General features: G+C 63.9%; 52 protein-coding genes, 2 tRNA genes and 1 riboswitch (2 of these 55 only partly in view). Of the genes, 18 read left to right on the plus strand and 36 right to left on the minus strand.

The genetic code is table 11. The annotated features are described in order from the left end of the window. Positions 1–200, minus strand: the 5' portion of a protein-coding gene (locus NGM99_RS00815) for a VOC family protein (protein WP_252815149.1). 223 nt of this gene lie to the left of the window's left edge; the window shows 200 of its 423 coding nt (coding positions 1–200); it begins with the start codon at positions 198–200; its stop codon lies off the left edge, out of view. Between the two features lie 193 nt (positions 201–393). Further along, on the minus strand, positions 394–1,587 hold the full coding sequence (locus tag NGM99_RS00820; protein ID WP_435371361.1) for an O-succinylhomoserine sulfhydrylase: 1,194 nt from the start codon (positions 1,585–1,587) through the stop codon (positions 394–396). Positions 1,588–1,644: 57 nt separating this feature from the next. Next, a riboswitch (SAM riboswitch) is annotated at positions 1,645–1,722 on the minus strand. Positions 1,723–1,802: 80 nt separating this feature from the next. Between NGM99_RS00820 and NGM99_RS00825 the strand changes: the two genes are divergently transcribed. From NGM99_RS00825 to NGM99_RS00840, 4 genes are all read left to right on the plus strand, one after another. Continuing rightward, positions 1,803–2,900, plus strand: coding sequence for a 2'-deoxycytidine 5'-triphosphate deaminase (locus NGM99_RS00825; protein ID WP_252815151.1), 1,098 nt, complete (start codon positions 1,803–1,805; stop codon positions 2,898–2,900). 176 nt (positions 2,901–3,076) lie between these two features. Next, on the plus strand, positions 3,077–3,853 hold the full coding sequence (locus NGM99_RS00830) for an amino acid ABC transporter substrate-binding protein (protein ID WP_252815152.1): 777 nt from the start codon (positions 3,077–3,079) through the stop codon (positions 3,851–3,853). Between the two features lie 31 nt (positions 3,854–3,884). After that, the gene (locus tag NGM99_RS00835; RefSeq protein ID WP_252815153.1) at positions 3,885–4,565 is read left to right on the plus strand and encodes an ABC transporter permease subunit; all 681 of its coding nucleotides are present in this window, start codon (positions 3,885–3,887) and stop codon (positions 4,563–4,565) included. Continuing rightward, positions 4,562–5,341 carry an amino acid ABC transporter ATP-binding protein gene (locus NGM99_RS00840; RefSeq protein WP_252815154.1) on the plus strand — a complete coding sequence of 260 codons (780 nt, stop codon included), beginning with the start codon at positions 4,562–4,564 and terminating at the stop codon, positions 5,339–5,341. Before NGM99_RS00835 ends, NGM99_RS00840 begins: the two co-directional genes overlap by 4 nt. Before the next feature lie 17 nt (positions 5,342–5,358). On the opposite strand, the gene minE is transcribed toward NGM99_RS00840, so the two are convergent. The 5 genes from minE to NGM99_RS00865 all read right to left on the minus strand — a co-directional run bounded on the left by minE (position 5,359) and on the right by NGM99_RS00865 (position 8,009). Further along, complete coding sequence (minE, locus tag NGM99_RS00845; protein ID WP_252815155.1) at positions 5,359–5,631, minus strand: cell division topological specificity factor MinE; 273 nt, start codon at positions 5,629–5,631, stop codon at positions 5,359–5,361. Next, positions 5,628–6,446 (minus strand): septum site-determining protein MinD, encoded by an 819-nt coding sequence (gene minD / locus NGM99_RS00850; RefSeq protein WP_252815156.1) that lies wholly within the window; start codon positions 6,444–6,446, stop codon positions 5,628–5,630. The genes minE and minD overlap by 4 nt, the downstream gene beginning before the upstream one ends. Before the next feature lie 21 nt (positions 6,447–6,467). Beyond that, the gene (minC, locus tag NGM99_RS00855) at positions 6,468–7,241 is read right to left on the minus strand and encodes a septum site-determining protein MinC (RefSeq protein WP_252815157.1); all 774 of its coding nucleotides are present in this window, start codon (positions 7,239–7,241) and stop codon (positions 6,468–6,470) included. A gap of 233 nt (positions 7,242–7,474) precedes the next feature. Further along, on the minus strand, positions 7,475–7,789 hold the full coding sequence (locus tag NGM99_RS00860; protein WP_252815158.1) for a hypothetical protein: 315 nt from the start codon (positions 7,787–7,789) through the stop codon (positions 7,475–7,477). Positions 7,790–7,935: 146 nt separating this feature from the next. After that, positions 7,936–8,009: transfer RNA gene (locus tag NGM99_RS00865), tRNA-Gly, on the minus strand. A 141-nt stretch (positions 8,010–8,150) separates the two neighbouring features. Here NGM99_RS00865 and NGM99_RS00870 point away from each other — a divergent pair. Then, a complete protein-coding gene (locus NGM99_RS00870) occupies positions 8,151–8,378 on the plus strand; it encodes a DUF2934 domain-containing protein (RefSeq protein ID WP_252815159.1) in 228 nt (75 codons plus the stop codon). Between the two features lie 53 nt (positions 8,379–8,431). Continuing rightward, on the plus strand, positions 8,432–8,722 hold the full coding sequence (locus NGM99_RS00875; protein ID WP_252815160.1) for a DUF6460 domain-containing protein: 291 nt from the start codon (positions 8,432–8,434) through the stop codon (positions 8,720–8,722). Between the two features lie 86 nt (positions 8,723–8,808). Here NGM99_RS00875 and NGM99_RS00880 read toward each other — a convergent pair whose 3' ends face one another. The 3 genes from NGM99_RS00880 to NGM99_RS00890 are packed head-to-tail and all read right to left on the minus strand — an operon-like array spanning position 8,809 to position 11,157. Continuing rightward, positions 8,809–9,711, minus strand: coding sequence for a histone deacetylase family protein (locus NGM99_RS00880; protein ID WP_252815161.1), 903 nt, complete (start codon positions 9,709–9,711; stop codon positions 8,809–8,811). 31 nt (positions 9,712–9,742) lie between these two features. Continuing rightward, positions 9,743–10,813 (minus strand): quinone-dependent dihydroorotate dehydrogenase, encoded by a 1,071-nt coding sequence (locus NGM99_RS00885; RefSeq protein WP_252815162.1) that lies wholly within the window; start codon positions 10,811–10,813, stop codon positions 9,743–9,745. A gap of 2 nt (positions 10,814–10,815) precedes the next feature. Then, complete coding sequence (locus NGM99_RS00890; protein ID WP_252815163.1) at positions 10,816–11,157, minus strand: DUF952 domain-containing protein; 342 nt, start codon at positions 11,155–11,157, stop codon at positions 10,816–10,818. A 108-nt stretch (positions 11,158–11,265) separates the two neighbouring features. Between NGM99_RS00890 and NGM99_RS00895 the strand changes: the two genes are divergently transcribed. From NGM99_RS00895 to NGM99_RS00905, 3 genes are all read left to right on the plus strand, one after another. Next, positions 11,266–11,664 (plus strand): hypothetical protein, encoded by a 399-nt coding sequence (locus NGM99_RS00895; RefSeq protein ID WP_252815164.1) that lies wholly within the window; start codon positions 11,266–11,268, stop codon positions 11,662–11,664. Between the two features lie 301 nt (positions 11,665–11,965). Beyond that, complete coding sequence (gene mscL, locus NGM99_RS00900; protein ID WP_252815165.1) at positions 11,966–12,394, plus strand: large conductance mechanosensitive channel protein MscL; 429 nt, start codon at positions 11,966–11,968, stop codon at positions 12,392–12,394. Between the two features lie 88 nt (positions 12,395–12,482). Further along, entirely contained in the window at positions 12,483–13,649 is a 1,167-nt protein-coding gene (locus NGM99_RS00905; RefSeq protein ID WP_252815166.1) for a pyridoxal phosphate-dependent aminotransferase, read from the plus strand. Positions 13,650–13,676: 27 nt separating this feature from the next. Here NGM99_RS00905 and hemA read toward each other — a convergent pair whose 3' ends face one another. Further along, positions 13,677–14,954, minus strand: a complete 1,278-nt coding sequence (gene hemA, locus NGM99_RS00910) for a 5-aminolevulinate synthase (RefSeq protein WP_252815167.1) — start codon at positions 14,952–14,954, stop codon at positions 13,677–13,679. 234 nt (positions 14,955–15,188) lie between these two features. On the opposite strand from hemA, the gene galE reads away from it, so the two are divergent. The 4 genes from galE to NGM99_RS00930 all read left to right on the plus strand — a co-directional run bounded on the left by galE (position 15,189) and on the right by NGM99_RS00930 (position 23,539). After that, on the plus strand, positions 15,189–16,184 hold the full coding sequence (gene galE, locus NGM99_RS00915; RefSeq protein ID WP_252815168.1) for a UDP-glucose 4-epimerase GalE: 996 nt from the start codon (positions 15,189–15,191) through the stop codon (positions 16,182–16,184). Positions 16,185–16,573: 389 nt separating this feature from the next. Beyond that, on the plus strand, positions 16,574–18,538 hold the full coding sequence (locus tag NGM99_RS00920; RefSeq protein ID WP_435371362.1) for an autotransporter assembly complex protein TamA: 1,965 nt from the start codon (positions 16,574–16,576) through the stop codon (positions 18,536–18,538). A 13-nt stretch (positions 18,539–18,551) separates the two neighbouring features. Then, complete coding sequence (locus NGM99_RS00925; protein ID WP_252815169.1) at positions 18,552–23,159, plus strand: translocation/assembly module TamB domain-containing protein; 4,608 nt, start codon at positions 18,552–18,554, stop codon at positions 23,157–23,159. A gap of 38 nt (positions 23,160–23,197) precedes the next feature. Further along, positions 23,198–23,539 carry a hypothetical protein gene (locus NGM99_RS00930; RefSeq protein WP_252815170.1) on the plus strand — a complete coding sequence of 114 codons (342 nt, stop codon included), beginning with the start codon at positions 23,198–23,200 and terminating at the stop codon, positions 23,537–23,539. On the opposite strand, the gene NGM99_RS00935 is transcribed toward NGM99_RS00930, so the two are convergent. Beyond that, entirely contained in the window at positions 23,536–23,925 is a 390-nt protein-coding gene (locus tag NGM99_RS00935; RefSeq protein ID WP_252815171.1) for a hypothetical protein, read from the minus strand. The two genes, NGM99_RS00930 and NGM99_RS00935, sit on opposite strands and share 4 nt — an antisense overlap. Before the next feature lie 141 nt (positions 23,926–24,066). Between NGM99_RS00935 and NGM99_RS00940 the strand changes: the two genes are divergently transcribed. Both NGM99_RS00940 and NGM99_RS00945 read left to right on the plus strand, forming a co-directional pair. Next, a complete protein-coding gene (locus tag NGM99_RS00940) occupies positions 24,067–25,095 on the plus strand; it encodes an SDR family oxidoreductase (RefSeq protein ID WP_252815172.1) in 1,029 nt (342 codons plus the stop codon). A gap of 153 nt (positions 25,096–25,248) precedes the next feature. Next, positions 25,249–26,172, plus strand: a complete 924-nt coding sequence (locus NGM99_RS00945) for a DMT family transporter (RefSeq protein WP_252815173.1) — start codon at positions 25,249–25,251, stop codon at positions 26,170–26,172. A 6-nt stretch (positions 26,173–26,178) separates the two neighbouring features. On the opposite strand, the gene NGM99_RS00950 is transcribed toward NGM99_RS00945, so the two are convergent. Then, on the minus strand, positions 26,179–26,523 hold the full coding sequence (locus NGM99_RS00950; RefSeq protein ID WP_252815174.1) for a hypothetical protein: 345 nt from the start codon (positions 26,521–26,523) through the stop codon (positions 26,179–26,181). 139 nt (positions 26,524–26,662) lie between these two features. On the opposite strand from NGM99_RS00950, the gene NGM99_RS00955 reads away from it, so the two are divergent. Then, entirely contained in the window at positions 26,663–27,022 is a 360-nt protein-coding gene (locus NGM99_RS00955) for a hypothetical protein (protein ID WP_252815175.1), read from the plus strand. Between the two features lie 239 nt (positions 27,023–27,261). Then, positions 27,262–27,966: an SH3 domain-containing protein gene (locus NGM99_RS00960; RefSeq protein WP_252815176.1), complete on the plus strand. Its 705-nt coding sequence runs from the start codon at positions 27,262–27,264 to the stop codon at positions 27,964–27,966. A 67-nt stretch (positions 27,967–28,033) separates the two neighbouring features. On the opposite strand, the gene NGM99_RS00965 is transcribed toward NGM99_RS00960, so the two are convergent. Together NGM99_RS00965 and NGM99_RS00970 are read right to left on the minus strand one after the other, a co-directional pair. Then, complete coding sequence (locus tag NGM99_RS00965) at positions 28,034–28,246, minus strand: hypothetical protein (protein WP_252815177.1); 213 nt, start codon at positions 28,244–28,246, stop codon at positions 28,034–28,036. Positions 28,247–28,403: 157 nt separating this feature from the next. Beyond that, the gene (locus NGM99_RS00970) at positions 28,404–28,724 is read right to left on the minus strand and encodes a DMT family transporter (RefSeq protein ID WP_252815178.1); all 321 of its coding nucleotides are present in this window, start codon (positions 28,722–28,724) and stop codon (positions 28,404–28,406) included. A 220-nt stretch (positions 28,725–28,944) separates the two neighbouring features. On the opposite strand from NGM99_RS00970, the gene NGM99_RS00975 reads away from it, so the two are divergent. Further along, positions 28,945–29,574 carry a methyltransferase family protein gene (locus NGM99_RS00975; protein WP_252815179.1) on the plus strand — a complete coding sequence of 210 codons (630 nt, stop codon included), beginning with the start codon at positions 28,945–28,947 and terminating at the stop codon, positions 29,572–29,574. Positions 29,575–29,592: 18 nt separating this feature from the next. Here NGM99_RS00975 and NGM99_RS00980 read toward each other — a convergent pair whose 3' ends face one another. From NGM99_RS00980 to NGM99_RS01080, 21 genes are all read right to left on the minus strand, one after another. Continuing rightward, positions 29,593–30,855 carry an NAD(P)/FAD-dependent oxidoreductase gene (locus tag NGM99_RS00980; RefSeq protein ID WP_252815180.1) on the minus strand — a complete coding sequence of 421 codons (1,263 nt, stop codon included), beginning with the start codon at positions 30,853–30,855 and terminating at the stop codon, positions 29,593–29,595. 250 nt (positions 30,856–31,105) lie between these two features. Beyond that, the gene (locus NGM99_RS00985; protein ID WP_252815181.1) at positions 31,106–31,483 is read right to left on the minus strand and encodes a hypothetical protein; all 378 of its coding nucleotides are present in this window, start codon (positions 31,481–31,483) and stop codon (positions 31,106–31,108) included. An 86-nt stretch (positions 31,484–31,569) separates the two neighbouring features. After that, positions 31,570–31,645, minus strand: a tRNA-Phe gene (locus tag NGM99_RS00990). Positions 31,646–31,768: 123 nt separating this feature from the next. Next, positions 31,769–31,972, minus strand: a complete 204-nt coding sequence (gene yacG / locus NGM99_RS00995; RefSeq protein ID WP_252815182.1) for a DNA gyrase inhibitor YacG — start codon at positions 31,970–31,972, stop codon at positions 31,769–31,771. After that, the gene (locus tag NGM99_RS01000) at positions 31,969–32,595 is read right to left on the minus strand and encodes a Maf-like protein (protein WP_252815183.1); all 627 of its coding nucleotides are present in this window, start codon (positions 32,593–32,595) and stop codon (positions 31,969–31,971) included. The genes yacG and NGM99_RS01000 overlap by 4 nt, the downstream gene beginning before the upstream one ends. Positions 32,596–32,634: 39 nt before the next feature. Continuing rightward, positions 32,635–32,853, minus strand: a complete 219-nt coding sequence (gene infA / locus NGM99_RS01005; protein ID WP_252815184.1) for a translation initiation factor IF-1 — start codon at positions 32,851–32,853, stop codon at positions 32,635–32,637. 134 nt (positions 32,854–32,987) lie between these two features. After that, positions 32,988–33,401: an arsenate-mycothiol transferase ArsC gene (locus tag NGM99_RS01010; RefSeq protein WP_252815805.1), complete on the minus strand. Its 414-nt coding sequence runs from the start codon at positions 33,399–33,401 to the stop codon at positions 32,988–32,990. A gap of 50 nt (positions 33,402–33,451) precedes the next feature. Beyond that, the gene (locus NGM99_RS01015) at positions 33,452–33,937 is read right to left on the minus strand and encodes a UPF0262 family protein (RefSeq protein ID WP_252815185.1); all 486 of its coding nucleotides are present in this window, start codon (positions 33,935–33,937) and stop codon (positions 33,452–33,454) included. A gap of 24 nt (positions 33,938–33,961) precedes the next feature. Beyond that, a complete protein-coding gene (gene hisD, locus NGM99_RS01020; RefSeq protein WP_252815186.1) occupies positions 33,962–35,254 on the minus strand; it encodes a histidinol dehydrogenase in 1,293 nt (430 codons plus the stop codon). Positions 35,255–35,261: 7 nt separating this feature from the next. After that, positions 35,262–35,699: a DUF2948 family protein gene (locus NGM99_RS01025; RefSeq protein ID WP_252815187.1), complete on the minus strand. Its 438-nt coding sequence runs from the start codon at positions 35,697–35,699 to the stop codon at positions 35,262–35,264. 123 nt (positions 35,700–35,822) lie between these two features. Then, positions 35,823–37,112, minus strand: a complete 1,290-nt coding sequence (murA, locus tag NGM99_RS01030; protein WP_252815188.1) for a UDP-N-acetylglucosamine 1-carboxyvinyltransferase — start codon at positions 37,110–37,112, stop codon at positions 35,823–35,825. Between the two features lie 482 nt (positions 37,113–37,594). After that, on the minus strand, positions 37,595–39,451 hold the full coding sequence (gene drmB / locus NGM99_RS01035; protein ID WP_252815189.1) for a DUF1998 domain-containing protein: 1,857 nt from the start codon (positions 39,449–39,451) through the stop codon (positions 37,595–37,597). After that, the gene (gene drmA, locus NGM99_RS01040) at positions 39,448–43,026 is read right to left on the minus strand and encodes a DISARM system helicase DrmA (RefSeq protein WP_252815190.1); all 3,579 of its coding nucleotides are present in this window, start codon (positions 43,024–43,026) and stop codon (positions 39,448–39,450) included. Before drmA ends, drmB begins: the two co-directional genes overlap by 4 nt. Then, complete coding sequence (locus tag NGM99_RS01045; protein ID WP_252815191.1) at positions 43,023–43,541, minus strand: hypothetical protein; 519 nt, start codon at positions 43,539–43,541, stop codon at positions 43,023–43,025. The genes drmA and NGM99_RS01045 overlap by 4 nt, the downstream gene beginning before the upstream one ends. A 6-nt stretch (positions 43,542–43,547) precedes the next feature. Next, positions 43,548–44,654, minus strand: coding sequence for an XRE family transcriptional regulator (locus tag NGM99_RS01050; protein WP_252815192.1), 1,107 nt, complete (start codon positions 44,652–44,654; stop codon positions 43,548–43,550). Between the two features lie 72 nt (positions 44,655–44,726). Further along, complete coding sequence (locus NGM99_RS01055) at positions 44,727–48,818, minus strand: Eco57I restriction-modification methylase domain-containing protein (protein WP_252815193.1); 4,092 nt, start codon at positions 48,816–48,818, stop codon at positions 44,727–44,729. Continuing rightward, positions 48,815–52,006 (minus strand): DISARM system SNF2-like helicase DrmD, encoded by a 3,192-nt coding sequence (gene drmD, locus NGM99_RS01060; RefSeq protein WP_252815194.1) that lies wholly within the window; start codon positions 52,004–52,006, stop codon positions 48,815–48,817. Before drmD ends, NGM99_RS01055 begins: the two co-directional genes overlap by 4 nt. Positions 52,007–52,189: 183 nt before the next feature. Further along, positions 52,190–52,879: a hypothetical protein gene (locus tag NGM99_RS01065; RefSeq protein WP_252815195.1), complete on the minus strand. Its 690-nt coding sequence runs from the start codon at positions 52,877–52,879 to the stop codon at positions 52,190–52,192. A 347-nt stretch (positions 52,880–53,226) separates the two neighbouring features. Next, on the minus strand, positions 53,227–53,673 hold the full coding sequence (locus NGM99_RS01070) for a hypothetical protein (RefSeq protein ID WP_252815196.1): 447 nt from the start codon (positions 53,671–53,673) through the stop codon (positions 53,227–53,229). An 845-nt stretch (positions 53,674–54,518) separates the two neighbouring features. Next, positions 54,519–54,929, minus strand: a complete 411-nt coding sequence (locus NGM99_RS01075) for a helix-turn-helix domain-containing protein (RefSeq protein WP_252815197.1) — start codon at positions 54,927–54,929, stop codon at positions 54,519–54,521. Between the two features lie 93 nt (positions 54,930–55,022). Continuing rightward, positions 55,023–56,605, minus strand: the 3' portion of a protein-coding gene (locus tag NGM99_RS01080) for a site-specific integrase (RefSeq protein WP_252815198.1). The gene runs 22 nt beyond the window's last position; the window shows 1,583 of its 1,605 coding nt (coding positions 23–1,605); its start codon lies off the right edge, out of view; it ends in the stop codon at positions 55,023–55,025.

Raw genomic sequence — 56,605 nt, forward strand, 5'->3', positions numbered from 1 at the left:
CGCTGGCTCAGCCCGCTCTGCTGCATGTCCTTTTCCAGGCTGTCCCGTAGGAAGGTGCCGAGCACGAAGCCGTTCATCTGGTAGAAGACGATTTCATGGTTATCGAAAACCGGGACCCATCCGAAACCATCGCAGTAGAACCGCTTCGAACGTTCAGTGCTGCTGATGCCGAGCGTGATGATCGAGATCTGCTGTTGCATATCCATGGCCTTTCGTTCGCCCCGCCTGATTGCAAGGACGTGAAAGCCATGGGACGCCATCCGAACGTGGACGGCGAAAGGACCCGCATGTTGCGAGGGCCGGGCCAACCGCACCGGCCTTTCCTGTTTTAGGCGCGACGAGTGTAAGCCTCGTAGCAACGCCAAGTCAAACCGCCGACCGGCCCTCCGAGCTTCAGCCCTGACGCGCCGCCTTCAACGCCTGAGCCACGTCTTCCAGCAGATCGTCCGTATCCTCCAGCCCCAGCGACAGCCGCAGCGTGCCGCCGCCGATGCCGAGTTCCGCGCGCGCCTCGTCCGACAGGTTCTTGTGCGTGGTGGTCGCGGGATGCGTGATCAGGCTCTTGGCATCGCCCAGATTGTTGGACATGCGGATCACCTTCAGCGCGTTCTCGAAGGCGAAGGCTGCCTTCTTGCCGCCTTCCACCTCGAAGCAGATCAGCGTCGAGCCGCCCTTCATCTGGCGCTTGGCGAGTTCGGCCTGCGGATGATCGGCGCGGCCGGGATAGATCACCCGCGCGATGCCGGGCCGCTCGGCCAGGAAGTCCGCGACACGGCCCGCACTTTCCGTCTGCTGGCGCACGCGCAGCGAGAGGGTTTCGAGGCCCTTCAGCAGCGTCCAGGCATTGAAGGGCGACAGGCTCGGGCCCGTATGACGGAAGTAGTCGTGCAGGTTCTTGTCGATCCATTCCTTGTCGGAAAGGATCACGCCGCCCAAGCAGCGGCCCTGGCCGTCGATGTGCTTGGTCGCCGAATAGACGACGATATGTGCGCCGAGTTCGAGCGGCTTCTGCTGCAAGGGGGTCGCAAACACGTTGTCCACCACGAGCCGCGCGCCCGCCTTGTTGGCGATCGCGGCCACGCCCGCGATGTCCACCAGTTCCAGGGTCGGATTGGTCGGGCTTTCGAGGAAAAACAGCTTGGTGTTGGGCTTCACCGCGTCCTGCCACTGGTTGAGGTCGCGCCCGTCCACCAGCGTGAACGCTACCCCATATTGCGGCATCAGCGTCTCGACGATCCAGCGACACGAGCCGAACAGCGCGCGGGCCGCCACCACATGGTCGCCCGCCTTCACCGAACACAGAAGCGCCGCAGCCACCGCCGCCATGCCGGAAGCCGTGGCGCGCGCATCCTCGGCCCCTTCCAGCGCGCACATGCGCTTTTCGAACATGTCCGTGGTCGGGTTGGAGTAGCGCGAATAGATGAAGCCCGGCAGCTCGCCCTTGAACCGCGCCTCGGCTTCTTCCGCCGTCTGGTAGACATAGCCTTGGGTCAGGAAGATCGCTTCGGAGGTTTCGCCGAATTCCGAACGCAGCGTGCCTTCGTGCACGAGCCGTGTTGCAGGGCGCCAATTCGTCGTGTCAGCCAAGATCGCCATCTCCAAAACAAAAAACCGGCCGCGAACAGTCGCAACCGGTCCAAAGGCCTGCTCGTGGCCACGGTCCTTTAGCGACTTGTTTAACGTGGCTGCAAGCCGACCGGCCAAATCACCACGGGATAGGGATTGCTTAAGCCCTTCTTCGGCTTGGTGTCAACGGAACTGCACGTTAAAGCAGACGCAACACTAAACGGACGCCAGAGCACTTGCGCCAGACCGGTATCCTTCCCGACAGCGACATCGCCGGCCTTTTCGAGGCCGGCGCGATAACCGCTCCCCGTCCACTCGATCCCGACCAGATCCAGCCCGCGAGCCTCGACCTGCGCCTGGGCGAAACCGCCTTCCGTGTCCGCGCGAGCTTCCTGCCGGGCCCCAACAGCTCGGTCCAGAGCAAGCTCGAACGCCTGCAACTGCACGCCATCGACCTGCGCGAGGGCGCGGTGCTCGAAACCGGATGCGTTTATATCGTGCCGCTGCTCGAAGGGTTCGCGCTGCCCGACACGGTGTCGGCCTCCGCCAACCCGAAAAGCTCGACGGGCCGGCTCGATATCTTCACCCGTGTGATGGCCGACCATGCGCAGGAATTCGACAAGGTGCCGGCGGGCTACAGCGGCCCGCTCTATCTCGAGGTCAGCCCGCGCACCTTTCCGATCATCGCGCGTACCGGCTCGCGCCTGTCGCAGATCCGCTTCCGCCAGGGCCATTCCACGCTGAGCGGCACCGAATTGCAGACACTCCACGCCGAGCACGCGCTGGTCGCCACTGAGGGCGCCAACATCTCGGGTGCGGGCATCGCGCTGTCCGTCGATCTCTTGGGGGAGGGGCCGAGCAACATCGTCGGCTATCGCGGCAAGCACCACACCGGCCTGATCGATGTCGACAAACGCGCCGCGCAAGGTATCGGCGATTTCTGGGAACCGCTCTACCGCCAGGGTGCCGGCGAGCTCGTGCTCGACCCGGACGAGTTCTACATCCTCGTTTCACGCGAGGCCGTGCATGTCCCACCGCTCTACGCCGCCGAAATGACGCCTTTCGATCCGCTCGTGGGCGAGTTCCGCGTGCATTATGCCGGCTTCTTCGATCCCGGCTTCGGCCATTCTGCGGCGGGCGGTTCGGGCAGCCGCGCGGTGCTCGAAGTCCGCTCGCATGAGGTGCCCTTTATCCTCGAACACGGGCAGATCGTCGGCCGGCTCGTTTATGAGCACATGCTGGCTCAGCCGGCAAAACTCTACGGCACCGATCTCGGCTCGAATTATCAGGCGCAAGGGCTGAAACTGTCCAAGCATTTTCGCGTCGGCGGCTGACATCGCGCCCAAGCGGAACAATTTTCTCCGAAGAGCGCTCAAGGCAGGATAAACGCGTCGTGGTCTGTTGTGGACTAGCTGGCCTGCATCTTGTCGGCAGGCTGGCCTTTCACCAGATTCCGGCCATCTTCAATAGCGGGCGAGTTCAAGCCCGCAAAGGATCAGGAAACGCCTCCATGAAGTGGCTCAAGTCGCTCGTTCTCGCCGCCGGTGTCAGCGCCGCTCTCGCTTCCGCAGCCAGTGCCCAGAGCACCGATCTCGACAAGGTCAAGGCCGCCAATGCGCTCCGCATCGGCACCGAAGGCACCTACGCGCCCTTCACCTATCATGACGCGTCCGGCGCGCTGGTCGGCTTCGATGTCGAGATCGGTCAGGAAGTCGCCAAGCGTCTGGGCGTCGAAGCCAAGTTCTTCGAAGGCAAGTGGGATGGCCTGATCGCCGGCCTCGACGCCGACCGCTACGACGTCGTCATCAACCAGGTCGGCATCACCGATGCCCGCAAGCAGAAATACGATTTCTCCGAGCCCTATATCGCGTCCAAGGCGGTCATCATCGTCAAGGCGGACGACAGTGAGATCACGAGCTTCGGTGCCCTCAAGGGCAAGCGCGCCGCGCAGTCGCTCACCAGCAACTACGGCAAGCTCGCCGAGAGCAACGGGGCCGAACTCGTTGCCACCGACGGCTTCGACCAGTCGATCCAGCTCGTGCTGCAGGGCCGTGCGGATGCAACGCTGAACGACAGCCTGTCCTTCCTCGACTTTAAGAAGAAGCAGCCCAACGCGCCGGTGAAGATCGCAGCCCAGGAGGAGAATGCCAGCTATTCCGGCGTCATCCTCGCCAAGAACCAGCCGAATCTTCTCGCCGCCATCAACAAAGCCCTTGCGGAGATCAAGGCCGACGGCACCTACCAGAAAATCTCCGACAAGTATTTTGGCGCCGACGTGTCGAAATAGGCGTTTTCGCAAAAGCTGGAGGAAAGGCTGAATGCCATACTGGCTCCAGCTCATGTTGGACTCTCTCGGGCCGCTCCTTTGGGCGGCCCTTGTCTTCACCGCGCCCCTCACGCTGCTGTCTTTCGCGCTCGGGCTGGCGCTTGGCCTCGTCACCGCGCTTGTGCGCTTGTTCGCGCCATGGCCGCTGGTCGCGGTCGCGCGCTTCTATGTCTGGGTGATCCGCGGCACGCCGCTGCTGGTGCAGCTGTTCCTGATCTTCTACGGCCTGCCGAGCGTCGGCATCGTGCTCGACGCATTTCCGGCGGCGCTTATCGGCTTCACGCTCAATGTCGGCGCCTACACGTCCGAGATCATCCGCGCGGTGATCGCTTCCGTGCCGCGCGGGCAGTGGGAAGCCGCCTACTCCATCGGCATGTCGTGGACGCAGGCCATGCGCCGCACCATCCTGCCTCAGGCCGCGCGCACCGCCGTGCCGCCTTTGTCCAACACCTTCATTTCGCTGGTCAAGGACACGTCGCTGGCCGCCGCCGTCACCGTGCCGGAACTCTTCCAGCAGGCCCAGCGCATCGTGGCCGTCACCTATGAGCCGCTGATCCTCTATGTCGAGGCGGCCTTGATCTACCTCGTTCTGTCCTCCGTGCTCTCCTCGCTTCAGGTGCGGCTCGAAAAGCGGCTCAACCGCTATGGCGGGTTCTTGGAGGCGCGCGCATGATCGAACTGATCGACATCCAGAAGCGCTTCGGCGATCTGCACGTCCTGAAAGGCATCTCGCTGCAATTCGCCGAGGGCAGCGTCACCGCACTCGTCGGCCCCTCGGGCGGCGGCAAGTCCACGCTCCTGCGCTGCATCAATCTGCTCGAAGTTCCCACCTCCGGCACCGTCCGCATCGGGCAGGCCTCGGTCAGCTTCGAGCCCAACCGCAAGGTCGGCTGGAAGAGCATTCAGGCTCTGCGCCGCCAGACCGGCATGGTGTTCCAGAACTTCCAGCTCTTCCCGCACCGCACGGCGATCGAGAACGTCATGGAAGGGCTGGTCACCGTTCTGGGTTGGGACAAGCCCCGCGCCACGAAGCGCGCGACCGAGCTTCTGGAACGCGTCGGCCTCGCGCAAAAGGCCGATGCCTGGCCGGCCACGCTTTCGGGCGGCCAGCAGCAGCGTGTGGCGATTGCTCGCGCGCTCGCGCCGTCCCCGCGCGTCCTGCTTTGCGACGAGCCCACTTCTGCACTCGACCCGGAACTCGCGGAAGAGGTGGTGGACGTGCTCGCCGGTCTCGCCCGTGAAGGCACCACCATGGTGATGGCGACCCACGATTTGCGCCTCGCCTCCCGCATCGCGCAGGAGGTTGTGTTCCTCGACGGCGGCGTGGTCGCCGAGAAGGGCCCGGCGCGCGACGTGTTCAAGGACCCGAAGGCCGAGCGCACCAGGCGCTTTCTGGCGTCGCTCCAGGCCGTCAGCAAGGCGAACGAGGCTGACGGCTCTGGCGTGTAACCGGTAAAAAGCGGCCCTCAGGCCGCCTTCTTTTCCTTTTTCAGCCCGCCATTCGGGACCTCGATGTCGATCTCGAGCGTGGAGACGCGTTCGCCGCGGTCCATGGCGATCTTCACCTTGTCCTCGTCAACCGCCACATGCTTGGCGATGACGGCCATGATCTCCTCGCGGAGTGCGGCCACGAGGTCGGGCTGGTCACGGTTCTTGCGCTCGTAAGCGAGCAGGAGTTGCAGTCGCTCGCGCGCCTCGTCGGCGCTGCCCCGGCGCTTGAAGAGTTCGAGCAGTTTCATGCGGCCTTCCTTCCGAGAATGCGGTCGAGGAAACCCTTCTTTTCGACGGTGGGAAGCGCCACCGGCAGCTTCTCGCCGAGCAAACGGCGCGCAGCCTCCACATAGGCCTTGGCGGCCACATTGGTCGGCTCGTGCAGCGTCACCGGCGAACCCACGTTGGAAGCGCGCAACACGCCCTGGTTCTCGGGGATGATGCCGAGCAGAGGCGTGGACAGGATCTCGAGCACGTCCTCGATGCTCAGCATCTCGCCGCGCGCGGCGCGCGCCGCGTCATAGCGGGTGACGAGGATGTGCTTGTTGATGGTCTCGCCCTTTTCGGCCTTCACGGTCTTGGCGTCGAGCAGGCCGATGATGCGATCCGAGTCGCGCACCGATGAGACTTCCGGATTGGTGACGATCACGGCCTCATCGGCGAAGCGCATGGCGAGCTGTGCGCCGCGCTCGATGCCGGCGGGGCTGTCACAGATCACATAGTCGAACTTCTCGCGCAGGGCTGCGATCACGCGGCCCACGCCTTCCTCCGTCAGCGCGTCCTTGTCGCGCGTCTGCGAGGCGGGCAGCAGGAACAGCGAGTTGATGCGCTTGTCGCGGATCAGCGCCTGGGAAAGCTTGGCATTTTCCTGCGCGACATTCACGAGGTCGAACACCACGCGGCGCTCGGCGCCCATCACGAGGTCGAGGTTGCGCAGGCCGACGTCGAAGTCGATCAGCACCACATTCTTGCCCGTCTGCGCGAGCGCTGCACCTAGCGAGGCGGTAGAGGTCGTCTTGCCGACGCCTCCCTTGCCTGATGTGACGACTATGACCTTGCCCATAATCTCTGTTCTCCGATTCCGTCAGTTGAGGGCCGCGACCTGGACCACGCCGTCTTCCAGGAAGGCCTGTATGGGTTTGCCGCGCGATGAAGGTTCCATGTCGTCGGCCGTGCGGTAGCAGCCGTCGACGGCAAGAAGTTCCGCCTCGTTCTTGCGGCAGAAGATGCGCGCGTCCGGGTTACCCATGGCGCCTGCGAAGACGCGGCCACGCAGCGTGCCATAGACATGCACCGAACCGCCCGCGATGATCTCGGAGCCCGAGCCCACCGCGCCGATGACGATCACGTCGCCCTCGGGCTGGAAGATCGACTGGCCCGAACGCACGGGCGAGCGGATGATGAGCGACGGGGTGGATTTGGCTTCCACCACAGGCAGCACCGGCTCCACCACGACTTCCGCGTCAGCCTTGTCCTCGGCCTCGGCCGCCTTCTCCTCGGGCTGCTCCTCCTCGACCACGGTGGCCTTGGCGCCCACCAGAAGCGGCGGCAGGTCGGGATCGAGCCCTTCCATGTTCTCGGCCTGAATGGCGTAGACGCGGATGCCGCGATCGGCCAGCTGCGAAACGAGCTTGCGCACCTCGCTCAGCCGCGGCTTGAGAACCGTCAGATCGAGCACCACCGGGCGGCCTGCAAAGAAGCCGGGCGAACTCGCCGTCCAGTTGTCGAGCTCCTTCCACCAGTCCTTGAGCGGCGCTTCGGGAGCCAGCGCAAAGGCGAAGAACGAGCGCGCGCGAAAGCGGATGGTCTTCTTCGGGCTCGGCACCACCGGCGCTTCAGTCTGCTCTTCGCTGCTCACGGACCACGATTCCTAACGATTCACTCGCGACAGATTTCGCGGTTAATGAACCGTAAAAGGCATGCGCGAGGCTGGAGGCGCGAAAGGTTCCGCCCAGCGCGCGACTTTTTCGATCTTCGAGTTGAGGCGAAACCGTGTGCGCAAAAGCGTGCTTCAGAAAAACGAAAGGGCTGCCAAAGGCAGCCCCTGCGCGTAAGCTTCGGTTTTCCCGCCCAAGCGAGGGCGTGTCGGGGTCAGCGGCGGCAAACGCGCACGCGCTCCCTTACCAGACGGCCGCTTCTGGTTTCATAGCGACGGGTCTCGTAGCGGCAGACCTCGCGGTCACGGCGACGTTCCGCGCGGATGCGGCGCTCTTCGCGATGGTGCCGGCGCCATTCGCGCTCACGGCGGCTTTCGCGGTAATCGCGGCGATGATGGCGGTAGTCACGGTCACGAACGCGCACACCGCCCTCGTCGATGATGACCGACTGTGCGGATGCCGTCGTCACGACGTTTGGCACCGTGAACGAGCCCAGCGCGATCGCGACCGCCAACAGGATATTCTTCATTAAAGCCTCTCCAGATGAGTCCATCCCTACGGGCTCGCAAACAACCGAGAGCACCGGGAGTTCCCTCAACACCCCGCGCCGATGCGAAAATGGTTACGGCAATTCGACCGTGATGCCGTGATCAGATGCTGAGCTAGGAGAGGGGCTGGAGCGGGTAGCGGGAATCGAACCCGCGCGTTCAGCTTGGGAAGCTGACAGGCTACCATTACATCATACCCGCGCGGGCGACTCCCTAGCATGCGGTGAGGCCTCAGCGGAAGAGGGATGCAGAGCCTTCGCAGCTGCGAGATGCTGTTAGCCTTTCATTCACCCTATCCCGCTTACCTTCCCACACCCGACCCCTTACGAAGGAAGCCATTCCATGACGCATCTCGACCGCGAAGCCGCCATCCGCGCCCGCGCGCATCAGATCTGGGAAGACAGCGGCCGCGCCGAGGGGCAGGCCGAACTGCACTGGAACGCCGCCGAGCGCGAACTGAACGATGCGGCTGCGCTCGCGCAGGCGCATGTCACGCTCGCCGCGGTGTCGAAGAAAGCACTCGCCAAGAAGGGCAAAGCGAACAACGCCCGCAAGAGCAAGGCTGCCTGACGCTGAATGGCGCGCGCTTGCAACGGCGCGCCCCGTTTCATATCTCGACGCCCATGAGCGAGCAGTCCCGAACCTCTTCCCGCGGCGGCCTCACGCGGTTCCTTGGCGACACGCCCCTGCGCGTGCTGGTCAAGCTTCTCGTCGTGTCCGTGCTGGTCGGCATGGTCATGAACTTCTTCGGCTGGAACCCGCGCGATATCCTATGGGCGGTCGAGGATGCCGTGCGCGATATCTGGAACATGGGTTTCCGCGCCTTCGACAACGTCGTCGGCTACCTGCTGCTCGGCGCGGCCGTCGTCGTACCGGCCTTCATCCTCATCCGCCTCGCCAGCTATCGTCGCTAAGACCCTGATGGGACTCGTCGAACGCGTTGCACCGCAGGCAGCGCGTAAGGCGCGAACCTGAATCGAAAGCTGAAGCCCTTCACCCGTCACGCGAAGCGCGCGGCGGTCTCGAACAGGATCGCGTGGCGCTTGGCGATGGCACCTACATCCGCGCCGTAACCCCCGCCGATCACCCCACAGAGCGGCAGTCCGCGCTCGCGAAAGAAGCCGATCACCATCTCCTCGCGCGCGCGCAAGCCATCGTCCGACAGCGCCAGCCGCCCGAGCTTGTCGTCGCGATGCGGATCGACGCCCGCATTGAAGAAGACGAGATCGAACCGCCGCTCCTCGACCAGTTGTGGCAGCAGATCGCGCAGCATCGCGAGATAGGCCTCGTCCTCCATCCCGTCCGGCAAGCCCACATCGAGCGAGGAGGGCACTTTTCGCACCGGATAGTTCTTCTCGGCATGCACCGAAAGTGTGAACACGCGTGGCTCGTCACGCAGGATATCCGCCGTGCCGTCCCCCTGATGCACGTCGAGATCCACCACCAGCACGTTACGCAACGAGCCTTCGTCCAGAAGAGGAAGTGCCGCCACCGCCACGTCGTTGAAGGTGCAGAAGCCCGCCCCATGCGCCCGCCGCGCATGGTGGCTGCCGCCTGCCGCATTGCAGGCGATGCCATGTTCCAGCGCCAGCCGCGCCGCCATCACCGTGCCGCTCGTCGCCAGTTGCGCGCGAAGCGAAACGCGCTCGGAAACCGGAAAACCGATCTCCCGCTCGATCTTCGGATCGACCGCGTAATCCAGCACCTGCCGCACATAGCCGGCATCATGCGCCCGCGCGAGCATCGCGAAATCCGGCAGAGCCGGCTCGTAGTCCGACCCGTTCCCGATCAGGCCGCGCACAATCAACTCCTCGCGCAACAGCCGGTACTTGCTCATCGGAAAGCGGTGCTCCGGCGGAAAGCTGGCATCGTAGAGCGCGTGGGAAACAACGGGCAAAGGCATCGCGCCAAAACCTAGCGCGATGTGGCCAAACCTAAAGCGGCTGGCTCGCCCAATAGTCGAGCCGCGTGTCTCGGAGCTCGCGCAAATGCGCCACGCCTTCCTGCCGCACCAGCTTGCGCAGGTTCGCCACGATCTGTGCGGGCAGTCCGGCACCGCCATAGATCAGGCCCGTATAGATCTGTACGAGATCGGCGCCGGCCCGGATCTTCTCGGCCGCCGAGCGCGCGGAATCAACGCCGCCGGCACCGATCAGCACCATTTGCGGCCCCACCAGCTTGCGCATCCGCGCGAGCACCACGGTCGAGCGGTCGAACAGCGGCCGCCCCGAAAGCCCGCCGGTCTCCTTCGCGTGCGGCGCCCCCTCGGGCAGCGGCCGCGACAGCGTGGTGTTGGACACGATCACGCCTTCGATCCGCGCCGCTTCCGCCTCCACCGCCACATCGGCCAGCGCCATGCCGTCGAGATCGGGCGCGATCTTGAGAAACACCGGCACATGCGCGACCGTCGCGTTGCGCGCTTCCACCACGCGGCCGAGCAATTCCCGCAGCGAATCCCGCGCCTGCAGGTCGCGCAGGCCCGGCGTGTTGGGCGAGGAAATGTTGACGGTGAGATAAGAGGCGAGCCCCGCGAAGCGCTCGACGCCCAGCACATAATCCGCCACGCGGTCGGCGCTGTCCTTGTTCGCTCCGATATTGATGCCGAGCAGCCCGCCGCGGCTTTTCCGCTTTTCCAGCCGCTTCAGAAGCGCCTCATGCCCCTCATTGTTGAAGCCTAAGCGGTTGATCACCCCATGCGCTTCCTCGATGCGGAAGATGCGTGGTCGCGGGTTGCCCGGCTGGGGCAGGGGCGTCACCGTGCCCACTTCCACGAAGCCGAAGCCCAGGCCGAAAAGCCCATCCGCCGCCTCGCCGTTCTTGTCGAAGCCGGCGGCGAGGCCCAACGGGTTCGGAAAATCCAACCCACAGAGCTGGGTGCCCAGCAGCGGGTCGGCCACCGCGCGCCGGCCCGCAGGCTTGAGCGCCAATCCCCTGATGGCAAGCCGGTGCGCGCGTTCGGGGTCGAGTTTGAGCAGCGCCCTGGAGGCGAGGTCGGTCACCCCCACGCTCAGCCCTCCAGCGGCGGAAACTGATGGCCGTCCGGTCCCAGCGCCAGAGGCTTCACCCAGGCGACGGTGTCGAGCGCGAGCGGCCCGTAAAGATGCGGAAACAGCGCCCCGCCGCGCGAAACTTCCCAGCGCAGCGCGTCGCCGAGCCGATCGCCTTCCACCGCGACGAGCAGAAGGTCGTCCTTGCCCGCGAAGTGCTTCGCTGCCGTTTCGCGCACCTGCTCGGCGGTGGAGAAATGGATGAAGCCGTCTTTCAGATCGACTGGCGCACCGTGAAACGATCCGGATGCCTCGGCTTCGCGCCAAAGGTCCTGCGGGCAGATCTTGAAGATGAGCGACATGAGACCTTCATACGGGCGAGGGCGGAGAACAGGCAAGCGCAACCAGCACGCCGCCATCGCATTGCCTCAGAACTGTTGAAGATTCCTCATTCGAACAGGAGACGACCCATGCGATACCTGCTCATCCTGCCTCTGCTCCTCACCCCCTTGAGTGCCCAGGCGCAGGAGTCCAGCACCGAACGCTTTCAGCTCCAGCGCACCGATGACGGCTATGTCCGCCTGGATACCGAGACCGGCGCCATGTCCATCTGCCGCGAAGACGGCACACAACTGGTCTGCCGCCAGGCCGCCGACGAGCGTGAGGCGATGACTTCCGAAACCGAGCGCCTGCAGAGCCGCGTGGACGCGCTCGAAGACCGCATCGCAGCCCTCGAAAAGAAGCCGACACAGGTTCTCCCGACGGAAGAAGAGGTGGACCGCACGCTCGGCATCATGCAGCGCTTCTTCCGCGAGTTCCGGGATTGGGCGCGGGAAGATGAGACGCGGCCAGCGCCGGACCGGACTTGATCCGGAAGGGTTAGGCGAAGCGGTCACGTTACCCGCGCCCTGTATCCCTCCCAAAGGGGGTGCATCAACGCCGGGTCAATTCCTCGAAGCTTGGGGCTTGGCGTGGAGGACGGGGTGCTGCGCTCCTGTCTCCCCTCCCACCTGTGGGGAGGGGTAAGGGGTGGGGGTGATCTTTCCACCTGCAAAGCCTCTTCGGAAACTCGCGCCCCAACAAGTTGTGCAAACCCGAACCTTGCATTTGATAAGTTCTCTTCTTTCAGCACAGTCTCCGAAACTCACCGCTCACTCTCAGGAGCCTGCAATGCTGAAGGAATTCCAGGAATTCATCTCCAAGGGCAATGTGATGGATCTCGCCGTCGGCGTGATCATCGGCGGTGCCTTCGGCCTGATCGTCAACTCGCTCGTCAACGACATCATCATGCCGATCGTCGGCGCGATCTTCGGCGGGTTCGACTTTTCGAACTATTTCCTGCCGCTCTCATCCGCCGTCACCGCGACCACGCTCGCCGAAGCGCGCGCTCAAGGTGCTGTCTTCGCTTACGGCAGCTTCCTCACGGTCGTCATCAACTTCCTCATCCTGGCCTTCATCATCTTCCTGATGGTCAAGGGCGTGAACGAGCTGCGCCGCCGCGCCGTCCGCGAGCAACCGACGACGCCCCCCGCACCGCCCGCCGATGTGGCGCTTCTCACCGAAATCCGCGACATCCTCGCCCGGCGTCCGACGGTTTGAGCCTGTCCGCCTGAGGCACTCGGTCTGGCCTGTTTCCACTTGTCCTGCGCTCGCCTATGAGAGCGCAGGACAAGCATTCAGGCCACGCATGAGCATCATATCCAGCATTCGCGATGCCGCCCGGGAAGCCCCCGAAAGCGGCATCGTTTCCGTTGTCAATTACGGCCGCACACGCGAAGGTCTGATCCCGCTTTGGGCGGGCGAAGGGGACCTGCCGACGCCACAATTCATCACGGACGCAGCGGCGCAATCGCTTGCGAACGGCGAAACCTTCTATACCTGGCAGCGCGGCATCCCCGGCCTGCGTGAGGCGCTCGCGCGCTACCACACCCGTCATTTCGGCCGGGCCTTCGCGTCCGACGAGTTCATCGTGACCGGTTCCGGCATGGCCGCGATCCAGTTGGCCCTTCAAGCCACGCTCGGCGCAGGCGACGAGGCCATCTACTTGACCCCCGCATGGCCCAATTTCGCAGGCGCCGTCGGCGTCGCCGGCGCGGTGCCGGTCGCCGTGCCGCTCGCCCACGACGAAGACGGCTGGCACTGCGATCTGGATGCGGTCGAGGCCGCCATCACGCCACGCACCCGCGTGCTTTTCGTCAACACCCCCTCCAATCCCACCGGCTGGACGGCATCGCGTGAAACGCTCGAAAGCCTGCTCGCGCTCGCCCGCAAGCATGGTCTCTGGATCATCGCCGACGAGATTTATTCGCTTTTCTTCTATGGCGAGGCCCGCGCGCCCTCTTTCTACGACATCATCGAGCCTGATGACCGTATCCTCTTCGTCAACTCATTCTCCAAGAACTGGGCCATGACCGGCTGGCGTATCGGCTGGCTCCGCATCCATCCCGCGCTCGAACAGATCTTCGAGAACCTCGTGCAATATTCCACGTCCGGCGTCGCGCAATTCATGCAGCGCGGTGCGGTCGCGGCTCTCGATCAGGGTGACGACTTCATCGCCAGCCAGGTCGCCCGGGCACAAACGGCACGCGACCGTGCCTGCGAAATCCTGCGCAGCACCAACCGCGTGTTGCTGACGCCGCCCAAGGGCGCGTTCTACCTGTTCTTCGGCGTGGATGGCGTTTCGGATTCGGCGAGTGCCGCGTTGCGCATCGTCGATGAGGCCAATGTCGGCTTGGCCCCTGGCACGGCCTTCGGCCAGGGCGGTGAAACCTCTTTCCGCCTCTGCTTTCACCGCCGCGTGGATCAGGTCGAGGAAGCCGCCACGCGCCTCGCGGAATGGATCAGAAAGCTCTGACGAACAGGGATCGGGGCAAAGCGGGGCTTACCCGCCCGCCTTCGACACCATCAGGGGCACCACGCGGTCGCTCTGCGGCAGTGCCGGCTGGTTGTCGGCATGGAAGGGAATGCCGAGCGCGGTCCAGGTTTCCACCAGCGCATCGCGCAAGTTTTCGATCAGCCCGTCGCTGTGCAGCGGCGTCGGCGTGATGCGCAACCGCTCCGTGCCGCGCGGCACGGTCGGGTAGTTGATCGGCTGGATATAGATGCCGTGCTTTTCGAGCAGCCGGTCGCTCGCCTGCTTGCAAAGCTCGGGGTCGCCCACCAGCACCGGCACGATATGCGTGTCCGATGCCATCACCGGCAGCCGCGCGTCGCGCAGCACCGTCTTGGTGCGGTTGGCCTGGCGCGCCTGTCCCTCGCGCTCGGCGCTCGACGCCTTGAGGTGGCGGATCGATGCCGTCGCAGCCGCCGCGATGGCCGGGGGCAGGGCGGTCGTGAAGATGAAGCCCGGCGCGTATGAGCGCACGGCGTCGATCACTGCGGCACTGCCCGTGATGTAACCGCCCAGCGTGCCGAAGGCTTTTGCGAGCGTGCCCTCGATCACGTCGATGCGGTGGGCAAGGCCTTCGCGCTCGGTGATGCCGCCGCCGCGATTGCCATACATGCCGACCGCGTGGACCTCGTCGATATAGGTCATCGCGTTGTAGCGCTCGGCCAGTTCCACGATTTCGAGGATCGGCGCCACGTCACCGTCCATCGAATAAACGCTTTCGAACACGATCAGCTTGGCGCGCTCGGGGCCCGCGGCCTTCAACAGGCTTTCCAGATGCGCCACGTCGTTGTGGCGGAAGATCTTCTTTTCGGCACCCGAGCGGCGCACGCCCTCGATCATCGAGGCATGGTTCAATTCGTCCGATAGCACGAGGCAGTTGGGGAGCAGGCGTGCAATGGTCGAGATCGAGGCCTCGTTGGACACGAAGCCGGAGGTGAAGACGAGTGCGGCTTCCTTGCCATGCAGGTCGGCGAGTTCGGTTTCGAGCTCGACCAGCGGATGGTTGGTGCCGGAAATGTTGCGCGTGCCGCCGGCGCCCGCGCCGAGCCGCTCGGCCGTCTCCTGCATCGCGCGCACGACCTTGGTGTGCTGGCCCATGCCGAGATAGTCGTTGGAGCACCAGACGGTGATGTCGCGCGAAGCGGTGCCGTTACGGAAAGTGGCTGTGGGAAAGGAGCCGGCGCGGCGTTCGAGGTCCGCGAATACCCGGTATCGGCGTTCGGCGTGCAACTGGCCGATCGCCTGATCAAAGAATGCGCTGTAGTTCATTCCAATCCCCAGACTGTGGCCTGAATATAAAGAGTGGGTTAGGCGTCGTCCATGTGGCCAACTTGGTCAAAATGACACGCCACGAGGCAGCACCTGACCGGTTTTTGTGCGCCCGAACCATGATCTAGGTCAAACACCGATCCATTCGCGCGCAAGCCCATCCTTCGCCTGTCTTGTTCGCCTTGTTTTGCTGGGCTAGGCCTCGGTGCGATCAACGAAATCCAAGGAGCTTTCATGGCGGTTCTGGTGACGGGCGGTGCCGGCTATATCGGCAGCCACATGGTGTGGGAGCTTGTGGACAACGGCGAGGAGGTCGTCGTGCTCGACCGGCTGTCCACCGGCTTCGAATGGGCTGTGGCCCCCGAGGCGACACTCGTGCGCGGCGACATCGCCGATCAGGACCTGGTGGCGAACCTCGTGCGCGAACACAAGATCGACTCCGTGATCCACTTCGCCGGTTCGATCATCGTGCCCGAATCCGTGTCCGACCCACTCGGTTATTACGAGAACAACACCTGCAAGACCCGCGCCCTGATCGAAGCGGTGGTGCGCGCGGGCGTGCCGCATTTCATCTTTTCCTCCACGGCGGCCGTTTACGGCGCAGCCGGCTCCGTGCCCGTTTCGGAAGACACCGTGCTCAACCCGGAGTCACCTTACGGGCTGTCCAAGCTGATGAGCGAATGGATGCTGCGCGACGCCTCGCGCGCGCATGCTCTGACCTATTCCGCCCTGCGCTACTTCAACGTCGCCGGCGCCGATCCCAAGGGCCGCACGGGCCAGTCCACCAGGGGTGCGACCCATCTGATCAAGGTCGCCAGCGAAACCGCGCTCGGCAAGCGCGCTTCCATGAACGTCTTCGGCACGGACTATCCGACGGCCGATGGCACCTGCATCCGCGACTACATTCATGTCAGCGATCTCGCCCGCGCCCACTATCTCGCCCTCAAGCGCCTGCGCACCGGCGCGCCCAGCCTCGTCGCCAATTGTGGCTATGGCCGTGGCTTCTCGGTTCTCGAAGTGATCGAAAGCGTGCGACGCGTGTCCGGCGTCGATTTCGACGTACAGCTCTCGGACCGCCGCCCCGGCGACCCCCCGGCCATCGTCGCCAACCCGGCCCGCGCCATGAAGGAATTCGGCTGGAAACCCGAACGCGACGACCTCGACCTGATCGTGGGCGATGCCCTGGCCTGGGAGGAGGCGCTGAAGCGAAAGAACTCGGTGAGCGCCTGATCATTTGAAAGGTCGGCCTCTCGCGGCAACGTCACCCTACCCCGTACCCCTCCCCCCAAGGAGGAGGGGAAGGCATGCGCGTGGCACCACTCTCATCAAGCTAGGCGCCGAGCATCGGGGTGAGATGCGACGATGACGGCTCCCCTCCCACCTGTGGGGAGGGGTACGGGGTGGGGGTGACCTCTCCACCTGCACAACCTGTCAGCAATCCTCACCGCCCACCCATCTCACCAAAAATAGGTGTCACCCATCGGCCTCACCCCTTCCCTCCGTGTCCCGGAATTCCTCCAAACCTTGCCCGAACCTTGTTGATTTGTTCACCCTGAACCCGCAGGGTCGCCGCAAGAAGAAGCAAGACCGCAGTCGGGAGTACGCGTTTGAGAGTTGCGGTGAAGCGTGTTTCGGTCTGGCTCGGAGGTGCGGCGCTCACGCTCGCGCTGTCCGCCACACCCCATCCCGCCACCGCCTTCGAGCTTTTCGGAAAAAAGTTCTTCGAAAAGAGCGATGAGGAGAAGGCCGCCGATGTGATCGGCGAGCCGCAGAATTACACCGTCGAAATCCAGGTATCCGGCGACGACGATGATCTGAAAGGTGCGGTCGAAGGCGCGTCATCCCTTTATGCCGACCGCGACGAGCCCGCATCCGGCGCCTCCGGCCTGCTCGCCAAGGCGCGCAACGACTACAAGCGCATCCTGAACACCATGTATGCGCAGGGCCGCTACGGTCCCACCATTTCCATCCGCGTCGATGGCCGTGAAGCCGCCGACTTGGCCCCCGACACCATGCTGCCCGATCCGGCGGCGGTCGTCGTGTCCGTCGAGCCCGGTCCCGAGTTCCGCTTCGGCAAGGCCGAGATCCTCCGCCGCGCTCCACCTGCCACCAATCGCTTCGACGAGGTCGAGGCGCCTGAAAAGCAGGGCTTCGTCTCGGGCGAGGTAGCGAAATCCGGCGCCATCATCGGCGCAGGGCGCTTGCAGGTGGAAGCCTGGCGCCAGCAGGGCCACCCCAAGGCAGAGGTGGCCGAGCAGCGCGTGGTGGCCGCCCACGATCAGAACATCGTGGACGCTACGCTCAATATCGATCCGGGCCCTTACGCGGTCTATGGTCCGGTCACCGTGCAGGGCACCGACCGCATGGCCCCCGAATTCGTGGCCTTCATGGCGGGTCTCACGCCCGGGGCGGAATATGACCCCGACGACCTCAAGCGCGCCTCCGACCGCTACGCCCGGCTCGACGTGTTCCGCGCGGCGCGGCTGCAGGAAGCGGATGCCGTCAATCCGGATGGCACGCTGCCCATCACCGTGATCGCACAGGAGCGCCCGCTTCGCCGCTTCGGCGTCGGCGCCTCTTACTCCACGCTCGACGGCGCGGGCATCGAGGCCTACTGGCTTCACCGCAACCTGTTCGGCCGCGCCGAACGTTTGCGCTTCGATGCGCGCGTGGCCGGCGTCGGCGGCACCAACAATGGCAGCGGCGAGTTCTCCGCCGATCCCGCCGACCTGACCTATCGCCTCGGCGCTACCTTCACCAAGCCCGGCGTCTATACGCCCGACACCGATTTCGCGGCGTCCCTGATCGGCGACCGCGAGGTGCTCGAGCCTTACACCCGCACCGGCGTCAACGCGCAGGTCGGCTTCACGCAGATCTTCGACGAGCGCCTGTCGGGCAAGATCTTCGCCGAGGCCGGCTACGACCACTTCCTCGAAGAGCCCTTCGACGACCGCGAGCGCGAATTCGTGTCCGTTGGCCTGCTCGGCGGGCTCACATATGACGACCGCAACAACAAGACCAACGCGACCCAGGGCTATTATCTCGATCTCCAGGCCCGCCCCTATTACGAGATCGAATACGGCAACCCCACGCTTCAGCTGATCGCGGAAGGGCGCACCTATTTCGGCTTCGGCGAGGATGACCCCTTCGTGCTCGCGGGTCGCCTCAAGATCGGCTCGCTGCTTGGCCCCGATCTCGACGAGGCTGCGCCCGATCGGCTTTTCTTCGCAGGCGGCGGGGGTTCCGTGCGCGGCTACGCCTATCGCAATATCGGCCTGCCCGTGCTCAATGCGGATGGCGAGGATACGGGCGATGTATCCGGCGGCAAGTCGCTGGTGGAAGGCTCGCTCGAAGCGCGCGTGAAAGTCACGCAGGCCATCGGTCTCGTCGGCTTCGTCGACGCCGGAACGGTGGGCGCCGAAAGCTTCCCGAAATTCGATGAAGACATCAAGATCGGCACGGGCGTCGGCCTGCGCTATCTGACGGGCTTGGGTCCCATCCGCCTCGACGTGGCCGTGCCCGTCGATCCCGGCAAGAACGATCCGAGCTTTGCCTTCTATGTCGGCATCGGCCAGGCATTCTAAGGGAGAGAAGACCATGCGCCTTCTTCTCGCACTCTTCGTGTTCCTCAACCTCGCCGGCTTCGCCGCCGCGCAGGAAACCGAGGCCGAAGACCGCTCCTATTTCGTCGGCCTGCTCGAGAACCAGCTGTCCACGCCCGATCGCCAGATCCGCATTTCCGGCATCCAGGGCGCGCTCTCGTCCAATGCCACCATTGGTTCGATCACGGTGGCCGACCGCGAGGGCATCTGGCTGCGCATCACCAATGCACGCATCGTCTGGACGCGTTCGGCGCTTCTGCTCGGACGCCTGTCCATCGACACGCTCGCCGCCGACTCCATCGAAGTGACCCGCAGGCCGGTGCCCGCCGAAGGCCTGCCGCCGCCCGAATCCAGCGGCTTCGCGCTGCCCGAACTGCCCGTCTCGATCACGCTCGGCCAGCTCCAGGTTCCGCGCGTGGCCTTCGGGCCCACCGTGTTCGGCCTCGAATCCGTGCTCAGCATCAATGGCCGTTTGAGCCTCGCCGATGGCGCGCTCGACACCGCGCTCGACATCACCCGCACCGATGGCCCCGGCGGCCAGCTGCGTCTCGTCGCGACCTATGCCAATGCCAACCAGCAGCTGGGTCTCGACCTCACCGTCAACGAGCCCGCCAACGGCGTGATCGCCACCGCGCTCAACCTCGAAAACCGCCCGCCCGTCGCGCTCGCTCTTAAAGGCGCTGGCCCGCTTTCCGCACTCGACCTGAACCTGACGCTCGACACGAACAACAGCCGCGCCATCGCCGGCACCGCGCAGATCCGCGGCGTGGCGGAAGGCTACGGCTTCAACGTCACGGTGGATGGCGATGTCGCCCGCTTGGTGCCCCCCGTTTATCGCGAGTTCTTCGGCACCGAAACCAAGCTGACCGCCCAGGGCGTCAAGCGCAATGATGGGGGCTTCGAGCTGCAAAGCCTGGCGCTCGACGGCGAGGCGCTCGACGTCAACGCGCGCGTAGTCACCGCACCCGACGGCTTCGTGCGCTCGCTCGGGCTTTTCGCCCAGCTCGGCACGACCGACAACCGCCACGTCGTCCTCCCCGTGCCCGGCGGCCAGACCACGGTCGATCGCGCAACGGTCAAGCTGTCCTTCGGCGAAACGGAGGCCAACAACTGGACGGGTTCGGTCGATATCTCGCAACTTGCCACCAGCACATTCTCGTCGGGCCGCACCCAGATCACGCTGGGCGGTCTCGCCGAAAACCTGAACGATCCCGCTGCCCGCCACGTGTCCTTCTCTGCCAAGGGTGCCGTGGCCGAGATCGAGGCCACCCGCGCCGATATCGCCAAAGCGCTGGGCAAAGAGCTCAATCTCGACATCGAGGGCGACTGGCGCGCGAACCAGCCCATCACCCTGTCGCGCGCGCTTTTGTCCGGCAACGGCCTGTCGCTGTCGCTCGCCGGTTCCATCGCCGAATTCATCTATAACGGCACGATCGCCATCGACGCCGCTTCGATCACGCCCTTCTCGGCCCTTGCCGGCCGCGATCTCGCGGGCCGTCTCAAGCTTGACGCCAAGGGCACCGTCGCAGCCCTCACAGGCGGCTTCGACCTTGCGCTCGACGGCAATGCGTCGGGCCTCCAGCTCGGCACGGAAGCGCTCGACCGTCTGCTCGAGGGCGAAACCGTCATTTCGGGCAGCGTGGCCCGCAACGAGCAGGGCCTGACTGCCCGCCAGCTCCGTCTCGCCAACCCGCAGGCGACGGTCAATGCCGATGGGACCTTCGCCACCGGTGCCGCCGACTTCGATTTCGATCTGGCCCTTGGCGATCTCGCGCTTCTCACCCCGCAGGCCAGCGGACGCCTGACGGCCAAGGGCAGGGCGGCCGGCACGGATGGCGTGATCGGCATCACCGCCACGGCCGAAGTCCCCCAGGGCACGCTTTCGGGCAAGCCGCTCACTGACGCGCGCCTCGCATTCGACGGCACGCTCAAGGGCTCCGACGTCGATGGCCGCATCACCGGCAGTGCCGCGCTTGATCGCGTGCCCGTCTCGCTTGCCACCACTGTCGCCGTTCGCGAGAACACGAAGACCCTTTCCGACCTGCGCTTCAGTGCCGGCGGCACGGACGTCACCGGCAATCTCGCCCAGCGCGCCGATGGCCTGTTCGAAGGCGCGCTCGCGCTTCGCTCGCCCGACATTGCGACTGCCGCGGCTCTCGCTCTCGTCCAAGCCTCGGGTGCCGCCATCGCCGACATCACGCTCGCCCCTTCCGAGCCCACGCAGGGGGCCGAGCCCGCTCAAGGCGCCACGCTCAAGGCCTCGTTGTCCAAGCTGGTTTTCGGCACGACGCGCGTCGGCCGCGCCGAGCTCGATGCAACGGTTGCCGATCTCTTCGGCGTGCCTGTCGTCAACGGCACGGCGACCGCCGCCGACGTGGTGGCAGGCGGCATTACGATCCGCATGCTCGACGCTCGCGCTAGTGCCACGGGCACGCGCACGAATTTCAACGCCAATGCCACGCTCGCCGACAATGCCAGGATCGGCACGGAGGGCGCGCTCGAGCCCGAAGGCACCGGCTACCGCCTCTCGCTCGCCCGCCTCGACCTGTCTCAAGGCGAGCTTGCCGCGCGGCTGGTCGAGCCCGCTTCCGTGCTGGTGGAAGGCTCGAACATCCGCCTCGACAGTTTCGCGCTCGATGTCGGCGGCGGCGAAGTTCGCGCGCAAGGTGCCATCGCCGAACAGCTGAATTTGCAGGCTACCATTCGCGAACTCCCGCTCGCCATTGCCAACGCCATCCGCCCCGATCTCGGCCTGTCCGGCACCGTCAACGGCAATGCGACCGTGTCCGGCACCCGCACGGCGCCGGAAGTCACTTTCGACATCGAGGCCCCGCGGATCGGCGCGGCCGCCTTGCGCAGCGCGGGTCTCTCGACGCTCGGCATCCGCGCGAATGGCCGCACCGCCAACAACCGGCTCGACATCGACGCCGATGTCCAGAGCCCCGAAGGCCTGCGCGCCTCGGCCAAGGGTGCGGTGCCGCTGGGCGAGGGCCAGCTCGCGCTCGATGTCGCCTTGCAAGCCTTCCCGCTCGCCGTGCTCAACGCAGTCGTGCCCAACCAGAACCTGTCCGGCACCATTGCCGGCACTGCCCGCGCCACCGGCACGCTTGCCGCGCCCGAGGCGACGTTCGACCTGCGCGGCACGGGCATCAGCGCGGCCGCTCTTGCCAGCGCCGGTGCGGCTCCGCTCACTGTTCAGGCGGCAGGCCGCTTTGCCGACAACACCATCGATCTGAACGCCGTGAACGTGTCCGGTCCCGCCGGTCTCACGGTCAACGCGCGCGGCCGCGTGCCGCTGCAGGGCAACGGGCTCGATGTCAGCGTGAACGGCGAGGCACCCCTGTCTCTCGCCAACCGCTTCCTCGCCGAGCGCGGCGCCAGCGCCACGGGCACGCTGTCCGTCAGCGCGACCGTCAATGGCAGCATCACGGCTCCCCAGGCGCGCGGCATGTTTTCCACCACCGGCGCCGCGATACGCGATCCGCAATCGAATGTCGCGCTCACCGGCATCGCCATCATGGGCACGCTCGACGGCGACCGCGTGACCATCCGCTCGGCCACGGCCAATCTCGGCGGCGGCACGCTGTCCGTGAACGGCTCGATCGGCATCGACCCTGCCGCCGGCTTCCCCGCCGATATACGGGCCAACCTCGCCAATGTCCGCTACGCCGATGGCAACCTGTTTGTCGCCACCGTGTCCGGCCAGCTGGCACTCGCCGGCCCGCTCACCCGCGACCCGCTTCTGTCGGGCAATGTCGCCATCGACCGCGCCGAGATCACCGTGCCGAACTCGTTCGGCGGCGGAGCGGCGGCCATCGATGTCCAGCATCGCAACCCGCCGCGCGGTGTGCAGCTCACGCTCAAGCGCGCCAAGGCCGATGACGGCACGCCGGTTCCCACCGCGCGTCCCTCGACGATCCGTCTCGACGTGAACGTGTCCGCGCCCGCCCGCATCTTCGTGCGCGGTCGCGGTCTCGATGCCGAACTGGGCGGCCAGGTGAAGCTCACCGGCCCGCTGACCGATATCCAGCCCGTCGGCGGCTTCCGCCTGATCCGTGGCCGTCTCGGCATCCTCGGCCAGCGCATCGAGTTCGACGAAGGCGAAGTCACGCTGGTGGGCGATCTCAACCCCTACCTGAACTTCGTCGCAAGCTCGCAAGGGGAGGGCATCACCGTCTATATCACCGTCTCGGGCCGCGCGTCCGACATCGACGTGTCCTTCTCCTCCGATCCCGCTTTGCCGCAGGACGAGGTGCTGGCCCGCCTGATCTTCAAGCGCTCCATCGACGAATTGTCGCCTTTCCAGATCGCGCAACTCGCATCTGCGGCGGCCGAACTTGCCGGCGGCGGCAACAATTCGCTGATCAACAGCTTGCGCAAGTCCACCGGTCTCGACGATCTCGACATCGTGACGGACGATCAAGGCAACGCCGCCGTCCGCGCCGGCCGTTACGTCCGCGACAATGTCTATCTCGGCGTCGAAGCGGGCGGCTCGGGCGGCGCGCGCGCCACGATCAACCTCGACGTCACCGACAATCTCAAGGTCAAGGGCGGCGTCGGCACGGATTCGAGCCTGGGCGTGTTCTACGAGAAGGACTACTGATCCTGTTATCGCGCGTCGCACGTCCTATCTGAAGAGGCATGAAAGCACTCACTTTGCCTCTTCTCGCGGCGAGCCTCCTGCTCCCTGCTCTGCCAGCACGCGCCGAGCGCGCCTGCATCGACGGCAACAGCGCCGTATCGCCCTGCGTGCGCACCTATGGCAGCGAAAAGTTCATCCCGCGCTCGGGCCGCAAGATCATCGAGCCCAACCGCACGCGTCCCCAGCCCGAGGTCAGGGGCCCCGACAAGCTGAAGACCTTCCGCAACCCAAACTATCTCCGCCAGCGCCGCGAGCGCATCGGCCCGAACATTTTCTACAGCGGGCCGGACCGGAACGGCAATCTGAGCATCGGCACCTGCGTGCGCGGGTTCTGCAACTAGCCGAACAGGCCGAACGCCAGCGCCACGATCCACAAGCCGAACAGGGCGCTGATCGCGCCCCAGACCCGCACGCTCTCCTGTCGCCAAACCAGGTGCATGGCATCGACCGCAAGGCGGGGTGCGACCAGAAACGCCATTCCCTCCAGCACCGCCGCGCAGCCCACCGTCGAGACCGCGATCTCGAGCGTCGTATCCCAAGCCCAATGCGCGGCCAGAATGCCCGCTCCGATGAAGTAAACGGCAACGCCTGTCATATAGGCCGACGCCGCACGCTCCCGTAAGCCGTCCAGCATCGCCATGAAACGCACCGGGTCGAGCATCACCCCGATCCCCGCCGCCAGCGCATAGCCCCCGATTCCGAGCGCGAGTTTTTCCGTCAGCATCATCCGTTCTCCAGGCGCTCCTCAACGCCCGAGCCCGCGAACGGAACACGCGGTGCGCCGCTTTTCTTTCGGCCTGACTTTCTCGTGATGGATCACCGCCCGGAATCTGCCGTTCGCCCTCAGATCCGAAACGGAGACGATGCCATGAAGCTCGACAATCCCGACGACCGGCCCGACAATTCCCGCCGCTTGCTGATCGGCGGCATCCCAGCCGGCATCGCGGCCCTTGCCACGCCGACGCTCGCCCAGGCACAGACGGCGCAACCGGCAGGCAGCGGTCCTGCCGAGCCCATCCGGAAACAGAACCCCGTCACCCAATACCCGAAGCCGCCATTCCCGAAGCAAACGCAGGAATGGCCGGGCTTGGCATCCAAGATGGACCCACGCCCCGACCATGGCGAGGAGACCTACAAGGGCTCCGGTCGCCTGATGGGGCGCAAGGCGCTCGTCACCGGCGGCGATTCCGGCATGGGCCGCGCCGCCGTCATCGCTTATGCGCGCGAGGGCGCGGATGTCGCCTTCAACTATCTGCCGGCGGAAGAAGAGGATGCGCGCGAGGTGGTGGCGCTGGTGCAAGCCGCCGGCCGCAGGGCCTTTCCGCTTCCGGGCGACCTCCGCGACGAAGCCTTCTGCCAGAAGCTCGTGGCGGACGCGGTGCAGAGCCTCGGCGGCCTTGACATCCTCGTCAACAATGCCGCGCGCCAGAAGCCGCACAAGGGCCTGGAAGAGATCACCACCGAACTCTTCGACTGGACGCTGAAGACCAACCTTTACGCAATGTTCTGGATCACCAAGGCGGCCCTCCCGCACCTAGAGCCGGGCTCGGCCATCATCACCACGGCCTCCGTGCAGGGCTATGACCCGTCGGCCGAACTGGTCGATTACGCCATGACCAAGGCCGCCCAGGTCAACTGGACCAAGAGCCTCGCCAAGCAGTTGGCGCCCAAGGGCATCCGCGTCAACGCGGTGGCGCCCGGCCCGATCTGGACGCCGCTTCAGCCCTCGGGCGGCCAGTTCCCCGAAAAGCTGCCCGAATTCGGTTCGGACTCGCCGATGGGCCGTCCCGGTCAGCCGGCCGAGCTCGCGGGCATCTACGTGCTCCTGGCCTCGCAGGAAGATTCCTACACCACCGGCCACGTCTATGGCGCGGTGGGCGGGCAGGGCGGTCCCTGATCGTTCGGCGAATGAAGGACACGGGAAGCGGGCGCCTCGGGCGCCCGTTTTCGTTGAAGCAGCAACTCCTCTTCGCTGGCCTGTTGGCAAAGCACCCGCATGCTGGCATGGCGCCGGTCATGCTTCGCATCCGTTGAAGCGGGAGGAAAAGGCTTGCAGGATCAGACGACAACCGAAGACAAAACGCGCCTGCGCAAGGGCATTCTCCTGTCGCTGTTCGCCATCTTCGTTTTCGCGACACAGGACACGGCCACCAAGCTGCTGGTAGCCGACCATTCCCCGTTTCAGATCACCATGATGCGCTTCTGGGCCTTTGCCGCGATGGCGCTTGTGATCGTGGTGCGAAGCGGCGGGGCGCGGGCGGCTTTCGCGTCCAAATATCCTGGGCTTCAGATCCTGCGGCCCATCCTGCTCGTTCTCGATATCTGGTGTTTCGCCTTTGCCACGGGCTTCCTGCCGCTGGCCGAGCTTCAGGCCATCACGCTCGTTTATCCGCTGGTGGTGACGCTTGCGGCGATCCCGATCCTGGGCGAGCGCGTCGGCATCTTTCGCTTTTCGGCGGTGTTCGTGGGCTTTTGCGGCGCACTTCTGATCGTGCGCCCTGGCGGGCTTCCCTTGGGCGTCGGCGTGGCTTGCGCGATGGCTTCGGCGGTCTCTTTCGCGATTTATATCGTCATCACCCGCAAGGTATCGGCAACGGACTCGTCCGCCACCAGCATGGCCTATGTCGGAGCTATCGGCTTTCTGATGACCACGGCCGTCGGCATTTTTTTCTGGCGCACGCCGGATACGACATCACTCATGCTTCTGCTCTACATCATGGCAACCAGCTGCGTGGCCCACGGCTTGCTCGTGGTGGCGCTCGGCATGGCGCCGGCCAGCCTGCTCCAGCCCTTCAACTACACTGCGCTGCCCTGGGGCATCCTGTTCGGATACATCGTCTTCGGCCAGATGATCGACCCGATCGGCCTTATGGGCGCGGTCGTCATTGTCGGCGCGGGCATCACCGTCATGCTGCGCGAGCGCGTGAAGCGGGTGCCTGTCGCACCCGACCCCACGCTGCCCGGCAAGCAGTAGCGGCTTCTACTCCGCCGGGGTTGCGTCTGGGATCGAGCCAGTCGTCTCGATGCCCATCTCGTCGCACTCGATGCGCTTGTCCTCGAGTGCCTGGCTGTTGGCGCCGATCGGCCGCCCCGCTTCGTCCCGAACCTTGGCGACCGTCTCGTTCAGCTCGAGACACTGCTGTTCGAGCTTGTCCGTCGAAGCGCTGTCGTAAAGCACCTGATGCAGCTGCAGCTGCCAGTACGCGAAAGGCAGCGCCAGCACTGCGGCGAGCAGAAGCGCGAGCCTGAGCGCCATCCGCTTCGATGCCTTCCGTTCGCGCCGCCGCGCCAGCGCATTCTTCAACGCCATCGACCGCAAAGCCACCACTCGTCTCCGTCCGAAATCCAACTCGAAAATCCGAGTGGTAAGCCTATGGAAGCCGCCTTTCGCCAAGCTGGCGTGGTGGCATTCGGGAACCGGAAAGCGCGTCACGAATTATTGTGCGCACATTGGAGACTGTCTGATGACCAGGTTTTTTTCCCGATCGCTTGCTGCGGTAGCCGTCTTGGCCGGCACCGAAATGCTTGTTCCCGCCGCCGCTCAGGCACAGAGCATCCAGCTCGACCTCAACAGCCCACGGCCCGGCGTCCGCCTCGTGGATCCGGATGCACCGCCCCCCGGCCGCCGCATCCGCAGCGATGAAGACTACGGCAATCGCGGCTGCTCCGCCGATGACGCGCTCGACAAGGCCGACCGTATGGGCATCCGCCGCGCCCGCGTGGTGTCCGAGCGCCGCCGCTCGATCGACGTCGCGGGCCGCCGCGATGGCGAGCGCGTGGTCGTGACCTTCGCGCGCGACCGTCGCTGCTCGATCATCGACTAAGCTGGCATCGACTAAGCCGGCATCGACCACACGGGCATCGACTGAAGGCCGGTTCGAGCACCAGCTCCATGCGTTCATGCCCTGCGCCGGTTCACGCCGGACAGGGCATTTTCGTAAGCGGAGTTCAGCGCCCCGAACATGAATGAAACCTCTGGGCGCCGTTCATCCCCGGCTCATGCGCATTGCCTTAACCCGTGTTCCACGCGGTCGAAAAGAAACTCGAACGCAGGGAGAGTGAAATGAGAAACAAGCTTCTGGGTGCCGCAGCCCTTCTTGCCGCTGCCCTCGTCCCCGGCATCGCCTCGGCGGCCGGCACGGCGATTGCCACCGGCAACGTCAATCTGCGCGCTGGCCCGTCCACCGGCTACCCGGCCGTCAACGTGGTGCCGCGCGGCGAGGACGTGCGCGTTCACGGCTGCCTCAGCAATCGCTCATGGTGCGACGTGTCCTTCTACGGGCAGCGCGGCTGGATGTCGTCGAACTACATCGCCTTCGTGAATGGCGGCCGCCGCTATGTCGGTGCACCGGCGATCCGGTATATCGAAGCGCCGACCATTACCTTCACGGTCGGCGATTATTGGGAGCGCAACTACCGCAACCGCGACTTCTACCGCGACCGCGCCCGCTGGGCCGCCCGCCGCGACCTCTACGATGGCCCGCGCTATCGTGAGGACCGCCCCATCTATCGCGAGGAAGGCCCGCGTTACCGGGACCGCGACCGCGACCGTTCGGGCTATCGCGACCTGAGCGACAATGGTGACCGGTCCGGCTATCGCACCGTCGATGAGCGCCGTCTCGATCGTCGCGACGATCCGGACTGGGTCGAGCGTGCGCCGCCGCGCTACCGGCCGGCCCCGCCGCCCCCGCCGGTGGATGAAGGTCCGTACGGCTTCGACGATGACAATAACGGCTTCCCGCCGCCGCCGCCGTCCGGCGCATATTGAGACCCTGAAATGAAAAGGGCTGGTTTCAGGATCGAAACCAGCCCTTTTTCTCGATGATGGACACCGCTCAGGAACCGTCCGAGCGGCGCTTTCGCAACCGCTCCGCTTCGCGCATGCGGTTGTCGTAGATACGGTTCAGGATCTCACAGGCGGCTTCCGCCTCCACCTTGCTCATGCCGGCCAGCAGCATGTCGCCGAAGAAGGTCGGCTCGCCTGTTTCATTGTCCCACACCGACCATTGGTCGACCGGATCCAGCACCAGCGTGAAACGGGAAGCCATGGGGAACGCCTCTCAAACTCAGAGAGCCGATACCTGCCACAGCCTGCTCAGTGCCCCGTTAAGTCATTCGTCGGCATTTGACCGAACGCGGGTTTTCCTACCGGACATCGCGAGCGGGCGAACTGACATTCAGCAAGGGCCGCCTGAGCCGCCATTCTCAGCCCGGCGAGGAAAACTTCATCAAGAGAAGCCCCGACACGATCAGCACGGCCGCCAGCACGCGCGCCACGCTCAGCGTCTCGCCCAGAACCACGATCCCCACCACGAATGCGCCCACCGCACCGATGCCCGTCCAGATCGTGTATGCCGTGCCGAGCGGCAGGCTGCGCATGGCAAACGACAGCAGCGCGAAGCTGCCGATCATGGTGACCAGGGTGACGACTGTCGGAACCGGCTTCGAAAAGCCGTCCGAAAGCTTCATGCTGAATGCCCAGACCACTTCCAGCAGTCCGGCAACGAAGAGTGCGATCCAGGCCATTCCGGCCTCCTTCGGTTGATCGGGTCGTCCCGAAGGTTTGGTGCCCATTGATGGGTGAGGCCGTCCTCGGTTGGAGACATAGAACGTCGCCGCTTGCGTTTGAAGGGCTGAAAGCTCGCACCCAAGCCGAGCGATCCTGTTAGGCTCTCGATCACATCACCCTGTCATAATTTCTTTCAAATCCATCGGCATGAGAGTGGAGCAATTCAGAGCCTGTTCCATGCGTCACCCCTCCATTCCGCTGAGAACCCTTGCGGCACCCGAGCCTGCCTATCGCAGGCTGCCGGTGCTGTTCCTGCCGTTCTGGATCATGGCGCTGCTGTTCACCCGCTCTCAGGGCGCGGGCAGCGAGCTCTATGAGGGCGTCGAGCTTCTGGGGTTCGCGCTGATCTTCGCCGGCGCGCTCGGCCGCCTGTGGTGCCGGCTCTACTCGGTGGGTGAGGATGCCGATGCGCTTCCGCGACACGGCCCATATTCCTTGAGCCGCAACCCGCTTTATTTCTTCTCGCTGATGGTGATCGTCGGCATTTGCCTGGGCATGGAAAACGGCTTCGTGGCGGTGATCAGCGCCATTGCCGCCCTGGCCTATTTCGCTTTCGTTCTCCCCATCGAGGAGGGGGCGAAGCTCTATCGGTTCCGCGACGCCTTTCTGTTCTATTCGGCGCGCGTGCCGCGTCTGTTTCCGCGTTTCGCCTTTCCCCGCACCCGACAATTGGTTCGGGTCGATCTGCGCAAGCTTTCGCTGGCCATTCTCGACGTGGCGATCCTTCTCTCGGCGGTCGTCTTCATCGAAGGACTGGAGATGGTGGAAAGCGTGCATCTCCTGCCGCATATCCCGGTGCCGTTCTGAGCGGCGACGCCGGCCCATTCATTCCGGTTTGAGCGTTTCTTTCTGCGTGATCAGCCGCGCGCTGTGCTGGCCGCGCAGGTAAGCCCAGAGCCAGCTGATCGCGACGGTCAGCCGGCTCCGCGCGCCGATCAGAAAGTAGATGTGGGCGATGCCCCATAGCCACCACGCGATCCGGCCTTTCAGCTGAATGCGTCCCCAGTCGATCACCGCCGCATTGGGACCGACCGTCGCCAGATTCCCCGAGTGGCGATAGCGGAACGGTTCGTGGCTCGTCTTGCCGTTGAGCCTGTCCCGGATCACATGCGCCGCGTAAGCGCCTTCCTGCTTGGCGGCCGGTGCGATGCCCGGCACCGTCTTCCCCTCGATCTCGACATGCGCCGTGTCGCCGAGCGCAAAGATCTCGGGATGGCCCGGCACCGTCAGGTCGGGGTTCACCATCACGCGCCCCGCGCGATCGGCCGGTGCGCCCACCCATTCGGCCGCGCGCGAGGCCTGCACGCCCGCCGCCCAGACCACCGTGCGGCAGGCGATGAACTCCCTTCCGATCCGGATGCCGTCCTCCGTGCATTCCGTCACCGGCTCACCGGTCCGAACCTCGACGCCGAGCTTGGTCAGCGCACGCGCGGCATAGTCCGACAGCTTCGGCGCGAAGGCTGCCAGCACGCGCGGGCCCGCCTCCACCAGAAGCACGCGCGCTTCGCGCGTGTCGATCCGCCGAAACTCGCCCGGCAAGGTTTCCTGCGCCAAGGTCGCGATGATGCCGGCCAGTTCCACACCCGTCGGCCCCGCGCCGATGATCGAAAACGTCATCAACGCTCGGCGCTTCTCAGGGTCGGTCTCGAGTTCCGCGCGTTCGAAGGCGAGCAGCAGGCGGCGACGGATGGTGGTCGCATCCTCGAGCGTCTTCAGCCCCGGCGCATCCCTTTCCCATTCGTCGTGCCCGAAATAGGCGTGCCGCGCGCCGGTCGCGAGAACCAGCGTATCGTATGGAATGGTCTCCCCGGTGCGCAAGCGAACCGTGCGCTCGGCCGTGTCGACCCCATCCACGGTGCTGAGCAGCGTCAGCACATCCTTGCGGTCGTGAAACAGCGAGCGGATCGGCCATGCGATGTCGGATGTCGCCAGAAGCGTCGTCGCGACCTGATAAAGCAGCGGCTGGAACAGGTGGTGGTTGCGCTGGTCGATCAGCGTGATCGCCGCGCCCGCGCCCTTCAGGTCGAGGATCAGCTGTATCCCCGCGAACCCCGCGCCGACCACCACGACTTTGTGCTTGTTGGCCATGTCCAACCTCTTTCCAGGCTGGCTGGGAACAGGGAAACGGCCCCGCCCGATTGCTCGCCTTCGTCGCTTCGCCGCTCCTCCCTATGGGATGCAAGCTAGGCATGAGCGCGCGAGGTTCAACCACCATCCGCGCATGGGAGCCGCGCGATCAGCCAATCCGGCCATGGACCGCAATGAGGGGCCGTGCCGACATCTCAGCCATCCAGCGGGGCCGGAAGTCAAACCGGTGTCGAACCCGGCCTCAAACCCTTCAGAACGGCCGTGCCGCGCACCCATCCACCAGCGGCGCCGTCTCGGCCTGTATCTGCGCGGCAGAGGCAAGGCGCCCGACCGGATAGGTGGTGATTGTCGTGGTATCCGGCGGCGATTCCGTGAAGACCACGCGGGACTCCCGCTCCGTCTTCGCTTCCAAGGTCAGCGTCACGGTTTCCCGCACGACATTGACGCGCGATTTCGGGTTGTAGCGCGTGAACTCGCTGCTCTTGACCGCATCGGGATGCGCGCGTTCGAAGCAGCGCACCATGTCGCGATAGAACCGGTTGACCGTCTTGCTCGACGCCGGCGCCTTGGAAGCCGTGGCGCAGCCGGCGAGGGCAAGGCCCAGGGCGGCGGTGAAACAGGCAGTCAAGAACGCTCGCACCAAGGCCGATCCTCCGTCCACTCGGGACACCAAGATTGAAGCAGCAGCCAAGGAAATCAATGGGCAAGAAACAGTGGTGCCCAGGGGCGGAATCGAACCACCGACACTGCGATTTTCAGTCGCATGCTCTACCAACTGAGCTACCTGGGCACTCCGGCCGGAGCGCTTGTTTGAGCAAGCTGTCCGGCGAAAGCCGGCGGGTTATAACATGGGCGAAGCGGGTGTCCAGCGCCCTTGAGAGGCAAAATTCGCTTTTCTTGCGCGGTCCGGAAATTAATCCGGCTTACGCTGCGTCGGCTCTTCGTCTTCCTCGTCGACATCGCCCGGAATGACATAGGCGCCCGAAAGCCAGCGGTTCAGATCGACGTCCTTGCAGCGTGACGAGCAGAACGGATAGAACTCGCGCGACGAAGGCTTGCCGCATTCGGGGCAGGGGCGCTTGGGGCGCAAAGGCGTGATCTTGGCCGCGTCGCTCATGCCAGCGCGCTCCAGCCCTTGCGCACCTCATAGCCCTCGCCGCCGAGCAGTTGCACCGTCTCGGTGAGCGGCAGGCCGACGACATTGGTGTAGGAACCGATGAGCTTCACCACGAAGCTTCCCGCCAATCCCTGGATCGCATAGCCGCCCGCCTTGCCGCGCCATTCGCCGGTCGCGATGAAGCCTTCCATCTCGGCGCGCGACAGGCGCTTGAAGCGCACGCGCGTCTCGACCAGCTTCTGGCGCACCTTGCCGCTTGGCGTGATCAAGCAGACGCCCGAATAAACGCGGTGCGTGCGGCCCGAAAGCAGGCCGAGGCAGGTCATCGCTTCTTCGGAATAATCGGTCTTGGGCAGGATGCGGCGTCCGACCGAGACCACCGTATCGGCGCCAAGAACGAAGGGATGCTCGAAGCCCTTTTCGGTGCGGATGGCTTCTGCGGCCTTCTCGGCCTTGGCGCGCGACAGGCGCTTGGCGAGCGAGCGCGGATGCTCCGCGCGCTCGGGCGTCTCGTCGAGATCGGCGGGCAGCAGACGGTCAGGCGCAATGCCGGCCTGCGCCAGCAGCTCGATGCGGCGCGGCGATCCGGAAGCCAGAACCAGAGGGTAGGGGGGTGTGGTCATGGTCTTGAAGCGGGCCTTGGAAGGAAAGTCGCGGCCCGCCTACTTGAAGCGGTAGGTGATCCGGCCCTTGGTCAGGTCGTAGGGTGTCATCTCGACCAGCACCTTGTCGCCCGTCAGCACGCGGATGCGGTTCTTGCGCATGCGGCCGGCCGTATGGGCCACGATCTCGTGCTCGTTCTCGAGCTTGACGCGGAACATGGCGTTGGGCAGCAGTTCGACCACGGTGCCCGGAAATTCGAGGACTTCTTCTTTCGGCATTCTCTTCCTTCAACTTGGGAAACGGCGAAAAGGGCTCCGGAGCGCGAGGGCTCCGGCTCCCGGAATGGCGCGTTCCCTATAGGCCCGTTTTCGCGGCTTGAATAGCGCTTAGGCGCCTTTTGCTCGTCTTGTCCTTATGTAAGGTCTCGCGCCTGTTTCACCAGGCGTTCCCGGATGTTGCTCGCCAACCGTTCGCGCATGTCGCGATAAGCCTCCAGGATCTGTTCGCGCGTGCCCTGAATCACCGTGGGATCGGTGGTGGGCCAGTATTCCACCTGCACCGCCATCGAGCGCGTCAGTTCAAGTGCCGCATGATGTGCTTCAGGCGCCAGTGTCACGATCAGGTCGAAATAGCTGTCTTCCAGTTCCCCCAGCGAATGCGGCTGATGGTCGGGCAGGGCGAGGCCCACTTCCGCGAGTGTCGCATCCACGAACGGATCGTGCTCGCCCCGCCGCACACCGGCTGAGGCCACGAACACGTCCGAAGGCAGCATCGAGCGTGCGAGCGCTTCCGCCGTGGGTGAGCGCACCGAGTTCATGCGGCACATGAACAAGACCGAGCGCGGCCCCTTTTCGGGGGCCGCCTCGCCGGGAAGCCTCAGCTCTTCCAATGCAGCACACAGATCAGCGTAAACAGCCGTCGCGCGGTCGCGAAATCGAGCAGGATCTTGCCGTCCAGCCGGTCGCGCAACGCCTGCGCCCCTTCATCGTGCAAGCCCCGCCGGCCCATGTCGATCGCCTCGATCTTGGCGGGCGAGGCCAGCCGGATCGCCTCGTAATAGCTTTCGCAGATGAAGCGGTAATCCTTCACGATCTTGCGCAAGGGCGACAGCGACAGAATATGCGTCGCCACGTCCTCGCCGGTCTCGCGCCTGATATCGAAGCTCAGCCGATGCTCGACCAGCGAAAGCTTCAAGGCATAGGGCCCGTCACCCGTATCGCCCACGGGCGCGAAGCTGTTCTCCTCGATCAGGTCGAAGATAGCGACAGCCCGCTCATGCTCCACATCCGGCGTCGAGCGCCCGAAGCCCGCGTCGAGCGTGATGTCGATCAGCTTGCGTGCGCCGTTCGCCTTTGCGTTCATGCCTCGCCCGAGTTCGTGCCTCGTTCAGAGATTGAGTCTGACGGCCACCGACCGCGCATGCGCCTCGAGCCCTTCCGCCTTCGCCAGCACCATCGCCGGCCCGGCCAGTGCGCGCAAGCTCTTGGCATCGAGCCGCAACAAGCTCGTCCGCTTCATGAACTCCAGGACCGACAGGCCCGACGAGAACCGCGCCGAGCGTGCCGTCGGCAGCACATGGTTCGAGCCCGCCACATAATCCCCGATCGCTTCCGGCGTATGCCGCCCGAGGAAAACCGCGCCTGCATTGCGCAGGCCGGCAAGCACTGCCTCCGGGTCTTCCACTGCCAGTTCAACATGCTCGGCCGCGAGCCGGTCCGCCAGCGGCAGTGCGTCCGCCAACCGATCGACCACGATCACCGCCCCGAAATCCCGCCAGCTCGCGCCCGCGATCCCGGCGCGCGGCAGAAGCGTCAATTGCCGCTCCACCGCTCCTTCCACCGCATCCGCGAGCCCGGCATCGTCCGTGATCAGGATCGACTGCGCCGCCGTGTCGTGCTCGGCCTGCGCCAGAAGATCGGCCGCGAGCCAGTCCGGATCGTTGTCCTTGTCCGCGATCACCAGAACTTCAGAAGGCCCCGCCACGGCATCGATGCCGACCACGCCGAACACCTGCCGCTTGGCCGCCGCGACATAGGCGTTGCCGGGCCCGACGATCTTCGCGACCGGCTTCACCGTCTCGGTGCCGTAAGCGAGCGCGGCAATCGCCTGCGCCCCGCCCAAGCGATAGATCTCGTGCACTCCGCCAAGCCGTGCGGCCACCAGCACCAGTGGGTTGAGCACGCCATCGGGTGTCGGCACCACCATCACGATGCGCGGTACGCCCGCCACGGACGCCGGCACCGCATTCATCAGCACCGAGCTCGGATAGCTTGCAGTCCCGCCCGGCACGTAGAGGCCGACGGATTCCACCGCCGTCCAGCGCGAGCCGAGTTCCGCGCCCACCGCGTCGCGATAGCGATCATCCTGCGGCACCTGCCGCGCATGGTGCGAGCGGATGCGCTCCGCCGCGAACCGCAGCGCCTCCACCGCCTCCGTGTCGGCCTGGCCGAACGCCGCCTCGATCTCGCTGTCCGAAACCTTCAGCCCGAGGCTTGCCACATCGACCCGGTCGAATTCCTGCGAAAAGCGCTTGAGCGCCGCGTCGCCCTCGTCGCGCACGGCCTTGATGATCCGCGCGACCGCCGCGTCCACATCCGGCGATACCTCGCGCTTCGCCGCCAGAAGTGCGGCGAACGCCGCTTCGAAGCCGGCGTCCCGGCTATTCAGTCTCACAGCCATATTCTCACTAAGCCCTGTGCACCGGGCGCGATTGCGTTTCCCACGCAGCCCCAAGATCGGCGAGCCGCGCCTCGATGCATTCCGCGTCGAGCCGAATGGCGGCCCCGCCCGAAAACAACAGTTCGACCGTGCCCCCAGGCGCTTCGCCGGGAATGAAGCGGACCGTCAGAAGCGACAGCACCTCGTCCGGCTTCGTCCGGTCGATGCCCGCCGTTCGCACGTTCACCACCCGCGCGAACTGCAGCACGCTGCGCCGCCGCTGGTGCCGCCGCCGAAACCACGAGCCCTCGCGCGCTTCCCACGCGAAGCGGTTCAGCGCCACCGCGAATTCCTTTCGCACGCCGGAATAGTCGATATCGGCCACGCGCAGCACCGCATCCTGCAGATGCGCCGCGATCACCTGAAGGTCCTGCGCATCGAGCGCGGCAAGCTTGAGCGGCGTCATGCCAGATCCACCCTGAACAACAAGATCATGGCTTCGCAGGTAAACGGCTCGCCGCGAAAGGCAAGGCCGCAGGTGCTGGGCACCCACGGCCTTTTCATGTTGAGCTCGTGAATGAGAGGGCTCTTAACCGGAAATCCGCTCCACCACCGCGCCACACGCGCCGAGCTTCTCTTCCAGCCGCTCGAAGCCGCGGTCGAGGTGATAGACGCGGTTCACCACCGTCTCGCCTTCCGCCGCCAGCCCCGCGATCACCAGCGACACGGACGCGCGCAGGTCAGTCGCCATCACCGGCGCGCCCTTGAGCTTCGCGACGCCTTCCACCACGGCCGTCTGTCCGTTGAGCGAGATCTTGGCTCCGAGGCGCGCCAATTCCTGCACATGCATGAAGCGATTCTCGAAGATCGTTTCCGTGATGTGCGAGGTGCCTTTGGCCATGGTCATCAGGCCCATGAACTGCGCCTGCAGATCGGTAGGGAAGCCGGGGAAGGGCTCGGTGGTCACGTCAACGGGCGAGATGCCCGCACCGTTGCGGTAGACCTTGATGCCGTGGTTGAGCGGCGTGATCTCGGTGCCCGTGCCGCGCAGGATATCGAGCGCGTTTTCGAGCAGGTCTGCGCGCGCGCCTTCGAGCACCACTTCGCCGCCCGTCATGGCCACCGCCATCGCGAAGGTGCCCGTCTCGATGCGGTCGGGGATCACCTGCACCCGCGCGCCGTGCAGCGCATCCACACCCTCGATGCGGATCGTCGCCGTGCCCGCGCCCGAAATCTTCGCGCCCATCGCGTTGAGGCAATCGGCGAGGTTCACCACTTCCGGCTCGCGCGCGGCATTTTCCAGCACGGTTTCGCCCTTGGCGAGCGTCGCCGCCATCATCAGCACATGCGTGGCACCCACCGAGACCTTCGGAAACGCATAGCGCGCGCCGACCAGCCCGCCCTTGGCGGAAGCCACCGCATAGCCGCTCTCGATCTCGATATTGGCGCCCAGCGCGCGAAGCCCGTCGATGAAGAGATCGACCGGCCGCGTGCCGATGGCGCAACCGCCCGGCAGCGACACGCGCGCCTCATGGCAGCGGGCGAGCAGCGGTCCGATCACCCAGAAGCTCGCGCGCATCTTGGAAACCAGCTCGTAAGGCGCCGTCGTATCGACGATCGAGCGTGCCGTGAAATGGATCGTCCGCCCATGCCCGCCCTGCTGGCGCTCACGGCGGCCGTTCACGGAGTAATCCACGCCGTGATTGCCCAGGATGCGGATCAGCTGCTCGACATCGGCCAGATGCGGCACATTATCGAGCGTCAGCGTGTCGTCGGTCAGAAGCGACGCGATCATCAGCGGAAGCGCCGCATTCTTCGCCCCCGAGATCGGGATCGTGCCATGAAGCGGATTGCCGCCGACGATTCTGATGCGATCCATCGCTGATCCTGTTTGTCTCTGAACGGGGAAGGGCGCAGCCCAAACCAAAACGCGCCCTTTAGCCTGTCCGGCTTATGATTTGAAGGCAGCAACCCCAAGGCCGCGCTCCCTCGCTTCAGAACGCAAGCCACCGTTCCCCATCTGCCACAGAAAGATGGCGCGGGGCTGGTCGAAGGTTCGATTGTGGAGAATTTGAATGGTGCTGCGAGAGAGGATTGAATTCTATCACTCTCCGCGTGAAGTATGTGTAAGCTATTGTTTTTTCAGCGCAATTGAAATAGGTAAAAGTTCTTATTGCAGCAGTGCAGCGTAGCGATTGCAAGAGCCAAAATGCGGTGACAACCCGCGCTTGGTCTTCTCCTTCATCGAGGCTACTACTTGGGCTGCCTGATGATCGAATTCGGCACAACATTGTTCCCTTCACGCAGCATTGCCGCCGAGTCAGACCGGTGTCTCGGCGACTTCGTTGGAGATAGGAACGCTCATGGAAACATCTCAGCATCGACATTTGCAACAGTTTCGACAAGCAGAGCCCGATCAAGGAACACATTCCTCCTCTCGCAACTTGTTTCCGGCACGAGCAGACATGAGTGGCACGCTGCACCGTGTAGGTGCCGCTCTCCGCCCGCCAGCGAGGGATCATGGTCAGCGCAAACTGGGTCATTGGAGCATAGTCGAAGCCGTTCTAGAGCGCTCTTGATGAGTTCAGGCGTGCGCTCCGCGACCTCGGCGAGACCACCAAGAGTTCCCTGGGCACCCGCACTTGCGGTGAAGATGAGAAGTCCAAAGCGGTCAGGAACGTCTGAACGACTGCTGGCAAGCGCATAGACGCGTTCTTTGAGCGAGCTGAGCGGATAGCCGCATTCGAGAGCGATCTCCTGCATAAGAGCGTGAGAAAGGCTATGCAGTAGCAGGTAAGGCAAACCCGGATTCGCTTGACGCGTCCCTTGCTTCTGATCGTGCCGCAGTAGGCCGCGCTCAAGAAGGTCGCTACGCAGGCGCACTTTTGTGCGGGCAGCCCAGGTTCTGAGTGCAGCAGAGCGCAGCTTGATGAAAATACCTTCGCCGAGTTGTTCCATCGCTGGCAGCCAGTCGGTGAACTCCGCCAGCGGGGCGCCATCAACGGCCAAGCGCACATCCTCGAGCATGGCTTCAGCTATGGTCGGTGAAGGCTCGAGACGAGTGAAGCCGTAGAGGCACATCACGGCCTTGAGGCGATGGACGGCGACGATGCTGTCGATGAAATCCTCATCGTCAATTGTCTTGGGCTTTACGTTCTTAAGATCCGCGAGTGTTTCGGCAAAAAGCGGCTCTCGCGGACCATCACTGCCGATCACCGCCCTCCCGCTTCCTAAGAGATCGAACTCCGCGATCTTAGGATCCTGTGCAGCATCCAGTGTTGCCGCCTCGCGCAGTTGAACAATGCGGGCGTGGACTTCAGCGTCATCGTAACCGGACAGTGCTGCACCAATCTCAGGAACGTTCCTCAACACGCTTACGAAGTGTGGATCGGTTGCTCCTTGTAAGCTCGTCCAATGCCGACGGATGGCGGTGCTCAGCGCATCCTCTTGGGTCGGAAGCGAGATGACGGTGACAGTCTGGGCAAAGTAGGTGTTCGTAGCCGACCGCGACAGAAAGTGAAGCCGCTCGCCGCAGCCTGGTTCGTGCGAGTCAAGCCACGGCCGCCTCCCATGGCACATACCCAGGAAGCCAGGCTTGAACGCATCAGCTAAAGAAACAGATGGACGGCCGCAATCACAGCCGATTCGGATGTTCGCCGGATCGGCACTAGAACCTTCTTCCTCGATCCACATCGGCTCAGCACACTTGTCCCCACGATGGACAAGCCATTTCCAGTCTATGTCCTGCAGGTGCCCTTTCTCGCATGCGCCCACAAATCGGATAGGTGTGACGTCGACTTTCTTCCGGTCCTCAGGCCGCTGAAACTTCTTACGGCCGTTTGCCTCGAGGTCTTCCCACCGCACAAGGCGACGTCGACGAGGGTCTGGAGCACCTGACGCACTCAACCCTTCGCAGGTGAACCATGTCGGAAATACCCGCACCTGAACTCCATCTGGCTCTGCACCGTTGCGCACGTCGCGCGCGATCGGAGGCGTCCGGAACTTCACAGGCTTGGAGGGGTCCCACCGATTGTTCTCGCTCAGCACCTTATGTAGCAGCGCGGCGAGGCGCGGCTCCTCAATGCTCTTGAACGCCGTCTGACGCGCGTCCCAATGATCGAGGCCGGCGACAAGAACAGACCTTGTGGGCAGATCCATCATCGCTCCTGGACCGAACGAGGTCAGGAGCTGGCTCATGCTCTGCGTGATACGGCTCATGGCAAATCTCCCCCATCACCAAGCGCTCGACCCAACGGGTCACAAAGTTTCAACACTACGCCATATTCTACGTCACGCATCGAGCGACCGGCTGAGAACCGCTGATGTTCGTCGGACAGAGTGCGGGAGTCGGGATCCAGCGGATACTGCAGCAGGCGCCGTTGGGCAGATCCGCTGTCATAGGTGAATGCAGCACCCGCTGCGGTTTGGGTGATGGCAACGGCCTCCCAGTCATCGACTAGTTCCTCGGCCCTCCGCACAGCACGGTCGATCGTGGGCTGAAGAATTCCCGCGCATTGCGCACGCTGCCGCAGAAGCGCAGCCAGCTTCGCGCGGATCGAGGCATGCTGGCTAACCTGAGCCACGGCCTCGGAAGGCGACAGGCCAGGCTCAAGGTGACGGCCAACAGCCACGACTAGCGCGGCCAAGGCACGATCCAAAGCGCGCGGTGCGAATGGGGTGACACTAGTCGCCTCCACGGCGCGGTAGAAAGAAGCATGGAAGGTCCGGAAGCTCTCGTAGTGCGTCCGGTCTCGCGGCTTGTGCAAGTTGAGTAGAGTAGCCACCAAGCCTGGCTTGTCGCTCTGGCGTCCGACGCGGCTCGTCGCCTGAATGTATTCGGCTGCGGTCTTCGGTTGCCCCTGCACGACCATTAGGCCCAGCCGGGTGATGTCGAGGCCAACCGAGATCATGTTCGTGGCGAGCGCGACATCCATGCTCTCGTCGTCTAAGAGGCCGGTGGCTGTTCGGACTCTCCGCCCGAGCCGGTCCTTAGCGGTAGCTACATCGTCCGTCGAAACGCGCGAGGTAAGTTCGGTGGGCATGCGGAGAACGCGATTTGCGAAGGGTTGGTCGGCGGGGTTGAGCCGCCTGCGCTCGTCGCCGTAACTTGCAACATGTTCCCGGATTTCGTCCTCAACGATGCGTCGGGCACCGCCGAGCTCCCGAAGTGCATTAAAGTAAGTCAAAACAGTGAGATACGGATCCGCAGCCTCATCCGCGCCGGCTAGGAATTGAGCCTCGGCACCTGACAAGAGGGTCTGCATTGCCCGTAGGAAGAGCAGCTTGGGGCCTCTCCCTTGAGCGGCAAGTCCGATGTAGCGCCGCGCCGGCTCATTCTCAGCCGGGACGGTGCGCGCGAAGAAGCTATCGCGCCGATCGATCCCTGGGGGAGGGAACACGGCCGTCTCTCGTCGGTCGAACAGCGCCCGGATCTGGTTTTCGGCGCGTCGCACCGTAGCAGTTGAGGCGACGATCTTGACCCGCGCGGGCTTATCACGACCGGGACGAGAAGCGAGAACGTCGATAACCGTCTCATACAAGCCGGCCACCGTTCCCAGCGGCCCGGAGATCAGGTGCAACTCATCTTGGATGATTAGGTCGGGAGGGTCTAAGCGATGACCGTTGTCGAGTGGACGTCCTAAGCCGCGTTCCGCTGCGCCATAGAAGCCCTTTGCGGGGTCAAAGCGGTCGACATGGCCAAAGAATGCGCCGCTCTGGCCGATCCAGGGTAGCGCGGCGAACTTGTCCACGGTGGCAATTAGAAAAGCGGGCAGCCGCCGGTAGATCGGCTCATCCACGACGAGCACCGGCAGCGCACGATCCCGAGTGAAGGCGCAGTCCGCGTTTTCGCACTTGATGAGGAGATTGTCGGGCGCGTTCCGGTTGGGATGCATCCGGAAACTCTCGGGTTTGAGAGGCGTTGCGCACCAGGGACAGGTTTTAAGAGGGACTGGCGATTTCTCCTTCTTGGGATCGCGCTGATACCGGGCGAGCCAAGTAGTGGCAGCATTAGGGTCGGTGCTACCGGATCTGGGTCGCAACCTGTTGGGCGACGCGGCACCGCCGACCCACAGGCCAATTTCGATCGGCCATTCGCCGAGCCGGCGCTGCCCTTCCTTGTCTCGTGTGCGGATGAGCTCAAGCGCACAGATCAGGCCGGCCGCGCGCCCAAGCTGGTCGAGGGTCAGAAGGCGCAGCGTATAGCGCATGATGACGCTGACGCCCGCCCCAAGTGGGCCGGGAGCGTGTAACCGCCGGAGCGCGATGCTATAGGCGGCAAGCCCGAGATAAGCCTCCGTCTTGCCGCCGCCCGTTGGAAAGAACAAGAGATCGACGATCTCACGCTCGGGACTATCCCGCTCGGTCAGCCCAACGAGATTGAGCAGAATAAATGCGAGCTGGAACGGCCGCCATGTCGGAGGAGCAATCGCTGCCGGCGCCTTTTTCTGAATGCCAGCTTCGCGCTGCCGCGCGGCCATGGCCATGGCCTCGTTCATGATCGCGAATGCATTACGAGCCGACGCATCCCGATCCAGGAGCGCTATGCCCCCCTCTATGCGCTTGCGCGCAGACTCCATGTTGGCGAGAAGCATCTCCGCGGTCTGTCGGCGACGTGGTGCAAGCGGATTCAGCAGAGCTTGGCTCGCCATCTGCCACTCGCCGTAAAGGCGCGGCAGCTCGCGCAGGACAGATGTTAAAGCTGTGCCTGAGGTGTTTGCCGCCTGCGACAGCGCCTCCATGCGGAACTCGACGCCAGCTATAGCGCTGTTCGGCGCGACCTTCTCCACATCCTGGCAGGGCAGTGGCTCGGTCCACACGCGTGTGACCGGCGAGCATGTCCCGTTCTCGTTGTGGCTCTCCGCCCAACCAGCGGACGTGTTGCGGCCGACAGCGAACTCGCAGACGTCATGGTAGTGGAGATCCCCCAGCCGCAAGTCGAAGTCGCTGGAGTGGTAGGCTGAACGGTCCGTGCGGGGGTGGAAGCCTGCCTCGCATTCGAGCTCCAGTCGAGCCTGAAAGGCATACGCGAGATCAGTGTAGGGTGCGCGAGCGCGAGCGCGGCGATTGACAAGGAACACTGTGACAACGCGTAACCGCTCTTGCCGGCCCTCCGGCGTGGTCTGCGTAAGGAGTCGCTGGTTGACTGCGATTCCGAGCCCGCCGCCTGGCCGCTGCGGTGCAGCGCTTCCGGGCAGTGCCAGACCCTTGTGGTTGCGGGTCACGTCAACAAGAAGTCGTGCATTGCCGGGAAGGCGAACCCAGCGCAGATCCTCCGGCGGCTTCGGCTTCTTCTCGCCCTCTTTCAGTGCCTCGGGTGCGATCAGGGCGTCGGGCAGCGGCGGCTCGGTCTTGTAATCGCCCCATGTCGCATGGACCGCAATTGTCTCCACATCCACTGGCAGCACGACCGTAAGGCCGATGGAGGAAGGCAGGAAGCGATCTCGTGGGGGAGCGTCGCCCCCTTCGTCCTCGTCGGCCGGGAGGGTCAGGTCGCCTCGCCGCGGTGCCCCATCGAGCGTTTCTGTGCCCAGGAGGTCATCAGCGAGGTCCTCGGCTACTTCGTCGTCGTCCTTCTTGGCATGCGCCTCGCCGTCGTATGCGGGCACGATGAAGCCGCTTACATACCAGCGCGACGGCTTCTCGCGGAGAACCTCACGTTCGAGGTCTTGGTCGAGCGACGGATGCGGCCCAATGAGGTCGCGGCGCAGCAGGTCGATGAGGTTTTCGCGAACAATGGCGGCACTCGACCGCGCGGGAGCTGCGGCCTGCACGTTCCCTGGCATCTCGTTCATGCGCGTCCCCTTTCCAGTGCAGCGAGCTCGCTCAGCGTTCGCTCCAGCCAGTCCTTCGTATAGGGCAGCTTCAAGGGCTCCCTTGGGCGGAAGCCCACATCAGTGAACAGACGTTCCAGCGAGATCATGCGATCGCAAAATCCCTGACGGATGCCGATTCGAAGGCTCGCTTTGTCCGGACCGCACAGCACCCAGGGATCGTCCTGCCGACTGAGAATATGAGACCAGAGCAGGCGCTCTCCTGTGTCGAGCGCGCCGATGGTCCCATCCTGAATGGCAGCGGCTGCCACATCCTCTGGTGTGACGCGGTGCTCGGCAGCAAGGCCATCTTTCAGGACGGTGATGTCAATCTGTTGCTCAGGCCGGCGGCGCTGCATGCCCGTCTGGGTTTCGATCACAACGAACTCTACCGTTTCAAGCCGATAGCCACCCGCCAGAGCCCGCCAGCCGTTTACGCGCCAGCTCTCGATAATGGCGTTGGTATCCAGCAGGACGGGGCCGTGATGCTTGGGCATCGGGTCTCACAGCGCATATGGGGCTTCAACCCCGTGAGACGCGCAGATTCCAGCGATATCGTCCACAGCGACATCCATGAGGTCGGCGAGCTTGCGCAGTGAGATCCGCCCCTCGTCCGCCGCTTTGGCGATCACCTCGGCAAAGCCGCGCGAAAACAAGGCCGGCTGCTCCACCCGCTGCGCCGGATGACCGTTGTTGTGGAGAGCCGCGTCGAGAATCCCAAGCGCTCGTGCGCGAGAGATGCGACCCAGTGACACCAGCCGCCATTTCAGCGCAGACGCTGTCACGCCAAGCGCTTCCGCCGTCCGCCTGAGTTCCGCCCCAAGCGCATCGTCCCCCAGTGCTCGCCAGTCGGCGAAGCGGTCCACGACGCGCCCGGGCATCAGGAGCGCGGAGGCGAAATTGTTGGCGAGCTGCTCGACGCGGTTGCCGCCTGTCTCCGCCGCTTCCTCGACGTGCTCGGGCGGCATCGCTTCCCAGGTCAGGATGTGGAACAGCTCGTGCGCGAGGTCGAAATTGCGCCGCCCCGCCACCTCGTTGCGGTTGATCAGCACCACGTCGAGCTCGAGCAGGCGGCAGGCGGCGCCAGACACGCCGGAGATAGGATCCACCATCAGCACGAGGATGCCGAGTTCGCGCTCCATCGCATCGGCCAGACTCGCGGAGGGCACATCGCCTAGGTCGAGCTCGGCTGCGATGCGTTCGCCGGCGGCCATGGCGTCCTCGTAAGTCGAGTGCCGGTTGAGTGGCAGCGTCCAGCGCAGCCAGCGGGCGTCGCGGCCCACCTGGGGGCTAAGCTCACGGAAGGCGGCGATGAACTTGCCTGCCCCCTGCTCGTAAGCTTGCAGGTCGTCGTGTCGGACGCCGGACTGCCGCCAAGAGAACTGCCCCTCGCCCATGAGCCGGAATGGATCGATGAAGAAATCGATTGGCGCCTTCAGCACCTTCATGGCCGTCAGGAGCTCGTCGGCTGACACCCGACGCTCGCCGTTCTCGATGGCCGAGACCGTTTGGCGGTCCTTGAAGCCAAATGCGCGCGCCAACTCGTCCTGAGTGAGCCTCTGCTGCTCGCGAAGGATCTTTATACGGAGTCCGAGGGCGGCGGCGGGCATTTCTTGCATCCTGGCTGATGCTACATAATCTTGCATATCCACAATTGCAAGATTAATGTTTCCGCCGGTTTGCTATTCGTCTCCTCCGTCCTCATCATCCTCACGCCTCGTGGGAGAGCGTGTTGCGTGAAGGCCGAGGCGGACTTCCTCAGCATGGCGCTCAGCGTTGAGTTCGAGCAGGCGGGCGAGCACCTCGTCGCGGAAGGCGTTGGGCCAAAAGAGACGGCCCTGGTAGGTGTGATCGTCCTCGGTGTCGGGCGTGAGGAACGCGGGCGCGGCCCGGTCGGCGAGGTCATCCCAACCGTAGGCGCGTAGCACGACGCGGTCCATGTCGGCGTGGAGATCGCGCAAGGCGGTGAGGTCGGGGGCGTTATCACGCGCGTCGTGAAAGCGGTTGTAGGTCTTGGTCATGCCCTCGTTGCGGGCGATCATCAGGGTGGCGCGGTGGTCGTAGTAGGCTTGGCCCGCCGCCTCCAACGCGGAGTCGATCTCGAAGTTTTCGGGAAAGGGGAAGGTCTCGAAGCAGTCGGAGGGGGCATAGCGTAGCCTGTCCTCAAGGGTGGACGAGAAGAACCGCGCCCAGATTTCGTGGACGCGGGATTGTAGAGCAGCGAAGGGGGCGAGATTGGGGAAGGCGAAGATTGCGAGCGTGTTCGCGTAGTTCATTCCAGAAGTGAGCTGCGTGAAAGCCATGTGAGGTGCAGCCCCACAATTCGTAGAGAGAACGCGCTGCATTCCATCGGTTGCGCGGAGTAGCCCTGGCGTCCGCCGAGTGTAGCGCCACCAGATTTCTCGCCTAGATCGGTCTGGATTATTTGCTCTCTCTGGTAAGACCAGCCGCTCCACGACCTCTAGCAGGTCGGGCCAATCTGCCGCCACTGGGTCGGGATAGTCGGCTGAAACTATGCCCAAGCGTAGCTTCGCTCGCTGCGTTTCTTCAGTGAGTTGGCGCCACGGATACATCGCCGCTGGGTCGCGGCGCAGCGGGAAATCTTCGAAGTCGATGGCAAAGCGGTGGTGCGCGTGGGTAGGCGAATTGTTTACCTCCTCGCCGCCGAGATAGGGTTTGATTCGCTCGGCATTTCGCTCATCCCTCGCGAGTAGTTCGTGCATCCGCGCAATCGGCTCCGACGTGCCCTTGGCCGCCGCCACGTCGTCGAAAGTGAAGCCCATGCCGAGCAAGATGGAGCCTTGGAATGCCTTCCTGGCGTTCGCCGCCAACCGCTCGGGCGAGCCGTCCATCGCGCCTTCCACGAGGTAGGCCGAGACACGCGACGTCCGGCGGCCGTCTAGGATGGGCAGCGTCTCCCCACCATTCCTTGCGCTGGCTACGGTTGGTGTAAGAACAAAACGCCGTCCCTCCTTGGCCACATGCACGACGGAAACAATCACCGCTGCCTCACCAGGCCATGGCTCCCGCTTCTTGGCGTGGGTGATGCGGCCGCCCATGCCCAAGATTGCGGCCAAACCTGTCGCGCGTGTGTCGCCCTGGCCGATGGTGTTGGTCGCGATCAGGCCAAAGCAGCCACCTGAGCGCAGAAGCACGAACGCCCGGCGAAAGAAATGTGCCACGAGGTCGGCGTTGCCGTGCGCACCTTCGTGCATCACCTTGAACCAATCGAGAAAGCCGTCGCGGTTGGCGGCGACCGTCGTGTTCTTGCCGGCGAAAGGCGGGTTGCCTACGATCGCGTCAAAGCCCGGATTGTCTCGCGAGAAAACCTCGGGAAACTCCAGTTCCCAGTGAAACGGCCGGATCGGATGCTCGCCGTGCCGAAGCGTGGTGGCAACCGCTGCGATCTTCTCCTCGTTTGCATTGCCGCTCATGCCGCTGAGAAGGCCTTCGACCTCCTGGCGCCTGAGCTCACGCGCCCGCGGTTTGTTCGCTGCGAAGAAGGCGGCGACGATCGCGTCGCCATACATGCGGGGCTCGTCGAGCCGCCGCTCCACCGTCCGGTGACGCGCTTCCTGTATGGCGCGAGCCGTGTCGTCGGGCGCGAACTGGATGTCGCGACGGCCAGTGGCCGCCTCGTTGATCTTGCCGCGCACGAGGCCCTTCAGCAGCGGCAACGGCGGCTTGGAAAGGTCCCAATGCGCCGCTTCGATCTGAGCGCGCGACAGCCCTACTAGGCTGTCGCCGCACTTCACGGCGTGGTCAAGGAAGGTGAACTCGTGGCGGGCGGCGAGCGTGGCGAGCCAGAGCGAGAGCTTTGCGAGGTCCACCGCCATCGGGTTCTTGTCCACGCCATAGAGGGCACGCTGCGCCACTAGGCGGCGGGCGTGCAGGGCCTCGTCTTCGTCGGCAGGGATAGCAGGCTTAAGCGCGGGGTGATGGCCCCAGGCTTTTTCGAGACGCTCGCCCAGCTGCCGGCAGGCCTCTACCAGGAAAGCGCCGGAGCCGCAGGCGGGATCGCAGACCTTGATGTCGAGCACCTGGTCGGGCGTCGCCGCTTCACCGATGCGCTCGAAGGCCGGCTCCAGCGCGTGTCGCACGATGGGCTCGGTGAGTGCGCGCGGCGTGTAGTGGCTGCCCGAGCGGCGGCGCTCGTCGGTCGGCTGGAGCACCGGGGCGCCCGCCGCCGTCAGTCCGCCGTCCGGCGAGCCGCGTCTGTCGCGGATGGCAGCGAGCGCCATAGTCAGCTCGTTGAGCGTGGCTGCCTTCTTGATGGCTTCAAGCCGCTTGCCCGACGGGGCGACGCCTTGTTCCTTGAGCAGCTTCTGGCGCTCCGCTTCCTTCGCTTTCACCAGCGCGCCGGGCGCGACGAAGACAGGCAAGTCTTTCTCGCCCTTCACCGCTAATACCGGCTCGGGAGCGGGCTCCACCTTGAAGCCCATCACCGTCTCATAGACCGAGCCGATCTGCTCCACGTCCAGCGAGCGGTAGGAGATGCGCTCCCGCACCCGCTCGCCGGCGAGACTTGGGCCCTCCAGCGTCATCAGCCCTTCGAGGATGTTGAGGATCGCGCCGTCGCGCACAGGCAGCACGCGGGCCGCGCCAAGAGCTTCGCTGTCGTCGCGGCCTTCAAGGAACGGGAAGGTGGTGGGGTCGAACAGCTTGCCGCCACGAGCGACGATCCAATCGCCCAATCCCCCATGCACCATACGGAACAGCGCGAGTAGCCGCCCCCACCCGCCGACGCGTTCATCCATCGTGTCTGCATGCAGCGCGCGGTCTTCGGCAAGCTTCGCGTAGAGGCCGCGCACGGAGTAGTTCTGCTCGTAGAGCTCGATCGACGCCGGCTCGCGCGAGGCCGGTATCAGGTCGCGGTCCTCGGCGAAGAGCAGGAACACGAGCCGGAGCAGCGTGGTCAGCAAGCCTTCGTAGAGATGCTCAGAGCGGTCGCGCGCGAGGCGCTCAATGCGCTCGGGGTCTCCGGCATGCATGGCACGCAGCAGTTCGTGAGCGGCACCCAGCACTTGGCGAGAGAGTGCCGTCGAGACCTCGTTCTGCGCTTCCCGCGAACGGGCGAGGAGGCGCGGCAGGCGACGCTCTTCTGCTTCCGTAAACAGCCGGGCGTGACCGAGCATCAGCTTGAGCCCGCCGAGCATGGCGCGACCCGCGACAGTCCCGAGGCTCCGGACGGGAAACGACAGCCAGCCCGAGGTTTCGCCACGCGGAGCGTAGATTATGCGGATCTCCCGGCGATCGACCAACACGCCAATTGAGGCGTTGCGACCGTCAGCGTCACGGTTCTCGCGCAAAAGCCGCTCAAATTGCGCGTGAGGCGTTGCCTCCCAACCCGGCAACGCTGCGCGTTGGTCTGCGTCAAGGTCTGGAAGAAGCTTCACGAGGAGCTGGAACCCGCCCCTGCCGCCTAGTTCACGCACGGCCCAATCTGGCGCGAGGGTCACATCATGCTCGGGCACACGCACGGCGAGACTGTCCGGCAGTGGCGGCCCGCCGGGGGCGCCAGCGACATGAGCTGCGTCCCAATCCAGGATTTCGTTGAAGAAGCCCCATGGATCGATCAGGGCTGGCTCGTCGTCATGCCAGTCCTTCTCGTCGCCGAGCAGGTCCTTGACCGCCCGGGTTTCCAGCTCTCGCTGTGGCGGCGGGTAAAGCGTTTCCTCGCGGATGATGTTTGGGCCGATGACCAGCCCGACGGAACCGACATGGAGCAGCCATTCAATCTGCGGATCGGCTTGGACGTGAGCGAACGCGTTCATGCCTGCCTCGGCGAGAGATAAACGATGCCAAGCGGCTCCAGCCGCTCGGCAAGGATGGCGAGCGAAGCAGCGATCCGAGTCGGCTCTTGCGTGAGCTCCCGCTCGATGCTTTCCAGCCGGGTAGTCCAGTGCCGGCGATCCGCCTCGCGCTGTCGCCGCTCCCGCGCGTCGGCAAGGTCGAACTCGAGCTGCAGCGCGTTCCTGTCATTGGCCAAAGCACGGATGCGGTCGCGCTGGGCGGTCAGCAGCGCCTCTAGCGAGGCGGCCTCGCGCTGTGCGAGCTCTGCCAAGTCTCTTGCAGCGATCGCGGCTGCATCCTTTGCTCGGGCTTCAAGCGCAGGACGTAAGCCAGCGAGGTCCTCCTTCACGCTGCTAAGCAGCTTCTGCACGATCTCCCGCGGCGGAACGGATGCGCCGTTCAAGCCCTCTTCCAACGCCTCGAGCGTGGTCTGCTCGCCACGCTCGCCTAGCGGTCGCAGACTACTTTCACTCTTGATCGCGGTGATAACGATAATCTCTTCGTGCAGGCGCGCCGCGGCAGGCCCGTAGAGTGCCAGCCGGCCAACTAGCACGACACGTGTTTGCGAGCCGGGGCCGTAGATCACGCTGGCGCGGTTCAGGCCGGCTTGGAAACCGTGGCTCACGAAACGGTTGATCAGCCGTCGCACTAAGCGATGCTCGAGGTGAACGTGCACGACTCCATCGGCGTCGCGCCCGTCAGGCAGCACCGGAGCGTCGAAGCTGATGGCGCGAATGGGTTTGTTCGCACGCCATTCCACGAGCTGCTTCGGCTTTGGCGGTCGGCCTTCGCGCAACTCGTCGAACAACTCGTTCCAGCTGTGGTCGCGCGTGAATGCGGGAAGCGTGGGGTCGAGCCGAAAAGCGTGCCCGATTGGAGCGTCTGTAGCCGGCGCGAGCGGCACGCCATCGCGCTTAAGCGCCGTTTCGACCACACCTTTGAGCTCGTCCGGCTCGATGCCCACCCGCTTGCGGGCACTCTCCAGATCGCGGTCGAGCAGGGCGAGCTCGCGCTTCAGCCGAGCAAGGCGGCGGTCTGTCCCGTCGGCCATCTCCTGCCGCGCTAGGCGGGCGGCGGCATCACCTTCCTCCCCCTCGATGTCTAGTGTTAGCCGCTCGACCGTGCCCCGCGCGATGCCGCCCGCTTTGAGGCGTTTCTCGACGCGCTCGCTCAAGACCTGCCCAGCAGAACCAAGCTGCTCGCGGATCGTCTCGGTCTTGCGGACGAGAGCCTGCAACACGCGATCCTCCGGCCGCTGGCGATAAAAGAAGTAGCGGCAGGTGACGACAGGCGACGGCTGGAGCTTGCGGTCGATGCGCCCATTGCGCTGTTCGAGCCTGGAAGGATTCCAGGGCAGATCGACGTGGATCAGGTCGTGGCAACGCGTCTGGAGGTTGATGCCTTCGCGGGCGGCGTCCGTGCACAGCATGATGCGGACCGGTTCGCGTGCAGGGTCGGTGTTGAAGGCGAGCTTCACAGCTTCACGGCGGTCGGCGCTTGTCAGGCCGGTGAAGGTGAGAATCCGCTCCCGGCCGCGGTCAGTGTCCTCGAATTCGGCGATGAGCTGGCGCTCCAGCCAGATCCTTGTGTCCTCCCATTCTGTGAAAAGGATCAGGCGGCGATCGCACCAGTTCCTCTCGCCCGCCATCATATTGGTGCGGATCCACTCTACCAGCCAGCGGATGCGCGCGTCCGGGCGGCGCTCATTGGCACTTGCAACGACGAGCATCGACTCCACCTGAGCGATGGCACCGTCGAGGCTCTGAATCGCAGGAGCGACGCTTTGCGTCGCGGCGTCTGCGATCTCGTCCTCCTGCACCTGGAGCGCCGTTAAGAGGTCGGCCTCGGACGCGTAGTCATTTGCCTCATCGGGCTGTGACGGGAAGGCCAACAATGCGGCCACCGGGGCCGGCTGGTTGCGGAGTGGTCGGTCTCGATGACGCTTCAACGTTTCGAGGTGCCGTCGCAACGTGCGCGCGAAAGCCGGGATGGATGAAAGAAGCCGCTGCTGCAGCCCCGACATCAGGAACCGGGCCTGCCCGAGCGCCGTGCCCTGCAGGCCTGTCTCGCACCAGGAACGATAACGCTCCAGCATTTCCGACAGGATAAGCTCCGGCGCGTCGGCCGGCAGGCCATCAATCAAAATTGGCTCGACACGTCGCTCGGGGAACTTTGACACTTTGAGCTTGAGAAGATCGCTTTTGAGGCGCCGCACCATCACGGGCTCCAAGTCATCCGGTTCGACCGGGACGCCGCGGGTGAAGCGTTGCGGATCAAGGATCTCGAGTAGCGACGAGAAGCTGTTGGAGTGACCATTGTGCGGTGTGGCAGACAGGAACAGGCGGTGCTCGAATCGCTCCGCCAAGCCGCGGATCGCACGCGTGAATTGACTGTCTGTAGCGTAGGCAATTCCGCTCGCCGGGGCCGCATGATGCGCCTCGTCGAGGATCAGCATAGCACGCGGACGGAAGTTCCCGAGCTGTGCTTCAAGGCCGTCGCGGTAAATCTCGTCGCCAAGCAGGCTGTGCGAGATGATGAAGCGTGAGCCGACTGTCCATGGGTTGGCCGAAAAGCCATGAGCGCGTCGAACGCTTGCAAGGTAGTCGCGGTCGACAATGGTGAAGCTCAGACCAAATTTCTGGGCGAGCTCGTCCTGCCACTGTGCCGTCATTGCTGCCGGTGCGGACACAACAATGTAGTCGATGCGCCGACGTAAGAGGAGCTCGCGAAGCACCAACCCGGCCTCAACAGTCTTGCCGAGACCAACATCGTCGGCGATCAAGAGGTTTACACGCGGAAGGCGAAGCGCTTTGGCGAGTGGAAGAAGTTGGTAGGGATCAAGCCTGATTCCTGCTCTAAATGGGGCTTGAAACAAATTTCGGTCTGCTGCCGTAGATGACCGCCATTTTATAGCCCGCAAATGCGCTGCGAGGACTTGAGGGTTGTCGGGGCCTTCGCGAGCAATCTCGCTCCACATATCATTGGAGAGCCGGGTGAGATCGAGTTCACCGCCGACGACTGCGCGCAGGCGCTCGCCCTGCGCATCGTCATCCATGCAGGCTAGATCGAGAGTATCGATTCCAAGGCGCCCGCGTTCGCTGACAGCGGTTTCCACGATCCAACGGCGCCCTCTCACCCGAACGAGATCACCAACTAAAAAATCTGACATAGCGGCGGTCTCCCATCCACGAGCAAAGCTAGCGAATACAACCGAGCCGCTGCAACTGTGACTACACGCACCTCGCTGTTACGCAAGGGCAGTGATTAACCTGTCGTGCGCATTGTGTCTCATTCTGGAGCCGACCCCAGCGTGATCGCGTCCACAGGAGTTGAAGAGGCGAAAAACTGGAGATCAGACATCACAACGCCGCACTTTCTTTTCTCGGGTCCGCAGGCTTCCCCAATATCCCTTTGCTGCCCTTTGCAGCTCTCGCGTCGAAGAAAGCACTGACTTGATGCCCAGGATCCTCTTAGTCTTCGAAACTGTCTTATCGAGGTAGTTGGCCCAACCATCCCCACTCCAAAGCGGTCGCAGATCAGCTTGCCGCTCAGAGTGTGCTGCGCCCCAAGTGCCGCCTGCATCCTTCAATGCCTGCATTGCTTGCCTCGACAGGCTACTGTCGATGAAGATGATGCCATGAATATGAAGGCGGTCAGCCTCTGTGAACTCGACCACGAAGGCGAACTCGGCTGGAACCATTAGGTGACGTAGGATCGCTTTAGTGAGGCGCTCGTGAAGGAAGCTTTTTGCTTTCGTAGGCTTCACCATCGCTTTAGCTTCGATGTCGCGCCCAAGATTAAGGCTGAATGCCAGCACCGGCCGGGTCTCATCCCACACCCGTGCCATGGCCTTCATCTTGAGAACGTCACCGGTGTCGCGCCATGCTGCCAGTCGACGAGTGTCTCGTGCGTCGGCCCTCCCGCGCTTTGAGAGCTTTCCGCCTTTGTCTGCACGCGCCTGAGAGGTGGCAGAAGGAGAGATGGGTGCAGCAACTAAACCGAATCCAGGTCGCGCGTGGCGGCGTGGATCGAGCTTCTGCATCGTCCGAGCGTTACGCGCGTCACGCTCAACTGATTTCCTTGGTCTTTTCGCCCTGCGGCCGGTGCGGGATGTGGTTCGGTCACTGCGTTGCTGTCCGGCTGATGGGGCGCTCCAACGGCCAGCCCGTGCATAATTTTGCGCGTTCTGCTCTGCAGTCATCGGCACGCCCATCCCGGTTGAATCAGGAGGCGCAGTAGTCGTGAAGCCAGCACCAACGCGGGGTGCGTTGCTCGGGCAGAGCGCAGCCGAAAGGGTGGCGCCAGAAGCGCAGGCATTTTGGACATGGGGATCATCGAAAAGGCTGGGCTGCGGCAGACCAGTGTCGCCGCGGCTGTCAGGTTAAAGCATCAAATTGCAGAGACGTCGGCGGCATGGCGGAGCAGCGCTGCCAATTCGACCGCCACACATCGCGCCATCATCCGACTTGCACCAGTCAGGCTGCAGCGGATTCGCACGCCTGGACCGCGGCGCTCGAACAGCAGGTCGGCAACGACTAGCGTTGAAGACGGCTTCGAAGCAGGAGGTTGAACGCTCAAGCCCTCCAGAGTGTCTGCTGCCTGACGCGCCGTTTCCAAACTCCACCGACGATGGATACCGGCATCTGCACACTCGAAGATGACGGCTTGCTCATCGCTTTTGACCCTCCAGCAAGGCAGCTCGAGAGGCAGGCGGCGAGATAGAGCTTCAGCCTTGACGAGTTTAGACACGAGGTCGACGATCGACAGTCCGGACAGATCAGCAAGGCGCATGACCTGTAGGTAGATTTCTTGCGGTAGCCCAATGGTGCGAGCCATCTGCTTTTCTCCTGAGCATGTTCAATTGATGCTTTAGTGTAGGAGAAGACCCTTCTGCCGTCGGGTTGTTTATTTTCAATCGGGACACTTGACGATGGTTGGGTCACCGATTGCGAAAAATGCGCATTGGTCGGGAGCTTGATGGCCTTAGCTGCGCAGGACAGCCGACAGATGTAGATGCATACGTCGTCCGAGTGCGCAGCAATCGACCTTGGTGGGTTACTGGTCAGAAAACTTGAACGAGACCAGCACCCCAACCCACTGCTGCTTCAGACAACGCAGTGCAGGCGTCTTGTGCTAAGGAGCTAAGCCGGAGCAGGTTTGCTGGAGGCATGCATATCGTCGAGTTCGCCATGCTCTCGTAACGTGTGCATCACGAGCGGAAGATTGAGCTCAGGCCCGAACTTTACAGTTTCTTGTCAAAAATTCAAAAAACGCGGAATCGGCCCTTAGATGTAAAGATAGTGCCAAGATAGTGCCAAGATAGTGCAAAGAAGAGAGTTATTTCGGGAAACACGTTTGACAGAGAGTGTAAAGAATGGGGCTTGTAGAGAGGGGTCTGTCCAGCCCTATCTTTACACTTTCTTTACACACGGTATGGTTGTCCTCCCGCGAGGAGCGGAGGGTAAACGCTCATTTCTGTCGGCAGCGGGAGGCATCCGGATCGTAGTTGCTGCCCATTCCTAGGACATCGCTGTTTTATGGATGGCCCAGCATCGCCACGTATTCGAACAGAGGTTCGATGAGTCCCGCGAGGGGGACTCAGCCGTTTCCAGTTGCGCCACCAGCATGTTGATCCTTCATGCCAGGTAAACAAGATCCGGCGCACAGGGCGAGCACTACGATCACGAAGCCCCAAACAGCGCTCGGATCAAACGTTTGGCACGGATCGTCAAGGCAGGATCGGTGATGCCAGATGCATCACGAATAGCGTCTAGCCATACCCGCTCATTTGCGGTTGCCAGCGTGCCGAAGATGACGTCGATCGTCTCCATCGTCGTCTTGTCATTGGATTGAGCGAATGCAAGCTTTAGAAGTCGAACCGGGTCGCAGTCCAGAGCTTTTGCAAGGGCTGGCACGCGGTCGATGGGCAGCTTCGACTCACCTGTTTTGATCATCGAAAGCATATTGGGCCTTTTGAACCCTGCCTCGCGAGCAATTTCTGACTGATTTTTCACCGCACTGCATTGCAGAATGCACTTCTCCAAGAAATGCACCAATTCTGTGTCAGAGAACGGCTTTCTAGTTTTATTCATAATCAACTCACTCGATTGCGTTAAAGTGAGTTATAGTAAGAAAGTATAGGGGATGCGCTAAATAATGTAAGAACCCAAAATGCAAAATCGAGATCAGCAGCGATCCGATTCATGTGGAAGTCCGTTTCCGAAACAATCCTCAGCGGTGAAATCTACTTGGTAGTAAGGTAGTGCACTGATCGCATTCAGCTTCGCCTTCAACGTCACATCGCCGTAACTTTCGCCGGCAGTCCGCGAGGCGTGACCCTCAATAGCATCCAGCACGCGCCGGCTGATCCCAAGTTCTTCCCCAATTGTCATCAGCCGATGGCGCCAAGCGTGATTTGGCTGCACACTCTTTGGGATCACGCCCTCCTTTTGAAGCCATTGCGACACGCGTCCAGCAACCATGTTCGCGCCAGCCTTGGCATCGCGGCTGCCGCCCTTGAAGAACAGCGGGCCACCGGCAGATGCGTTTACGAACTCGAGAAATCCGCGCTCAACAAGCTGGGGATGGAGTGGCACGTCGCGGTATTGTCCTGTCTTCACACTGCCGGCCTGCGGTGTGATGCGCATATAGTGGATGCCGCCCTCCACGCGCACGTCCTCTTTGCGGAGCTGCGTCAGCTCCGCAATGCGGGCGCCGGTGAACGCGGCGAGCCATGGCGCCCACCGCTTTGCTGCTGACAATTCCGCATGCTCGCGCACCTTGCCCTTGGCGTCGGGCTTTGGCTTGTAATTGCTGGCGATCTTCAGGATCGTGAGGGCTTCCGCTTCTGTGAAGCCTTTTGGGCGCTCGCGGACGGTGTTAACTTTTCGGCGGCGAACCCCTAAAGTTGGGTTCACTGTAATTTTCTTATTGCCTACCGCCCAGTTCATCACAGCGCGCAAAGCTGCGAAGTAAACATCCTTGATCGTCTTCGGTGACAACGTTTTCGAACAAGCATCAAGCCAGCCTTGAACATCTTCGTTCGTGAGCCGGTTCGCATCATCATGGCCGAGATAATGCTTCAGGCTTTGAAAGACGGGTGTCCAGCGCTTCCGGGCACCACTCTTCTGCTCACCAGTCTCGGTCTGCTTCAGGTAGCGATCAAGCAGCCCGAGTAGTGAGACTGGTAGGGCGTTGACCTCCTTGGGTTCATCCGCGAGGAAAGGTGTGTCCGGCTGGCCCGTGAAGTTGCCTTCGTTCCGCTCATCTTGGCGGACAAATGCCTGAGCGCGCGCATAACAAATCACCTGCGCAATACGACGCCACTCATCCGACCCGAATGGCGCGTCGTGGTTGCCGGCCTTTCGGAAGCGCGCAACATCCAGGCCGACAAGCTCCTGAATCTCATCGTCGGTCAGCCTTCCTGAAAAGCCGTCGCGGAAGCGCCTTGCTTCATCCCAATCGATCTGCTGCAGCGTGTAGAGCTTTGAAAACTCGCTTTGCCGCCAAGCTTGATCGGTCATCAGCGCTTCATCATAAACGCGCCGGCCGATCTGCTCGGGCGTAAGGGGATAGCGGTTCTCGCGGGCAGAGGTGTTTGTCGCCGCAGCCCGGCGCCGTTCTGCCTCGCCGATCCTCTGCTGAAGCCGACCAAGCTCAAGCTTGTGCCGCTGCTTGGCAACGGCGAGGTCGCCGCCTAGCGCCTTCCACAAAGCCGACTTGCCGACGAAGGGCCGAAGCTCAACCGGCACGATGATGCGTGAGGAAT

Origin of the sequence: Mesorhizobium liriopis (assembly GCF_024053505.1) — a bacterium.
Taxonomy (GTDB): domain Bacteria; phylum Pseudomonadota; class Alphaproteobacteria; order Rhizobiales; family Rhizobiaceae; genus Mesorhizobium_B; species Mesorhizobium_B liriopis.

Excerpts from the sequence above, each read along its gene's own strand:
- NGM99_RS00895 (WP_252815164.1), top strand. The coding sequence starts at position 11,266 with ATGCGATACCTGCTCATCCTGCCTCTGCTCCTCACCCCCTTGAGTGCC.
- NGM99_RS01070 (WP_252815196.1), bottom strand. The coding sequence starts at position 53,673 with ATGGCTCGCACCATTGGGCTACCGCAAGAAATCTACCTACAGGTCATG.
- drmB (WP_252815189.1), bottom strand. The coding sequence starts at position 39,451 with ATGAGCCGTATCACGCAGAGCATGAGCCAGCTCCTGACCTCGTTCGGT.
- NGM99_RS01025 (WP_252815187.1), bottom strand. The coding sequence starts at position 35,699 with ATGACGCCGCTCAAGCTTGCCGCGCTCGATGCGCAGGACCTTCAGGTG.
- NGM99_RS00875 (WP_252815160.1), top strand. The coding sequence starts at position 8,432 with ATGAGCGAGCAGTCCCGAACCTCTTCCCGCGGCGGCCTCACGCGGTTC.
- hisD (WP_252815186.1), bottom strand. The coding sequence starts at position 35,254 with ATGGCTGTGAGACTGAATAGCCGGGACGCCGGCTTCGAAGCGGCGTTC.
- NGM99_RS01000 (WP_252815183.1), bottom strand. The coding sequence starts at position 32,595 with ATGACCACACCCCCCTACCCTCTGGTTCTGGCTTCCGGATCGCCGCGC.
- NGM99_RS00970 (WP_252815178.1), bottom strand. The coding sequence starts at position 28,724 with ATGGCCTGGATCGCACTCTTCGTTGCCGGACTGCTGGAAGTGGTCTGG.
- NGM99_RS00960 (WP_252815176.1), top strand. The coding sequence starts at position 27,262 with ATGAGAAACAAGCTTCTGGGTGCCGCAGCCCTTCTTGCCGCTGCCCTC.
- infA (WP_252815184.1), bottom strand. The coding sequence starts at position 32,853 with ATGCCGAAAGAAGAAGTCCTCGAATTTCCGGGCACCGTGGTCGAACTG.
- NGM99_RS00835 (WP_252815153.1), top strand. The coding sequence starts at position 3,885 with ATGCCATACTGGCTCCAGCTCATGTTGGACTCTCTCGGGCCGCTCCTT.
- NGM99_RS01010 (WP_252815805.1), bottom strand. The coding sequence starts at position 33,401 with ATGTGCCGCATGAACTCGGTGCGCTCACCCACGGCGGAAGCGCTCGCA.
- NGM99_RS00980 (WP_252815180.1), bottom strand. The coding sequence starts at position 30,855 with ATGGCCAACAAGCACAAAGTCGTGGTGGTCGGCGCGGGGTTCGCGGGG.
- NGM99_RS01050 (WP_252815192.1), bottom strand. The coding sequence starts at position 44,654 with ATGCCCGCCGCCGCCCTCGGACTCCGTATAAAGATCCTTCGCGAGCAG.
- drmD (WP_252815194.1), bottom strand. The coding sequence starts at position 52,006 with ATGTCAGATTTTTTAGTTGGTGATCTCGTTCGGGTGAGAGGGCGCCGT.
- mscL (WP_252815165.1), top strand. The coding sequence starts at position 11,966 with ATGCTGAAGGAATTCCAGGAATTCATCTCCAAGGGCAATGTGATGGAT.
- NGM99_RS00890 (WP_252815163.1), bottom strand. The coding sequence starts at position 11,157 with ATGTCGCTCATCTTCAAGATCTGCCCGCAGGACCTTTGGCGCGAAGCC.
- NGM99_RS00935 (WP_252815171.1), bottom strand. The coding sequence starts at position 23,925 with ATGATGCTGACGGAAAAACTCGCGCTCGGAATCGGGGGCTATGCGCTG.
- NGM99_RS01065 (WP_252815195.1), bottom strand. The coding sequence starts at position 52,879 with ATGCAGAAGCTCGATCCACGCCGCCACGCGCGACCTGGATTCGGTTTA.
- NGM99_RS00975 (WP_252815179.1), top strand. The coding sequence starts at position 28,945 with ATGCGTCACCCCTCCATTCCGCTGAGAACCCTTGCGGCACCCGAGCCT.
- NGM99_RS01015 (WP_252815185.1), bottom strand. The coding sequence starts at position 33,937 with ATGAACGCAAAGGCGAACGGCGCACGCAAGCTGATCGACATCACGCTC.
- NGM99_RS00955 (WP_252815175.1), top strand. The coding sequence starts at position 26,663 with ATGACCAGGTTTTTTTCCCGATCGCTTGCTGCGGTAGCCGTCTTGGCC.
- minE (WP_252815155.1), bottom strand. The coding sequence starts at position 5,631 with ATGAAACTGCTCGAACTCTTCAAGCGCCGGGGCAGCGCCGACGAGGCG.
- NGM99_RS01045 (WP_252815191.1), bottom strand. The coding sequence starts at position 43,541 with ATGCCCAAGCATCACGGCCCCGTCCTGCTGGATACCAACGCCATTATC.
- NGM99_RS00870 (WP_252815159.1), top strand. The coding sequence starts at position 8,151 with ATGACGCATCTCGACCGCGAAGCCGCCATCCGCGCCCGCGCGCATCAG.
- galE (WP_252815168.1), top strand. The coding sequence starts at position 15,189 with ATGGCGGTTCTGGTGACGGGCGGTGCCGGCTATATCGGCAGCCACATG.
- murA (WP_252815188.1), bottom strand. The coding sequence starts at position 37,112 with ATGGATCGCATCAGAATCGTCGGCGGCAATCCGCTTCATGGCACGATC.
- yacG (WP_252815182.1), bottom strand. The coding sequence starts at position 31,972 with ATGAGCGACGCGGCCAAGATCACGCCTTTGCGCCCCAAGCGCCCCTGC.
- hemA (WP_252815167.1), bottom strand. The coding sequence starts at position 14,954 with ATGAACTACAGCGCATTCTTTGATCAGGCGATCGGCCAGTTGCACGCC.
- NGM99_RS00840 (WP_252815154.1), top strand. The coding sequence starts at position 4,562 with ATGATCGAACTGATCGACATCCAGAAGCGCTTCGGCGATCTGCACGTC.
- NGM99_RS00905 (WP_252815166.1), top strand. The coding sequence starts at position 12,483 with ATGAGCATCATATCCAGCATTCGCGATGCCGCCCGGGAAGCCCCCGAA.
- NGM99_RS00880 (WP_252815161.1), bottom strand. The coding sequence starts at position 9,711 with ATGCCTTTGCCCGTTGTTTCCCACGCGCTCTACGATGCCAGCTTTCCG.
- NGM99_RS00860 (WP_252815158.1), bottom strand. The coding sequence starts at position 7,789 with ATGAAGAATATCCTGTTGGCGGTCGCGATCGCGCTGGGCTCGTTCACG.
- minD (WP_252815156.1), bottom strand. The coding sequence starts at position 6,446 with ATGGGCAAGGTCATAGTCGTCACATCAGGCAAGGGAGGCGTCGGCAAG.
- NGM99_RS01055 (WP_252815193.1), bottom strand. The coding sequence starts at position 48,818 with ATGAACGCGTTCGCTCACGTCCAAGCCGATCCGCAGATTGAATGGCTG.
- NGM99_RS00830 (WP_252815152.1), top strand. The coding sequence starts at position 3,077 with ATGAAGTGGCTCAAGTCGCTCGTTCTCGCCGCCGGTGTCAGCGCCGCT.
- NGM99_RS00940 (WP_252815172.1), top strand. The coding sequence starts at position 24,067 with ATGAAGCTCGACAATCCCGACGACCGGCCCGACAATTCCCGCCGCTTG.
- NGM99_RS00925 (WP_252815169.1), top strand. The coding sequence starts at position 18,552 with ATGCGCCTTCTTCTCGCACTCTTCGTGTTCCTCAACCTCGCCGGCTTC.
- NGM99_RS00965 (WP_252815177.1), bottom strand. The coding sequence starts at position 28,246 with ATGGCTTCCCGTTTCACGCTGGTGCTGGATCCGGTCGACCAATGGTCG.
- NGM99_RS00930 (WP_252815170.1), top strand. The coding sequence starts at position 23,198 with ATGAAAGCACTCACTTTGCCTCTTCTCGCGGCGAGCCTCCTGCTCCCT.
- drmA (WP_252815190.1), bottom strand. The coding sequence starts at position 43,026 with ATGAACGAGATGCCAGGGAACGTGCAGGCCGCAGCTCCCGCGCGGTCG.
- NGM99_RS01075 (WP_252815197.1), bottom strand. The coding sequence starts at position 54,929 with ATGAATAAAACTAGAAAGCCGTTCTCTGACACAGAATTGGTGCATTTC.